Annotated in this window: 47 protein-coding genes and 1 other RNA gene (1 of these 48 running past the window's edge); 32 read left to right on the forward strand and 16 right to left on the reverse strand. The window is 41.1% G+C overall.

All coding sequences use genetic code 11. The annotated features are described in order from the left end of the window. Positions 1 to 211: 211 nt before the first annotated feature. Positions 212 to 1,381: an FAD-dependent oxidoreductase gene (locus J3455_RS12055; RefSeq protein WP_130051174.1), complete on the reverse strand. Its 1,170-nt coding sequence runs from the start codon at positions 1,379 to 1,381 to the stop codon at positions 212 to 214. 257 nt (positions 1,382 to 1,638) lie between these two features. Between J3455_RS12055 and miaB the strand changes: the two genes are divergently transcribed. Genes miaB through lnt form a run of 5 tightly spaced genes read left to right on the forward strand, consistent with a single transcriptional unit; the run spans position 1,639 to position 7,073 of the window. Further along, on the forward strand, positions 1,639 to 3,084 hold the full coding sequence (gene miaB, locus J3455_RS12060) for a tRNA (N6-isopentenyl adenosine(37)-C2)-methylthiotransferase MiaB (protein WP_130051173.1): 1,446 nt from the start codon (positions 1,639 to 1,641) through the stop codon (positions 3,082 to 3,084). 49 nt (positions 3,085 to 3,133) lie between these two features. Further along, a complete protein-coding gene (locus J3455_RS12065; RefSeq protein WP_054551658.1) occupies positions 3,134 to 4,186 on the forward strand; it encodes a PhoH family protein in 1,053 nt (350 codons plus the stop codon). Then, on the forward strand, positions 4,183 to 4,638 hold the full coding sequence (gene ybeY, locus J3455_RS12070; protein WP_054551659.1) for an rRNA maturation RNase YbeY: 456 nt from the start codon (positions 4,183 to 4,185) through the stop codon (positions 4,636 to 4,638). Before J3455_RS12065 ends, ybeY begins: the two co-directional genes overlap by 4 nt. A 22-nt stretch (positions 4,639 to 4,660) precedes the next feature. Continuing rightward, positions 4,661 to 5,545, forward strand: a complete 885-nt coding sequence (gene corC / locus J3455_RS12075; protein WP_130051171.1) for a CNNM family magnesium/cobalt transport protein CorC — start codon at positions 4,661 to 4,663, stop codon at positions 5,543 to 5,545. Continuing rightward, a complete protein-coding gene (gene lnt, locus J3455_RS12080; RefSeq protein ID WP_349561832.1) occupies positions 5,526 to 7,073 on the forward strand; it encodes an apolipoprotein N-acyltransferase in 1,548 nt (515 codons plus the stop codon). The genes corC and lnt overlap by 20 nt, the downstream gene beginning before the upstream one ends. 87 nt (positions 7,074 to 7,160) lie before the next feature. Here the strand turns inward: lnt and bamJ are convergent, their stop codons facing one another. The 3 genes from bamJ to J3455_RS12095 all read right to left on the reverse strand — a co-directional run bounded on the left by bamJ (position 7,161) and on the right by J3455_RS12095 (position 10,564). Then, positions 7,161 to 7,637 carry a BamJ family beta-barrel-assembly machinery protein gene (gene bamJ / locus J3455_RS12085; RefSeq protein WP_138619637.1) on the reverse strand — a complete coding sequence of 159 codons (477 nt, stop codon included), beginning with the start codon at positions 7,635 to 7,637 and terminating at the stop codon, positions 7,161 to 7,163. Continuing rightward, a complete protein-coding gene (locus J3455_RS12090) occupies positions 7,634 to 10,036 on the reverse strand; it encodes a Lon protease family protein (RefSeq protein ID WP_130051168.1) in 2,403 nt (800 codons plus the stop codon). The genes bamJ and J3455_RS12090 overlap by 4 nt, the downstream gene beginning before the upstream one ends. Positions 10,037 to 10,105: 69 nt before the next feature. Beyond that, positions 10,106 to 10,564: a zinc ribbon-containing protein gene (locus J3455_RS12095; protein ID WP_130051167.1), complete on the reverse strand. Its 459-nt coding sequence runs from the start codon at positions 10,562 to 10,564 to the stop codon at positions 10,106 to 10,108. Positions 10,565 to 10,750: 186 nt separating this feature from the next. Here J3455_RS12095 and leuS point away from each other — a divergent pair, with 186 nt between their 5' ends. The 13 genes from leuS to lipA all read left to right on the forward strand — a co-directional run bounded on the left by leuS (position 10,751) and on the right by lipA (position 23,460). Next, positions 10,751 to 13,339, forward strand: coding sequence for a leucine--tRNA ligase (leuS, locus tag J3455_RS12100; RefSeq protein ID WP_178927166.1), 2,589 nt, complete (start codon positions 10,751 to 10,753; stop codon positions 13,337 to 13,339). A 1-nt stretch (position 13,340) separates the two neighbouring features. Then, complete coding sequence (locus J3455_RS12105; protein WP_130051165.1) at positions 13,341 to 13,832, forward strand: LPS-assembly lipoprotein LptE; 492 nt, start codon at positions 13,341 to 13,343, stop codon at positions 13,830 to 13,832. Then, positions 13,832 to 14,872 (forward strand): DNA polymerase III subunit delta, encoded by a 1,041-nt coding sequence (gene holA, locus J3455_RS12110; RefSeq protein ID WP_130051164.1) that lies wholly within the window; start codon positions 13,832 to 13,834, stop codon positions 14,870 to 14,872. The genes J3455_RS12105 and holA overlap by 1 nt, the downstream gene beginning before the upstream one ends. 12 nt (positions 14,873 to 14,884) lie before the next feature. After that, entirely contained in the window at positions 14,885 to 15,520 is a 636-nt protein-coding gene (gene nadD / locus J3455_RS12115) for a nicotinate-nucleotide adenylyltransferase (RefSeq protein ID WP_167658324.1), read from the forward strand. 56 nt (positions 15,521 to 15,576) lie between these two features. Then, the gene (gene rsfS, locus J3455_RS12120) at positions 15,577 to 15,894 is read left to right on the forward strand and encodes a ribosome silencing factor (protein WP_130051162.1); all 318 of its coding nucleotides are present in this window, start codon (positions 15,577 to 15,579) and stop codon (positions 15,892 to 15,894) included. A gap of 27 nt (positions 15,895 to 15,921) precedes the next feature. After that, positions 15,922 to 16,392 carry a 23S rRNA (pseudouridine(1915)-N(3))-methyltransferase RlmH gene (gene rlmH / locus J3455_RS12125; RefSeq protein WP_036967350.1) on the forward strand — a complete coding sequence of 157 codons (471 nt, stop codon included), beginning with the start codon at positions 15,922 to 15,924 and terminating at the stop codon, positions 16,390 to 16,392. An 8-nt stretch (positions 16,393 to 16,400) separates the two neighbouring features. Beyond that, entirely contained in the window at positions 16,401 to 18,281 is a 1,881-nt protein-coding gene (gene mrdA, locus J3455_RS12130; RefSeq protein WP_130051161.1) for a penicillin-binding protein 2, read from the forward strand. Then, complete coding sequence (rodA, locus tag J3455_RS12135; protein ID WP_167658325.1) at positions 18,278 to 19,384, forward strand: rod shape-determining protein RodA; 1,107 nt, start codon at positions 18,278 to 18,280, stop codon at positions 19,382 to 19,384. Before mrdA ends, rodA begins: the two co-directional genes overlap by 4 nt. Further along, positions 19,384 to 20,148 (forward strand): septal ring lytic transglycosylase RlpA family protein, encoded by a 765-nt coding sequence (locus tag J3455_RS12140; RefSeq protein WP_349561836.1) that lies wholly within the window; start codon positions 19,384 to 19,386, stop codon positions 20,146 to 20,148. The genes rodA and J3455_RS12140 overlap by 1 nt, the downstream gene beginning before the upstream one ends. A gap of 54 nt (positions 20,149 to 20,202) precedes the next feature. Continuing rightward, positions 20,203 to 21,363: a serine hydrolase gene (locus tag J3455_RS12145; protein WP_054551673.1), complete on the forward strand. Its 1,161-nt coding sequence runs from the start codon at positions 20,203 to 20,205 to the stop codon at positions 21,361 to 21,363. 183 nt (positions 21,364 to 21,546) lie between these two features. Beyond that, the gene (ybeD, locus tag J3455_RS12150; RefSeq protein WP_054551674.1) at positions 21,547 to 21,825 is read left to right on the forward strand and encodes a DUF493 family protein YbeD; all 279 of its coding nucleotides are present in this window, start codon (positions 21,547 to 21,549) and stop codon (positions 21,823 to 21,825) included. Positions 21,826 to 21,844: 19 nt separating this feature from the next. Continuing rightward, positions 21,845 to 22,498 carry a lipoyl(octanoyl) transferase LipB gene (gene lipB / locus J3455_RS12155; protein WP_167658326.1) on the forward strand — a complete coding sequence of 218 codons (654 nt, stop codon included), beginning with the start codon at positions 21,845 to 21,847 and terminating at the stop codon, positions 22,496 to 22,498. Next, the gene (gene lipA / locus J3455_RS12160; protein WP_130051157.1) at positions 22,495 to 23,460 is read left to right on the forward strand and encodes a lipoyl synthase; all 966 of its coding nucleotides are present in this window, start codon (positions 22,495 to 22,497) and stop codon (positions 23,458 to 23,460) included. The genes lipB and lipA overlap by 4 nt, the downstream gene beginning before the upstream one ends. 58 nt (positions 23,461 to 23,518) lie before the next feature. On the opposite strand, the gene J3455_RS12165 is transcribed toward lipA, so the two are convergent. Then, positions 23,519 to 24,112: a TetR/AcrR family transcriptional regulator gene (locus tag J3455_RS12165; protein ID WP_294085646.1), complete on the reverse strand. Its 594-nt coding sequence runs from the start codon at positions 24,110 to 24,112 to the stop codon at positions 23,519 to 23,521. A gap of 602 nt (positions 24,113 to 24,714) precedes the next feature. Here J3455_RS12165 and J3455_RS12170 point away from each other — a divergent pair. Continuing rightward, positions 24,715 to 26,340, forward strand: coding sequence for a M28 family metallopeptidase (locus J3455_RS12170; protein ID WP_349561838.1), 1,626 nt, complete (start codon positions 24,715 to 24,717; stop codon positions 26,338 to 26,340). Between the two features lie 55 nt (positions 26,341 to 26,395). On the opposite strand, the gene J3455_RS12175 is transcribed toward J3455_RS12170, so the two are convergent. From J3455_RS12175 to fabB, 4 genes are all read right to left on the reverse strand, one after another. After that, positions 26,396 to 30,985, reverse strand: coding sequence for a FimV/HubP family polar landmark protein (locus J3455_RS12175; RefSeq protein ID WP_349561839.1), 4,590 nt, complete (start codon positions 30,983 to 30,985; stop codon positions 26,396 to 26,398). Between the two features lie 320 nt (positions 30,986 to 31,305). Further along, positions 31,306 to 32,322, reverse strand: a complete 1,017-nt coding sequence (locus tag J3455_RS12180; protein WP_167658330.1) for an aspartate-semialdehyde dehydrogenase — start codon at positions 32,320 to 32,322, stop codon at positions 31,306 to 31,308. 32 nt (positions 32,323 to 32,354) lie between these two features. Next, the gene (locus tag J3455_RS12185) at positions 32,355 to 33,476 is read right to left on the reverse strand and encodes a 4-phosphoerythronate dehydrogenase (RefSeq protein WP_130051151.1); all 1,122 of its coding nucleotides are present in this window, start codon (positions 33,474 to 33,476) and stop codon (positions 32,355 to 32,357) included. A 140-nt stretch (positions 33,477 to 33,616) separates the two neighbouring features. Beyond that, the gene (gene fabB, locus J3455_RS12190) at positions 33,617 to 34,831 is read right to left on the reverse strand and encodes a beta-ketoacyl-ACP synthase I (RefSeq protein ID WP_130051150.1); all 1,215 of its coding nucleotides are present in this window, start codon (positions 34,829 to 34,831) and stop codon (positions 33,617 to 33,619) included. Between the two features lie 179 nt (positions 34,832 to 35,010). On the opposite strand from fabB, the gene mnmC reads away from it, so the two are divergent. The 4 genes from mnmC to J3455_RS12210 all read left to right on the forward strand — a co-directional run bounded on the left by mnmC (position 35,011) and on the right by J3455_RS12210 (position 40,401). Beyond that, positions 35,011 to 37,071: a bifunctional tRNA (5-methylaminomethyl-2-thiouridine)(34)-methyltransferase MnmC2/FAD-dependent 5-carboxymethylaminomethyl-2-thiouridine(34) oxidoreductase MnmC1 gene (mnmC, locus tag J3455_RS12195; RefSeq protein ID WP_349561840.1), complete on the forward strand. Its 2,061-nt coding sequence runs from the start codon at positions 35,011 to 35,013 to the stop codon at positions 37,069 to 37,071. A 126-nt stretch (positions 37,072 to 37,197) separates the two neighbouring features. Beyond that, positions 37,198 to 37,833, forward strand: coding sequence for an SDR family oxidoreductase (locus tag J3455_RS12200; RefSeq protein WP_256854570.1), 636 nt, complete (start codon positions 37,198 to 37,200; stop codon positions 37,831 to 37,833). Positions 37,834 to 38,078: 245 nt separating this feature from the next. Next, positions 38,079 to 38,915: a substrate-binding periplasmic protein gene (locus tag J3455_RS12205; RefSeq protein WP_130051147.1), complete on the forward strand. Its 837-nt coding sequence runs from the start codon at positions 38,079 to 38,081 to the stop codon at positions 38,913 to 38,915. A gap of 7 nt (positions 38,916 to 38,922) precedes the next feature. Beyond that, on the forward strand, positions 38,923 to 40,401 hold the full coding sequence (locus tag J3455_RS12210; RefSeq protein WP_130051146.1) for a methyl-accepting chemotaxis protein: 1,479 nt from the start codon (positions 38,923 to 38,925) through the stop codon (positions 40,399 to 40,401). On the opposite strand, the gene J3455_RS12215 is transcribed toward J3455_RS12210, so the two are convergent. After that, a complete protein-coding gene (locus tag J3455_RS12215) occupies positions 40,391 to 41,164 on the reverse strand; it encodes a sulfite exporter TauE/SafE family protein (RefSeq protein WP_349561842.1) in 774 nt (257 codons plus the stop codon). The genes J3455_RS12210 and J3455_RS12215 overlap by 11 nt on opposite strands. A 204-nt stretch (positions 41,165 to 41,368) precedes the next feature. Here J3455_RS12215 and J3455_RS12220 point away from each other — a divergent pair, with 204 nt between their 5' ends. The 3 genes from J3455_RS12220 (at position 41,369) to J3455_RS12230 (ending at position 43,973) form a co-directional block, all read left to right on the forward strand. Further along, complete coding sequence (locus J3455_RS12220) at positions 41,369 to 42,085, forward strand: enoyl-CoA hydratase/isomerase family protein (RefSeq protein ID WP_239977747.1); 717 nt, start codon at positions 41,369 to 41,371, stop codon at positions 42,083 to 42,085. Between the two features lie 263 nt (positions 42,086 to 42,348). Then, positions 42,349 to 43,353 carry an alpha/beta hydrolase gene (locus J3455_RS12225; RefSeq protein WP_349561843.1) on the forward strand — a complete coding sequence of 335 codons (1,005 nt, stop codon included), beginning with the start codon at positions 42,349 to 42,351 and terminating at the stop codon, positions 43,351 to 43,353. A gap of 68 nt (positions 43,354 to 43,421) precedes the next feature. Next, a complete protein-coding gene (locus tag J3455_RS12230) occupies positions 43,422 to 43,973 on the forward strand; it encodes a hypothetical protein (protein WP_348708750.1) in 552 nt (183 codons plus the stop codon). A 102-nt stretch (positions 43,974 to 44,075) separates the two neighbouring features. On the opposite strand, the gene ssrA is transcribed toward J3455_RS12230, so the two are convergent. Beyond that, positions 44,076 to 44,434, reverse strand: a transfer-messenger RNA (tmRNA) gene (gene ssrA / locus J3455_RS12235). A gap of 277 nt (positions 44,435 to 44,711) precedes the next feature. Here ssrA and J3455_RS12240 point away from each other — a divergent pair. Next, a complete protein-coding gene (locus tag J3455_RS12240; protein WP_167658338.1) occupies positions 44,712 to 46,337 on the forward strand; it encodes a flagellar assembly protein A in 1,626 nt (541 codons plus the stop codon). Here J3455_RS12240 and rnt read toward each other — a convergent pair. After that, positions 46,321 to 47,001: a ribonuclease T gene (gene rnt, locus J3455_RS12245; protein ID WP_130051102.1), complete on the reverse strand. Its 681-nt coding sequence runs from the start codon at positions 46,999 to 47,001 to the stop codon at positions 46,321 to 46,323. The genes J3455_RS12240 and rnt overlap by 17 nt on opposite strands. 216 nt (positions 47,002 to 47,217) lie before the next feature. On the opposite strand from rnt, the gene J3455_RS12250 reads away from it, so the two are divergent. Further along, positions 47,218 to 48,096, forward strand: a complete 879-nt coding sequence (locus tag J3455_RS12250) for a flagellar protein MotY (protein ID WP_178927490.1) — start codon at positions 47,218 to 47,220, stop codon at positions 48,094 to 48,096. A gap of 24 nt (positions 48,097 to 48,120) precedes the next feature. Here the strand turns inward: J3455_RS12250 and J3455_RS12255 are convergent, their stop codons facing one another. Beyond that, entirely contained in the window at positions 48,121 to 49,026 is a 906-nt protein-coding gene (locus J3455_RS12255; protein WP_178927182.1) for a DMT family transporter, read from the reverse strand. A 405-nt stretch (positions 49,027 to 49,431) separates the two neighbouring features. Between J3455_RS12255 and J3455_RS12260 the strand changes: the two genes are divergently transcribed. Further along, positions 49,432 to 50,634 (forward strand): aromatic amino acid transport family protein, encoded by a 1,203-nt coding sequence (locus tag J3455_RS12260; protein ID WP_167658340.1) that lies wholly within the window; start codon positions 49,432 to 49,434, stop codon positions 50,632 to 50,634. 63 nt (positions 50,635 to 50,697) lie between these two features. Here the strand turns inward: J3455_RS12260 and ggt are convergent, their stop codons facing one another. Beyond that, positions 50,698 to 52,356: a gamma-glutamyltransferase gene (gene ggt, locus J3455_RS12265; RefSeq protein WP_130051099.1), complete on the reverse strand. Its 1,659-nt coding sequence runs from the start codon at positions 52,354 to 52,356 to the stop codon at positions 50,698 to 50,700. Between the two features lie 61 nt (positions 52,357 to 52,417). Continuing rightward, positions 52,418 to 52,978: a GNAT family N-acetyltransferase gene (locus J3455_RS12270; protein WP_130051098.1), complete on the reverse strand. Its 561-nt coding sequence runs from the start codon at positions 52,976 to 52,978 to the stop codon at positions 52,418 to 52,420. 49 nt (positions 52,979 to 53,027) lie between these two features. Between J3455_RS12270 and J3455_RS12275 the strand changes: the two genes are divergently transcribed. Further along, entirely contained in the window at positions 53,028 to 53,396 is a 369-nt protein-coding gene (locus J3455_RS12275; RefSeq protein WP_130051097.1) for a hypothetical protein, read from the forward strand. A 39-nt stretch (positions 53,397 to 53,435) separates the two neighbouring features. Here J3455_RS12275 and J3455_RS12280 read toward each other — a convergent pair whose 3' ends face one another. After that, positions 53,436 to 55,658 (reverse strand): TonB-dependent receptor, encoded by a 2,223-nt coding sequence (locus J3455_RS12280; RefSeq protein ID WP_167658343.1) that lies wholly within the window; start codon positions 55,656 to 55,658, stop codon positions 53,436 to 53,438. Between the two features lie 523 nt (positions 55,659 to 56,181). On the opposite strand from J3455_RS12280, the gene J3455_RS12285 reads away from it, so the two are divergent. Next, positions 56,182 to 56,775 (forward strand): helix-turn-helix transcriptional regulator, encoded by a 594-nt coding sequence (locus J3455_RS12285; RefSeq protein WP_205987928.1) that lies wholly within the window; start codon positions 56,182 to 56,184, stop codon positions 56,773 to 56,775. A 365-nt stretch (positions 56,776 to 57,140) separates the two neighbouring features. Continuing rightward, on the forward strand, positions 57,141 to 57,671 hold the 5' portion of the coding sequence (locus J3455_RS12290; protein ID WP_130051095.1) for a VOC family protein. 312 nt of this gene lie beyond the right edge of the window; 531 of the gene's 843 nt are visible here — the first part of the coding sequence; its start codon is at positions 57,141 to 57,143; the stop codon falls past the right edge of the window.

The following is a 57,671-nucleotide window of genomic DNA, read 5'->3' on the forward strand; positions in this document are numbered from 1 at the left end:
TAATTTCTAATTTCTAATTTCTAATTTCTAATTTCTAATTTCTAATTTCTAATTTCTAATTTCTAATTTCTAATTTCTAATTTCTAATTTCTAATTTCTAATTTCTAATTTCTAATTTCTAATTTCTTCAAAATTGTACTCGATTACATCTACATAAAAAAACGGGCTAATTTTCATTAACCCGCTTGTTAGTATTGATTACGAATTTGTATTAATCTAATGTCCCGCTGATAGCATACTTTAACACCCAGTTTTTTGCAGGACCTGTATTATTTGCAAGCTTTAAAAACTTACTGCGCACCCAGCTAAGTGGTTTAACCTCATTTGAAAAGCCAAAGTAACACGCATCCATCATACTCATCATTAGTAAATTAGCGTGACGGCGTTTTTTCTCATAGCGTTTTAATAAATCATGGTGACCAACATCCTGTTGTTCTGCCAAAATATCAGCCAACGCGACGACATCCTGAAAACCTAAGTTCACGCCCTGACCTGCAAGTGGGTTAATTGTGTGAGCCGAATCGCCAACCAAAACTAAACGTCCCTGTGAATAATCATTAGCATGTTGGCGTGCAAGTGGAAAAACGGCATGTTCAAGTACCTCAAAGTCGCCAGGTAGCTCAGGAAAGTGCTCTATAAGCTTTGCTTTTAGTTGTTCATTTGAGAGTTTATGCCATTGCTTTAATACCGCAGCGTCGTGATAGCAAATTAAATTGGCATACGGTGCCTGCATTGGCAAAAACGCCACAGGTCCGGTTGGGGTAAATTGTTGCCATGTTTTTACTTGCTGCGGCGCATCTAATTTGATTAAAACCCCCATGCAGTGTTGGCCGTACTGCCAACCCGTTACACCTAAGCCAGCTTTGGTACGTAATTGGGACTGTCCGCCATCTGCAGCAACAACTAAATCAGCGGTATATTTAGTATCACCATAATGTAAGGTAATTGCATCAGGCGTTTGACTAATATCTGTGATTAGTGAAGTTTGTTCTATTACTTCAATGTTGTACTTAGCAAATTGTTGCCAAAGACTGGCTTGTATTAAATTATTTTCTATTAAATGACCTAAATGTGTTTCGCCAATATCTTTGCAATCAAACAATAGATTCTCGTCTTGCTGCTGGTAGGCTTCAAGCTGTTGATAAGGCGCGATGCGATTTTGCCTAAGTAACGGCATTGCACCTAGGTCGTCGAGTAAATTTTCTGAAAAACGATTAATAGCCGAAATGCGAATATCTACTTTATCTGAACTAAGAATGTGATCAGCATCGATAAGGTGCTTTTCAATGACGGTGACATCCCTACCCTGTTTAGCCAGTGTTACCGCTGTAGCAGCGCCGACCATGCCACCACCGACAATTATTACCTTATTTTTATTCATTTAATATTCGCTCATTTGGCTATTAAAATACGCGACAAATTGTAACGTAATTCAATATTGCGTGTCAGTGCATTTACCGCTTATGAATTTCAAAACAGTAACTTGTTTGATTTCACACCACAAAGATAAAAACTATACTTGGATCTGTGCGGGTATCCAGCTAAAATACGCGTCCTTTAGGTCGGCATACTGCCACTTAATCCTGTTTCTAACACATTTTTGTGTCACTACCGAATTGAAAACGAGGCTATATTTCAATGAGTAAAAAGCTGCATATTAAAACCTGGGGTTGTCAGATGAACGAGTACGACTCTCAGAAGATGGCTGATCTACTAGATGCGACTAACGGCTATCAGTTAACTGAAGAAGCTGAAGACGCAGACGTGATCTTACTCAATACCTGTTCAATCCGTGAAAAAGCACAAGAAAAAGTATTCCATCAGCTTGGCCGTTGGAAACTGTTAAAAGACGACAAACCAGAATTAATCATTGGTGTTGGTGGCTGTGTTGCCTCGCAAGAAGGTGACTCGATTCGTCAACGTGCGCCGTTTGTTGATGTAATCTTTGGCCCGCAAACATTACACCGCTTACCAGAAATGATTAAGCAAGTGCAAAGTGGCGACAGCAGCTCGGTAGTTGACGTTTCATTCCCTGAGATTGAAAAGTTCGACCGTTTACCTGAGCCAAAAGCGGAAGGCCCTACTGCGTTTGTATCAATCATGGAAGGTTGCTCTAAATACTGTACATTCTGCGTAGTACCTTATACGCGTGGTGAAGAAGTAAGCCGTCCACTTGATGACGTATTACTTGAAGTAGCACAACTTGCAGAGCAAGGCGTTCGTGAAGTGAACCTACTTGGACAAAACGTAAATGCGTATCGCGGTGAAACTCATGACGGTGAGATTTGTTACTTCTCTGACCTACTACGTTATGTAGCTGCAATTGACGGTATTGACCGTATTCGTTACACCACATCGCATCCTGTAGAATTTACGCCAGATATCATTGATGCGTATGCAGACGTACCTGAGCTTGTTGATCACCTACACTTACCAGTACAAAGTGGTTCAGACCGTATTCTTAATTTAATGAAACGTGGTCACACTGCACTTGAGTACAAATCTACAATCCGTAAGCTACGTAAAATTCGCCCTAACCTAAGCATGTCATCTGACTTCATCATTGGTTTCCCTGGCGAAAGTAAAGCTGACTTTGAAGCAACCATGAACCTAATTAATGATATTGGTTTCGATATGAGCTTCAGCTTTATCTACAGTGCGCGACCTGGTACTCCTGCTGCTGATTTACCTGATGATGTGACAGAGCAAGAGAAAAAAGAGCGTTTATACCTTCTACAGAATCGTATTACGCAAATGGCACAACAAATCAGCCGACAAATGTTTGGTACTGAACAACGTATTCTAGTTGAAGGCCCTTCTAAAAAGAATCCTATGGAATTACGTGGCCGTACCGAGAATAACCGTGTGGTTAACTTTGAAGGCCCTCACTCAGTGATCGGTCAATTCGTTGATGTACGTATTACAGAAGCATTGCCAAACTCTTTACGTGGTGAGTTAATTCGTACAGAATCAGAAATGAACTTACGTCGTGATGTGGCACCTTCAGCTATTTTAAGTAAAGCTGCTGAAGCTGAGGCCGCTGCGGCCCCTAACGAAATTGGCGTTGCTACTTTCGTACCTTAGGGTGACACTTGGTGCAGGCACTGCCTGCACCCATCAATAGGAAGCAATTTTGAGTAATCAGTTAAAAACATTAGAGATTTATTTAGAACCCGCCGACAACAAACGCCTTTCATCTTTATGTGGTCCGTTTGACGAAAACATTAAGCAAATTGAACGCCGCCTTGGTGTTGAGATAGCACACCGTGATAATTTCTTCAGAGTAACCGGTAAACTGCACCTTGCAGCAGCGGCTGTTGAGATCCTAAAAAACCTCTATATTGAAACTCAACCTATTCGCGGCCTGATTGGCGAAATTGAACCTGAAGCCGTACATTTAGCGATTAGCGAATCAAATGCTCTTGAGCAAGATGAAAATCCAGGTGTATATGGCAAAGACATGGTGATTAAAACTCGCCGTGGCGTTATTAAACCGCGCAATGATAATCAAGGCGTGTATGTTGCTAATATTTTGCATCACGATATTACTTTCGGTATTGGCCCAGCCGGTACAGGTAAAACTTATTTAGCCGTTGCAGCAGCTGTTGATGCCTTAGAGCGTCAAGAAATTCGCCGTATTTTATTAACCCGCCCTGCAGTTGAAGCAGGTGAAAAGCTAGGCTTTTTACCTGGTGACTTAAGCCAAAAAATCGACCCTTATTTACGCCCATTATACGATGCGCTATTTGAAATGCTTGGCTTTGAGCGAGTAGAAAAGCTGATTGAGAAAAACGTGATTGAAGTAGCGCCCCTTGCCTACATGCGTGGTCGTACACTGAATGACGCGTTTATTATTCTTGATGAAAGCCAAAACACCACAGCAGAACAAATGAAAATGTTCTTAACCCGTATTGGCTTTAACTCAAAAGCGGTAATTACTGGTGATATTACACAAGTCGATTTACCCCGTGGTGCTCGTTCAGGTCTTCGCCATGCCATCGAAGTATTAAACGGTGTAGATGAAATTAGCTTTAACTTCTTCCAATCACACGATGTGGTGCGCCATCCGGTTGTTGCCCGTATCGTTGAAGCTTATGAGCGCAACGATGAAGCAGAGCGTTTAAAACGTGCAGAGAAACAACGTGCCAAAGAAGCGCAAGCAAACCAACAAGAAGCAAACTCGTGACCGAATTAGATTTACAAATAGCCTGTGAGTTTGACGACTTACCAAGCTTTGAACAATTCCAGCTGTGGGCTGACAAAGCCCTTAGCAATTACCGTGAAGATGCAGAGCTGACCATAGTGATCAGTGATGAAGCGCAAAGCCAGCAGCTCAACAATGATTACCGCGGCAAAGATAAACCGACTAATGTCTTATCTTTTCCATTTGAAGCACCACCGGGCATTGAGTTACCTTTAGTAGGTGATTTAATCATTTGTCCGGCCATTGTTTTAGCCGAATCAATTGAGCAAGAAAAGACCTTTCACGACCATTTTGCCCATATGGTTATCCATGGATGCTTGCATTTACTTGGATTTGACCATATAAAGGACGAAGATGCACTTGAAATGGAAAGCATAGAAAAGCAATTACTTGCCGATCTGAACATCGCTGACCCATATCGAGACGATATTTAAATTAACGGAGCAATTAGACGCAATGAGCGACGACAACTCGCAAACTAGCCAGGGTTCTTCTGGCAAAACGTGGCTGGGCCGCATAGCCCAAATGTTGCAAGGGGAACCCCAGAATAGAGAAGAGCTGGTAGAAGTAATTGCCGATGCGCAAGAACGCGACCTTATCGACCCTGAAACCAAAGACATGATTGAAGGGGTACTAGGTGTATCAGAGCTAAAAGTGCGTGACATCATGATCCCACGCTCGCAAATGGTGACCTTAGAGGTTGATACACCTTTAGAAGAACTATTGCCTATGATGGTTGATTCAACACATTCACGCTTTCCAGTGGTGTGTGAAGACAAAGACCATGTTGAAGGTATTTTATTAGCAAAAGATTTATTACCACTGATCATCAATAAAGATGATCAACTACCTTCATTACGTGAATATTTACGCCCTGCGGTTGTAGTGCCTGAGAGTAAACGTGTTGACACGCTCCTAAATGAGTTTCGTCAACAACGTTACCACATGGCTATCGTTATTGATGAGTATGGTGGTGTGTCTGGTCTTGTAACTATCGAAGATATTCTTGAAATCATCGTTGGTGAAATCGAAGACGAGCACGATGAAAGTGAAGACCTACAAGATATTCGCCAAGTTGCAAAGCACGTTTACGCTGTGCAAGCACTGACTGAAGTTGATGACTTTAACGAATATTTTAAAACCGGTTACAGCACCTCTGATGCTGACACCATAGGTGGTATTGTTTTACATGCATTTGGCCATATGCCAAGCCGTGGTGAAACCATCGAAGTAGAAGGCTTACACTTTAAAGTCACTAACTCAGATAACCGCCGCATCTTACAATTGCAAGTCACCATTCCAAAGGCTGATGATAACGACAGTGAAGAAACTGCTAACTAACCTAAGCCACCTTGCAAAAGATAAAAAAGCCTGGCTCGCACTTGTTGCGGGCCTCTTTTTAACCTTAAGTTACGCACCCTATAACCTATGGTTTATAACTTTTCTTTCTCTTGGTGCCCTGCTCTACTGCATAAACCCACTCGCAAACGGTAAATTAGCTGCTAAACAAAGTACTAAATATGGCTTTATATTTGGTTTAGGCTGGTTTGGCGCGGGCATAAGTTGGGTTCATGTATCAATAGCGACCTTTGGTGGTATGCCGTTAATAGCATCACTATCATTAATGGTGCTGCTATGTGCTTATTTAGCTCTGTATCCTGCATTAGCCGCTTGGCTGACTACACGCCTTGCTAAAGGCCCATATAGCTTTATCTGTTGGTTACTAGCCGCTATAGCAACCACAGAGTACTTACGTGGCACATTGCTGACAGGCTTTCCTTGGCTTAGCTTTGGTTACACGCAAACAGACAGCCCACTTAATTTCTTAGCGCCCGTAATTGGCGAGTTCGGTATCACGCTTGTATGCATGTTAATTGCGTTTGCCTTATATCGTATAGCATACAAAGATACTAAACCACTTATCGCCTCTGTGGCTCTTTTAGCAGGCTTATATACGATTGCAAACAGCAATCAGCTTCACTACCAAGACAAAACTATTAAAACTGTAATGGTGCAGGGTAATATTAAACAGCATCTTCGCTTTGAGCCGTCTGAGTTTTGGACGACGATGAGCAAATACCAAGATATGACTCGCCTACATTGGAATGCAGATTTAATTGTCTGGCCAGAGGCAGCAGTCCCCGAGCTTGAAGCATTATCAACCGAGTATTTAACAGGCCTCAATAGTGCTGCAACGTTTAATAACACTGCACTTATTACCGGCATCGTCGATTACCAATACGACACGCGTAACATTTTTAATACTTTGATTGTGCTGGGTAAAAAAGAACAAGAAGACAGTGAGGGTGATTATCAGTATTTAGGTAAAAACCGCTACCAAAAGCATCAGTTATTACCCATTGGTGAGTTTGTGCCGTTTCAAGATTTTCTGCGCCCAATCGCACCACTGTTTGACTTGCCGATGTCATCTTTCACCCGTGGTGATGAAGTGCAAAACAATTTACGCGCAAATGGTTTAAACATTTTACCTGCTATATGCTATGAAATTGCTTTTTCTGAGTTGGTTCGTGGTAATTATCGCAGCGATTCTGATATCTTATTTACGGTTAGTAATGATGCGTGGTTTGGAGACTCTCATGGCCCACATCAGCATATGCAAATAGCGCGTATGCGCGCCCTAGAATTACAGCGCCCGTTAATTCGAGTTACTAACAATGGTATTAGCGCCGTTTACGACCCTATCGCTAAATCACAATTAGCTATGCCGCAATTTAAAGCGGATGTACTCGAAGCCAATATCACTTTAATTAAAGGTGATAGTATTTACAGCCAATATGGTAATTGGCCAGTATGGGCCGTAGTCATATTACTCAGTACTGTTGGTTTGATTTTAAGACTCAAAAAATAACAAAATAAAAGGCTTCATTATGAAGCCTTTTTTGTGTTTTATACTCATTCGCTTAACTAAGTGAACAAGTACTATTGCAGATTAAATTTAAGATTCTATCTTTATCAACTCTACATCAAATATCAGCAATGAACCTGCTGGAATACTGCCTACGCGTTTACGGCCGTACGCAAGCTGAGGCGGGATATAAAAGGTAAATTTATCTCCCTCGCTCATGAGTTGTAAGCCTTCGGTCCAGCCCGCAATCACTTGATTTAAACCAAAGCTGATTGGCGAATTTCTTACCACTGAGCTGTCAAAAACACTGCCATCCATAAGCGTACCATGATAGTGAACCTTTACTTTACTGGTTGCACTTGGCTTTGTGTCATTCCCTGAACTTTGCTCAATTTTGTATTGCAACCCAGATGCTGTTTCATGAACATCGTCGGCTTTACTATTGTTCGCTAAAAAGTCCGCTGCTAGTTTTTCATTTTCAAGGGCTTGTAGCTTCGCCTTTTTACTATTTTTAAAAATTAAAAAGCAAAAAATACCAATGATTAGTAAAAGTATTAAATTAATCATTCTGCGTCCTTCTCATCATCATTATCGCCATTAACGATATCAGCAATATTGGCAAGCCTTGCTAATGCTAGGGCATTTATTGAGCCATCAGGATAACCTTGTGGTGTCATTTCGCCTGCGTCTTTATCCATTAATAAACTCAGTGCTTGATCAACTGTTTCAACGGCATAAATGTTAAAGCGTCCTTTTTCTACCGCATCGAGCACTTCGTCATCAAGCACTAAATTGACTTGATTTGATTTAGGAATAATCACCCCTTGCTCACCAGTTAAGCCACGCATTTTACAAAGCTTAAAGAAGCCTTCTATTTTCTCGTTGACGCCACCGATTGATTGCACGTCTCCATGCTGGTTAATTGAGCCTGTAAGCGCGATAGATTGGCTAATAGGTAAATTAGTAATTGCCGATATTAGCGCGCAAAGCTCTGCTAATGAAGCGCTATCACCATCAATGTAACCATAGCTTTGCTCGATTGCGATATTGGCACTGAGCGTTAGGCTAAATTGCTGAGCATATTTATTACCTAAGTAACCGGTTAATAGCATCACCCCTTTTGAATGAATTGCTTTACCCAGCTCGGCTTCACGTTCAACGTCAATAACGCCATCTGCACCTGCGTACACAGTGGCGGTAATACGTGCAGGGGTACCAAATGAAGTATCACCAATGTGCAGCACGGTTAAGCCATTCACTTTGCCCACGGCGTGACCTTCAGTAGCAATTAAAATTTGCCCCTCTTTGATATCACTCAACATGGTTTCTGAAATTTGCCCGGTGCGATATTGCTTACCTACAATAGCTTCATCGATGTGATGAGCATCAATCACAGTTTGCCCATCTTGCTTGGCATAAAAACTGGCTTCTGCCACTAATTCTAATACATCAGCAAAACGAGCTGAGAGCTTGTTATGATGTTCAGCTTGACGATAACTAAATTTTAATAACCTCGCCATCGCTGCTTCATTTACTGTGCAATTAAGTGTCTGCTGACAATATTCAGTGACCTTGGTAATGAACTGATATTGCAGTTTGTCACTGCTTGGCAAATAGTAATCAAAATCAGCGAGTACACGAAATAACTCAGCAAACTCTTCGTCATATTCACCTATTGTGTAATAGAGCTCCCGTGAGCCTAGCAGCACTATTTTTACATCAAGGGGAATAAGCTGCGGACGTAATGTAAAGCTACTCCCCACAGAGCTGTCTTGATAAGGTAAGTCGTTTTTGATTTGATGCGTTTTTAAAGATAACTTAAGGCCATCCCACACTTGTGGGTTAGACATAACTTTCTCTGCATCCATAATCAAATAACCACCATTAGCACGGTGCAATGCACCTGGTTGTATTGAACGGTAACTGGTGATTAAAGAGCCTTGCGAAGTCGCATATTCAATTTTTCCGAAGATATTACCAAACGTTGGATTTGGCTCATACACCACAGGCGCTGCATCATCTTCTTTGTATTCTACTAAGATATTTGGCGCAAAGAAGTCTGTGAGCATCCCTTTACGGTCAAAGTCTTCTTTATTTTCGTCGTTTTCATCGTCGTCGAGCCACTCAAGCACTGCATCAATGATTTCTTCACGAATGTCTTTTAAGTAACGTAACACACCAATATGCGTGGCATATTTGTGTTCAAGGGCTTTAATTAGTGGTTTAGTGGCAAGCTCTGCAGTTGATTTTTTAAGGTTACGCAGTTTCTCAGATGACTCACGCTTCCAGCGAGGCAGCTCAATCAGTGCTTCGATTAATGCATCTTCAAGTTTTTCAATGACCTCATAAAACTCAATACGCAATGGCTCTTCAAGGGCTGCAAATTCACTGTCACTCAGTTGTTTACCGTTAACCAAAGGCGCAAAGCCAACGACGCCATTTTCTTCAATCAGAGCCACACTTTGCTCAAGAGCAGCAATTTCGACTGATGTAATTGCCGCATCGTAAGTATCGGTAAACTCACGGTCAATTGATTTTTTCTTACGTTGATAACCAGGATTATCAAAAGCAGCGGGGAATGTATCGAGTACTTCATCAATGAAAGAATCAATATCGTCTGCTAACTGTTTTGATTGACCAGCTTGCATAAATAACGCAATAGGCTCGCGGTGGTCTTCATAGTTATTAACGTACAACCACTCATTAGGCGTTGGGCGGTCTTTTGAATGGGCTGTGAGCTTGTCTTTTACTAAGGTGTAACGTCCGTGCGCCGCTTCACCCATTACATAAACATTATATCCAGGTAATTCCATCCCCAATGAAAAGTCGAGGGCACTTTGTGCACGTTGCTGGCCAATAAATGGTAAGGCTTCTGGATATGGGTTTTGCATGCAAGTGGCAACATGGCTTGCAGCAATCTCAGGTGCTAACGCAGAAACAGGTAGAGGGATTAGTTTTTTTGTCATTCTAACTTCTTATTTCCCAGTTTTGACTGGGCATTATAGGTAACGCCCAGCACAAGCCTGCGTCACTGATTAAGGTTGTAATGCCTTACGGCGAAAATAAATACCGCCACATTCAGTACAAGGAGTAATTTGCGTAGCATGGTAAACATCGTAACTATGCTGACAATTTTTACATACTAATGTGCCCATGGCTATCCATTCTCCTTCTTGATACACACCATTGTGTTTAAAATCTTGGTTTAATGCTTGCCATTCAAGCTGGGTTTTATCTTCGATATGCGACAATTCGTACCAAAGAGACTCTTTGAGCTCTAGCCAAGCGAGTGAGTCATAATGACTGTCGTTTTCTTTGATATGGTCGATATCGCGCTTTAAATAGTCACGATACTGATATAGCTTTTCTTGACCTAAATCTTTAAGTGCCTGCTCTGACTCAACAAATTTCTCCATTGCATCTTTTAGCTCATTCTCTTTTACGTCTTTAAGCCAAGCACTCAAATCACTAAGCCAAGATTTATAATCTGCCATCGTTTACTCCTTCAAAAGTGATGAAAAATCAATCGTTATACTAGTTGAGTATAGGTTAACCTGTCCTGAAAATATATTTCATTGGAAAATTAATAAAAGCGCCTATTTGCCGCTGTGATTAGCATGTATTTTGGGTTATCCTTATCGACAATTTTTTATTAATTTGCAAGAAGTCTGGAATCGTAGATGCAAGAGCAATATAACCCGCAAGACATAGAGTCAAAAGTACAAGCCTACTGGGAAGAAAACCAAGTATTTAAAGTCACTGAAGATGAGAGCAAAGAAAAGTATTACTGCCTATCGATGTTCCCATACCCAAGCGGCCGACTCCACATGGGTCACGTTCGTAACTACACCATTGGTGACGTAGTATCTCGCTTCCAACGCTTGCAAGGCAAAAACGTAATGCAACCAATGGGTTGGGATGCGTTTGGTCTTCCTGCTGAAAACGCGGCAATCAAAAACAACACCGCACCTGCTAAGTGGACTTACGAAAACATCGATTACATGCGCGATCAGTTAAAGCAACTTGGCTTTGGTTATGATTGGGATCGTGAAATCGCAACATGTCATCCAGAATATTATAAGTGGGAACAGTGGTTCTTCACTAAGCTTTACGAAAAAGGCTTAGTATACAAAAAGATGTCAACAGTAAACTGGGATCCAGTTGACCAAACAGTACTAGCGAACGAGCAAGTAATTGATGGTCGTGGTTGGCGTTCAGGTGCCATTGTTGAGCAAAAAGAAATTCCACAATGGTTTATCAAAATCACTGATTACGCACAAGAATTATTAGATGATTTAGACAAACTAGATCACTGGCCTGAGCAAGTTAAAACCATGCAACGCAACTGGATTGGTCGTTCTGAAGGCTTAGAAATCGAATTCAAGCGTGCTGATAACGACGATACATTCAGTGTTTATACAACGCGCCCTGATACCTTCATGGGTGTGACGTATGTTGCTGTTGCAGCAGGTCACCCAATTGCACAAGAAGCCGCTAAAAACAGCGATGCTGTGGCAATGTTTGTTGATGAGTGTAAAAACACGAAAATCGCTGAAGCAGACATGGCAACCATGGACAAAAAAGGCATTGCTACTGGCTTTTATGCGATTCACCCATTAACAGGTAAGCAAGTACCAATTTGGGTTGCTAACTTTGTATTAATGGATTACGGCTCAGGCGCTGTAATGGCTGTTCCTGCACATGACCAACGTGACTACGAGTTCGCATCAGCTTATGGCCTTGAGATCACTCAAGTTATCGCACCAGCTGCAGGTTCTGAAGAAACGGTTGATTTAGACAACCAAGCTTACACAGAAAAAGGCGTGTTAGTTAACTCAGGTGAGTTCGATGGTCTTGAGTTTGAAGCAGCGTTTAATGCGGTTGCAGACAAACTAGAAGCACTTGGTGTCGGTGAGCGTAAAGTTAACTTCCGTCTCCGTGACTGGGGTGTTAGCCGTCAGCGTTACTGGGGTTCTCCAATCCCAATGCTTAGCGACGAAAATGGTGATGAGCTTGCAGCAACTGAAGACATGCTACCAGTTCGCTTACCAGAAGACGTAGTAATGAATGGTGTTACTTCGCCAATCAAAGCTGACCCTGAGTGGGCTAAAACAACTGTAAATGGCGCGCCTGCATTCCACGAAACAGATACCTTCGATACCTTTATGGAATCATCATGGTATTACGCGCGTTACTGTAGCCCTCGTTTTGACGAAGGTATGATTGAGCCAGGTGCCGCAAATTACTGGTTACCAGTAAACCAATACATTGGTGGTATTGAGCATGCGATCTTGCACTTACTTTACTCGCGTTTCTTCCACAAATTATTACGTGACTTTGGTTTAGTAAACTCAGATGAGCCATTTGAGCGCTTATTATGTCAAGGCATGGTACTAGCTGATACTTTCTATCGTAAAGATGAGAAAGGCGGTGATATCTGGATTTCACCAACAGACGTACAAACTGAAACAGACGACAAAGGTCGTGTTGTTAAAGCGTGGCACAAAGAAGATGGCGAGCCGGTATTCTCTGCAGGCATGAGCAAAATGTCGAAATCGAAAAACAACGGTATCGACCCACAACAAGTTATTGCCGAGTACGGTGCAGATACAGTTCGTTTATTCATGATGTTTACAGCACCACCAGAGCAAACTCTTGAATGGTCTGATTCAGGTGTTGAAGGTGCAATGCGTTTCTTAAAACGTATTTGGAAATACGCTGTTGATGTAGAAACAGTAGGCTACCAAGCGCTTGATAAGTCAGCATTAAACAACGACCAAAAAGTACTACGTCGTGAGCTTCATAAAGCAATTGCAAAAGTCACTGATGACGTTGAACGTCGTCAAACATTCAACACCGCGATTGCAGCAATCATGGAAATCTCTAACAAATTATTAAAAGCACCACTTGCAGATAAGCAAGATGTAGCTATTGCTAACGAAGCTCTTGAAGCATTGCTTATCATGCTTGCGCCTATCACGCCGCATATGTGCCACCAGTTATGGCAAGACCTTGGCAAAGAAGGCGACATCTTAGATGCAGCATGGCCAAAGGTTGATGAATCAGCACTTGTTGAAGATGAGAAGCTAATCATTGTACAGGTTAACGGTAAGCTACGTGCTAAGTTAACAGTGCCTGCAGATGCAACGAAAGAGCAAGTTGAAACGCTAGCATTTGCTGAAGAAAACGTGACTAAGTTCACTGATGGCGTAACCATCCGTAAAGTGATTTACGTACCTGGCAAACTACTTAACGTGGTTGCTAATTAAGATGGCAGCGCTTCAAGCACTGAAAAACGGACTAGCCCTTGCGCTAGTCTGTTTACTACTAACAAGTTGTGGCTTTCACTTAAAGAAAGCCTCTAATTTGCCTGAAGACTTGAAAGTGATCACCCTTGCTGGTGATGATGAAAAATCAGCGCTATTCGAATTAGTTGAAAAAGAGCTTATTGCTAGTCAAGTAAAGCTAAACGAAAGTGACAGCCTATACCCTGAGTTAATCATCCACAAAGACCGTCTAGAGCGTCAAATATTGTCATTATTTGATAATGGTCAGGTTGCTGAATATGAACTTGCCTATAGTGTAAGCTATACCCTAAAGCGACCAGGTCAAAAAGCCATAAATCAAAGCTTTGAGCTGTATCGTAACTACCAAGACGACCCTGACAATGCCCTTGCAAAGGCAAAAGAACTTGATTTACTATTAAACGAAATTCGTAAACAAGCGAGTCGCCGTATCGTTCGTGAGTTATCACAACTCTAATGCGTTGTTATGCAAACCAACTTCCGAGCCAGTTAAAAAAAGGCCTAGCGCCTTTTTACATGGTCTTTGGTGAAGAGCCTTTTCAAATTGAACAGTGTGTCATGCAAATTCGCCAAGCTGCTAAACAGCAAGGCTTTGACGAGGTCATTAAATTTACCTTAATGCCAGGTTTTGATTGGCAAGAAATTGTTGCTCAATACCAGAGTATGTCGCTGTTTAGTGCTCGTACCTTAATTGAGTTTGATTTAAACGAGCAAAAACCAGGTACTCAAGGCAGCCAAATCTTTAAACAACTTGTTGAGCTTGCTAATCCCGATACTATTTTGGTTTTAAAAGGTGCCAAAGCCAGCCAAGATATTCAACGCAGTGCTTGGTTTAAGGCCTTAGATAAACAAGGCTTATTCGTTCCTTGTTATCCCCTCACAGGTAATCACCTAAGTCGTTGGTTGGATGAGCAATGTTACCGTTTAAACTTGAACCTTCATAACAATGCTAAACAAAGCTTGATTGATGCCACAGAAGGTAATTTACTTGCCTGTCATCAAGAGCTAGAAAAACTGTCTTTACTCTACGGCAGTGAGCTAATTGACCAACAAGCCGTAATGCAAGGACTGCTTAACCAGTCTAAGTTTGATATTTTTGACTTAAGTGATGCTCTATTAAATGGCCAAGCCAAGCAAGCCGTTAAAGTAATGACTAAACTTGCCGCTGATAATACCGAAGCAATGAGTATTTTTTGGGCTATTAACAAAGAAGCTGCAAATTTACTGGCGATGCAACATGGGCGCTTAAATGGTGCCAACATGGCTGATTTATACAAGCAATTTAATATTTGGAAAAATCAACAAGCGATTGTTCAACAAGCCTTAAACCGCTTAAATATTAAAGTACTCGAACAAATTACAGTTCAGTTAGCTCAGTTTGATGCAGCTTATAAACAAGGGAACCTCGTAGCTCCCTACCAAGCATTAATGCACATATGCTTAATGTTTTGCCAACCAGTGGCAATACCTTTACCTTGCCACCCAGTCTTCGACTAAGAGTGACAATTCATGATTGCTATTTTCGGTGGCACCTTTGACCCGATTCACTTAGGTCATATTAATATGGCCCAGCAATGCGTTCAGCAGTGTCAACTTGATACCCTTTACTTCATGCCTTGCGCTATTCCCGCTCACAAAGCTAAGCCAGGAATAAGTGATGAGCATCGAATTAACATGCTGAAACTCGCGATTGAAAACAACCCACATTTTGCTATTGATTATCGAGAGTTAAATAGAGAAGGTGCATCTTATTCGCTACTGAGCTTAAAAGAGCTTCGTGCAGAAAATCCGTCTTCACCGATTATGTTTTTAATCGGCATGGACTCATTCAATAGCCTAGACAAGTGGTTTAAATGGCAAGAAATTGTCGAACTATGCCATATCGTTGTTTATCAACGTCCGGGTCAACACTGTCAAGTAAGTGGTGAGTTAGCGGTTTATAAAGAAAATGCTTTTACTGAGCAGCTCAGCCAACTGCAACAAACCCATGCAGGTAAGTTATTCTTTTTAGATGGCTTACAAGTTAATGCTGCCTCAAGCGAAATCAGAAAAAAGCTGCATTTAAATGATAATATAGCGGAACTTTTACCTACCACGGTAAGTCAATACATTGCGCAGCATCATCTTTACCAAACAGATGAATAAATACTGTCTGCGTGATAAAATAACAAATTAAGATTATTTATTTTTGAGATAACACTTTGGATTCTAAACAACTACTCGCATTTGCCCTTGATAAAGTCGACGATATGAAAGCCCGTGATGTGGTGCAACTTGATGTTCGTGGTAAGTCTGATATTACTGATTATTTATTAGTATGCTCAGGAAACTCTAAACGCCACGTACAATCTATTGCGGATCACGTTGCTAAAGAAGCACGCCATGCTGGAGAAGAGCCTCTCGGTTACGAAGGCCAAAACGAAGGCGAATGGGTGCTGGTTGATCTAGGTGATGTGGTTGTGCACGTAATGCAAGACCAAACTCGCGACTTCTATGATCTAGAAAAACTTTGGGGCTAACCCTTAGCAAGGACATAGGTAACCATTTTGAAAATACAATTGATTGCTGTTGGCACCAAAATGCCAGCATGGGTTGAAACCGGATTCACAGAATACCAACGTCGCTTTCCGCGTGATATGCCGCTTGAGCTTATTGAAATCCCCGCTGGTAAACGTGGTAAAAATGCTGATATCAAACGTATTTTACAACTTGAAGGTGAAAAGACCCTTGCAGCTATTCCTAAAGGTAACCGTATTGTTACTCTTGAAGTAACGGGTAAACCCATGGATACCCACCAGTTGGCGAAAAGCATGGAAAAATGGCAGCTTGATGGTCGTGATGTCAGCTTGTTGATTGGTGGACCCGAAGGTTTAGCACCAGAGTGTATCGCAGCCTCTGAGCAAAAGTGGTCATTATCAAACCTTACACTACCGCACCCATTGGTGCGCATTATTGTTGCAGAAAGCCTATACCGAGGCTGGAGCTTGAATAACAACCACCCTTATCATCGCGAGTAGTAAAACCAATGCGAAAACACAGACCCACGATTAGAGACCACTCGGCTGAGGCAAACTTATTTGCTCGCCGTGCCTTTGTGGGCTTTGTGTTTGTTACATTGTTAATTGGTGTGTTGCTATCTAACCTGTACAACATCCAAGTTATTGATCATCAAGATTATCAAACACGTTCGAACGATAACCGAATCAAGGTCATTCCTATTGCTCCTAACCGAGGGCTCATTTACGACAGAAATGGCGTATTATTGGCTGAGAACAAACCTGTTTACAATCTTGAAGTGATCCCTGAAGAAGTTGACGATCTTGATAAAGCTCTAACAGAAGTAAAACAGATCATCGAAATTAGTGAGCAACAAAAGGCCGACTTTTTAGATGATATTAAGCACAATCGCCGTTTCAAAAGCCAAGTATTAAAGGCCCGTCTAGACGAGACTGAGGTAGCAAAGTTCTCTGTTAATCAGCATAAATTCCCTGGTTTTAGCATCGAAGCTCGGTTAGCTCGTTTTTACCCCTATGGTGATACCCTCACCCATGCCTTAGGTTATGTTGCCAAACTCAACAAAAAAGAACTCATTAAGCTTGAAGCAGAAGATCAAGCTACTAATTACCGTGCAACTCACGACATTGGGAAGCTTGGTATTGAGAAATATTATGAAGAGCTCCTGCATGGCATGGTGGGTTCACAGCGTGTTGAAGTGAATAACCGTGGCCGAGTTATTCGTACATTGAGCCTTACTCCACCTGAACCAGGTCATGATTTAGTACTCACCCTGGATATTGGCCTGCAACAAATAGCCCAGCATGCTCTAAAAGATATGCGTGGTGCCGTTGTCGTACTTGATGCAAAAGATGGCGGCGTATTAGCTCTGTATTCAAACCCCAGTTATGATCCGAACTTATTTGTACATGGGATCAGTAGTACCGACTACAAAAAGCTGCTCAACCCGGACCGGCCACTTATAAACCGAACTACACAGGGTCGTTACGCACCAGCATCGACAGTAAAACCTCTCATGGCTATTTTAGCGCTTGAGGAAGGCCTCGTTACCGAGCAAACACAAATGTGGGATCCGGGCTTTTTTCAGATTCCAAATGTCGATCACAAATGGCGTGACTGGAGGCGTTGGGGTCATGGTCATGTTGATGTTTACAAAGCCATTGAAGAGTCTTGCGATACCTACTTTTACGACGTTGCGTATCGTTTAGGCATTACTAAAATCAGTGATTTTATGTATCAATTTGGATTTGGTGAGTTATCTGGTATTGATATCCATGAAGAAACTTCTGCAATAATGCCATCTAAAGAGTGGAAAGAAGGTCGCTTTAGAGAGTCTTGGTGGCGTGGCGATACAATTTCAGTGGGGATCGGGCAAGGTTACTGGACTGCCACACCAATGCAAATTGCTAACGCAACCAATATATTGGTAAACCGTGGACTCGATCATCCACCACATCTTGTGCAAGTAGCCAAAAAAGAAAATGAAGTAACGCAAATAAACAATGACGAAAAGCCCCCAGTGGAACTAAAAAATCCTCATCATTGGCAAATTGCTCTCGATGCTATGCATAATACAGTGCACAAAGTCACTGGTACTGCACATAAAGCATTTAGAGGGGCAAGTTACGATCCTGCTGGCAAAACAGGTACTGCGCAGGTGGTAAGTATCGCACAAGGTGAACGTTACGACGCTAAGTCGCTAAAAGAGCGTCAACGAGATAACGCTATCTATGTTGGTTTTGCACCTTATAACGACCCGCAGATTGTTGTCTCTGTAGTTGTAGAAAACACTGGTGGTGGTAGTACGGTTGGAGCTCCTATTGCTCGTCAATTAATGGATTACTACTTCTCAGCTAACCCAATTCAAATTACCCAAAGTGACGCGCCATGATCCCATTAAATAAAAAGCGCTCAATTTGGCAGCGTCTACACCTCGATTTACCGCTACTTGTAGCCCTTTTGGCTATGATGGTTGCAAGTTTAGCGATTGTATACAGCGCCAGTGGCCAAGACTCTGCAATGATGATACGCCATGCAACGCGTATGTTTGGCGCTATTCTCGGTATGTTCATTCTCGCTCAGTTTTCGCCTAATACTTTAAAAAGCATGGTAATTCCGCTTTACTGCGTGGGGCTACTAATGCTGGTAGGAGTGTTATTATTTGGGGTTAGCTCAAAAGGAGCGCAGCGCTGGCTTGACCTAGGTGTAACCCGTTTCCAACCATCAGAATTAATGAAAATTGCTGTGCCTATGATGGTTGCTTGGTATATTGGTCGCAATCATCTTCCCCCTCGTCCACTGCATTTAATTATTGGTTTTGCCATAGTGATGGTGCCAACCATTTTAATTAAAGAACAACCCGATCTCGGTACCTCTATTTTGATAGCTAGTTCAGGTATATTTGTATTGTTTTTATCTGGGCTTAGTTGGCGCTTAATTGGCTTTTTATCAGCCTCAGTGGCATTAGCAGCTTGGCCATTTTGGCATTATGTTATGCTAGATTATCAAAAGCAGCGAGTACTTACCTTTTTGGACCCAGAAAGTGATCCCCTTGGCTCTGGGTATCACATTATTCAATCGAAAATTGCTATAGGCTCCGGAGGAATTGAAGGTAAAGGCTGGTTACAAGGTACTCAATCGCAATTAGAGTTTTTACCCGAACGTCACACCGATTTTATCTTTTCTGTTCTAAGCGAAGAGTTTGGCCTTTTTGGGGTTTGTTTATTGCTGTGTATGTACTTGTTTATTATTGGTCGTGGCTTGTATATTGCGGTAAACGCGCAAGATGCTTTTGGTAAACTTCTTGCCGGTGCATTAACCCTTACCTTCTTTGTTTATGTATTTGTAAATATTGGTATGGTATCTGGGTTACTGCCTGTTGTAGGCGTTCCGTTACCTCTGATAAGTTATGGTGGCACCTCAATGGTGACCTTAATGGCTGGGTTTGGCATTATTATGTCGATCGCCACCGATAAAAGGATGCTTTTAAAATAATGACACAGCGAGTCAATTTCTTATTAATAGCGTTATTCTCAATGCTGCTAGCAGCATGTAGTTCTTCGCAGCAAGGTCGCTATGCTATGGAGCATGATGCTGCGCCGCTTCGTAAACCGACCGAACTTGAAATGCAAGATGCGATAGTTACCCCTGTTGTTAAAAGTGCCAGCGCCAGTCGCCCTTACGAAGTTCGTGGTAAACGCTACACGCCAATGCTTGATGAAACAGGCTATGCAGAAGAAGGCATCGCTTCATGGTATGGCCGAAAATTTCATAATTATCACACCTCAAACGGTGAAGTCTACGATATGTTTGCAATGACAGCAGCTCATAAAACACTCCCTCTACCAAGCTATGCCAGAGTAACAAATTTAGATAACGGTAAATCAGTGATTGTTCGTGTTAATGACCGAGGACCGTTTCATGAAGATCGGATTATCGATTTATCTTATTCTGCGGCCTATAAATTGGGTTATTACCGACAAGGTACAGCCCGTGTTAAGGTTGAGGCTGTTACCCTTGCAAATTCTGCCCCTCGTTTAAGCTACATTCAGGTTGCAGCGGGAAGTACTCTTGCTAATGTTGAGGCGCTCGCGTTTCAACTTCGTCAGCAATATCATGTGCCAACAAACATTGTTGAAAAAGATGGAATCTATCGATTACGTCTTGGTCCAATAAAAGATGCCGCAGAAGCACAGGCTGTTTTAGAAAAGCTAAAACAAAACCAATTTCAGAACGCGTTCTTGCTTTACAGTGAGTAAGACCTTTAGAATAGGTCAACGCAACATGTTTAACTTTAACCATTAATGAGTACGATGAAATCTATAAAATATAAAATCTTAAGTGGCGTTTGTGGCCTTGTTTGCACTGCTAGCGTATTTTCTGCAACAGCCCAAATTATCCCTGCCCCACCTCAAGTTAATGCGAAAGGTTATTTCTTGGTTGATTTCACCACAGGTAAAGTAATTGCCGAAGGCGAAGCTGATACAAAGCTAGCACCTGCTAGTTTAACCAAAATGATGACCAGTTATGTTATTGGTACTGAAATCAAAGCAGGTAATATTGCTCCAACCGATATGGTTACAGTGAGTGAAAAAGCTTGGGCAAAGAATTTTCCTGAGTCATCAAAAATGTTTATTGAAGTAGGTAAGCAGATCAGTGTTGATGACCTTAATCACGGTATCATTATTCAATCTGGTAACGATGCCTGTGTAGCTATGGCAGAACACATTGCTGGTAGTGAAAGTGCATTTGCTGATTTAATGAATGCGCATGCTGAAAAACTTGGCATGACTAACAGCCACTTTGTAAATAGCCACGGTTTAGATACTAACGAACACTTCACAACACCACGCGATATGGCAACATTAGGTGCAGCTCTTATTCGTGATGTACCAGATGAATACGAAGTATACGCTAAAAAATCATTTACCTTTAATGGTATCAAGCAGTACAACCGCAACTCACTGTTGTGGGATGAAAGCATGAATGTTGACGGTATTAAAACTGGCCATACGTCTGAAGCTGGCTATAGCTTAGTCACTTCAGCAACTAAAGACGACATGCGTTTAATCGCGGTAGTTATGGGCACTGAAAGCGAGCGTGCACGAAAAGTTGAAAGCAAAAAGTTACTTAACTATGGTTTCCGCTTTTTCGAAACAATTACCCCATACAAAGCAGGCGATAGCTTTGCAGAACAACGTATTTGGATGGGTAACAAAGAAAACGTATCGCTAGGTATCTTAGAAGACACGCCAATTACTATCCCGCGTGGTCAGCGTAAAAACTTAAAAGCAAACTTCGAGCTTGATAAAACGTTAGAAGCACCACTGGCTAAAGGAACTAAAGTAGGCACGCTTTTCTTACAGCTTGAAGGTGAAGAAATTGCTCAATACCCACTAGTTACACTAGAAGAAGTGGAAGAAGGTAGCTTCTTTAGCAAGATCTACGATTACCTGCGTTTACAAATTCAGTAATCTGCTAGTAAAGTTTATAAACGCCTTGCACCGCAAGGCGTTTTTTTTTGTCTGAAAAATGATAGAATGCGCCCCATATAAGTCGCGCTGGGTCGAGTGCGTCGTAATCTAAGTTTGCTTAACGCCAAGAAATGGCAGAGAACACCTCTATTAAGCATACTCACTGTTTGAGGAGTCACCGTCGTGGTTCAACCTGTAAAAAATACTAAGTTTGACGAGTATTTAGATTTTCCTTGCCCATTCACATTTAAAATCATGGGTTTAGCTAATGTAAATCTAACAGATCAGATCCTAGAAAAGCTGCAACCAATTGCACCTGGCGATTATGCGCCAAAGGTAAAACCAAGCAGCAAAGGTAATTACGAATCTGTAACGCTTGTAGCTACCGTTACAAGTAAAGAGCATATTGAAGAAATTTATAACGTGATCAGCAACATCGATGACGTACGTCACATGCTATAGACCGATTACGGAGTAAATCGTGAGCGAAAGAGAATTAATCGTTCGTCAATTAGGTCGTCAGCGTTACATGCCAATTTGGCAAAAAATGCAATCTTTTACCGACACCCGTGATGAGCACACAGCCGATGAAATTTGGCTCGTTGAGCACGAGCCTGTATTTACTCAAGGCCAAGCTGGTAAAGCTGAGCATTTATTAAATACCGGTGATATCGAAGTGATCCAAGTGGACCGTGGTGGCCAAGTAACATACCACGGACCAGGCCAGCAAATGATGTATGTGCTGTTCAACTTACGTCGTTTAAAAATTGGTGTAAGAGAGCTAGTTACATGGCTTGAAGAGTGTATTATCGACACGCTAAAAGAATATGACATTGATGCCTACGCCAAAGCAGATGCACCTGGTGTCTACGTAAACGATAGTAAAATCGCCTCATTAGGCCTTCGTGTTCGCCGCGGTTGCTCTTTCCACGGTTTAGCACTTAATGTAAACATGGATCTAGCGCCATTTTTGCGTATAAATCCATGTGGCTATGCTGGCATGAACATGGTGCAAACAACCGACCTTAACGGTCCGCAAAACCTCGAGCAAGCAGGTGCAGGGCTTGTAAAACACATGATTAAAAAGCTTAATGCTACTGTGGTTAAGCATACTGAAGGGTTTGAAAACGAATGAATAAACCAGTCAAAATGGAACCAGGCGTAAAACTGCGTGATGCAGAAAAAATGGCGCTGATACCAGTTAAAGTTTTACCGACTGAAAAAAACGAAATGTTACGTAAGCCAGAGTGGCTGAAAATTCGCTTACCTAAATCAACCGAACGTATTGATGGTATTAAACAAGCGATGCGTAAACATGGTTTGCACTCAGTTTGTGAAGAGGCATCATGCCCTAACCTATCTGAATGTTTCAACCATGGTACAGCTACCTTTATGATTTTAGGTGCTATTTGTACTCGTCGTTGTCCATTCTGTGATGTTGCACACGGCCGTCCATTAAAGCCAGATGCAGCAGAGCCTGAAAAGCTAGCGCTGACCATTAAAGACATGAAGCTTAGCTATGTTGTTATTACCTCGGTAGACCGTGATGATTTACGTGATGGTGGTGCACAGCACTTTGCTGACTGTATACGTGAAATTCGTAAGCACAACCCAGAAATCACCATTGAAATTTTAGTGCCAGATTTTCGTGGTCGTATGGACAGAGCCCTTGATATCTTAATCGAGACGCCGCCAGATGTATTTAACCACAACCTAGAAACTGCACCGCGTTTATACAAATTAGCGCGTCCTGGTGCTGATTATAAGTGGTCACTTGAGCTTCTACGTCGTTTTAAAGAAGCGCACCCTAATGTGAAAACTAAATCAGGTTTGATGGTAGGTTTAGGTGAAGAGATTAGCGAAATCGAAGAAGTGTTACGTGACTTACGCGAGCATAACGTTGATATGCTAACAGTAGGCCAATACTTACAACCTTCTAAGCACCACTTACCTGTTAAACGCTATGTGCCGCCAGCAGAGTTTGATGCATTAAAAGACTATGCAGACGAAATTGGCTTTACTCATGCGGCCTGTGGTCCATTTGTTCGCTCAAGCTACCATGCTGACCAACAAGCAGCTGGTAAAGAAGTGAAGTAAGACTTCTTATAAATATAAAAAGCCCGCATCAAGCGGGCTTTTTTTATGAAACAGACAATCAGCGCCCATATCGCGCTAAGAACATTTTCACGGTTTCACTAATCACTTTACTATCAGAGTCGCCAGCTTGACGTTCAAAGCCATACAGCAATGGATAAAAAATTAAGGACTTTAATTGATATACAAATTGTTTTGCAGCGAACTCAACATCATCAATATTTAAAGCCTGCGCTTGGTTTCCTGCTTCTAAAAACGACACAAGGTCTTGCATGCAGCCCATGTTGTTACTAGCTAATGATTTAGCTAAATCAGGCTGTTTTAACATTTGCATGAAGGCTACTTTCGCCACTTTTAAAAACTCTTCAGAGGTTAGTAGCGCTACTTCTTGCTCGGCAATACAGGTTAACTGCTCTGCTATTGGCAAAGAAGCATCAAACACAACAGCTTGCTCTTGGCGTACTTTTTCAAACATAAACACAAGAATAGCCTGGAACAACACATCTTTATTTTCAAAGTGGTTATATACCGTACGCTTAGAGGCGCCCGCCAAGCTTGCAACCTGATCCATACTTGTATTCTCAACACCCTGCTGAAAAAATAATGTCTCTGCTGCATTCAAAATATCTAATCGCTTTCTCTGTGATAGTTTCATGTGCCCCTCCAATCAAGTTACTAGTGTACCGTAAAAACAAAAAATGCACTAGACAGTTTACTTTTACAACAAGCCACAAAAAACTACACAGGACATTTACTTATAATAAAAATTGAGATTTTCAAAAATGGTTAGCAATCGCCACTCTATCTTGATATAACCCAATTAACCCCTCAACAAAAAGCATACCAAGCGCAAGTATCATTCAGTACCCAGTCGTTGCCGAGGTTTTAGAACTCAAGATACCAAGATTAATAACACTTAATCGTTCACTTGATAGAGTAATACCAATTCGCTCATTAAGTGGTCTATTTTGAGGCAATAAACCCTCGTTGATAACAAGGCAAAAATTTCGTTATTTAGTTGTGATCGACAATTGCTCCTGCATGCTACCTTCTGCATCCATGCCGTCGTAAATAAGAAATTTTAACGCAGGTAGCGACAGGTTTAATCCCTCAAAATGATTAAGTATTATTACGGACTGGTATAAAAGTGCATTATTACCCTTTCATCCTGAATAATTAGTTATTTGCAGACTCTTTCTGGACAGTCCCCCTTCTCGTCCCATATAGTGAAACCTTGTGCAATCAACCAGAAAAACTATGACAACTCACCTTAAATATGCAAGCTTGGCACTTGCAGTTGGTTTATTCGGCTGCTCTGAGCAACCAATATCTAGCGCTAATAAGCCAAGTGCTGAAAACCATGAAGCCGTTAACATTGCCAATGTGCGCTCACATATTAAAACACTTTCCTCTGATGAATTCTTAGGCCGTGGCCCTTTGACTGAAGGAGAAACGCTGACCATTAACTATTTAGCTGACGAGTATAAAAAACTCGGCTTAACAGGTAGTTATAATGGCGAGTTTTTACAGCCAGTTACTATGGCAAAACTCACCCCAGATCAAAACATGACCCTAAAAGTGGGTGATTTAAGCTTTAATGCTGGCAGTGATTTTACCGCCCGCACTCAGCAAATTAACCCTGAGATTAATATTGATGGTTCTGATGTTGTGTTTGTTGGCTATGGCATTAATGCACCAGAATATAACTGGGATGATTTTGCTGATATTGATGTCAAAGGCAAAACCATTATCGTACTTGTTAATGATCCAGGTTTTGCGACCCAAGACGAAGCACTTTTCACAGGTAATGCCATGACCTACTACGGCCGTTGGACTTACAAATATGAAGAAGGTGCACGACAAGGCGCAAAAGCGGTATTCATCGTTCACGAAACAGCTCCTGCGGCATACCCTTGGAGCGTAGTTGAAAGCTCGAACACTGGCAGTAAATATACCTTAATCGACCAAGAGAAAAATGTTTCCGACATTCCTGTTATGGGTTGGATTGATGAGCAAGCTGCAAATGAAATCTTTGCTCAAGCCGGCCTTGATTATCAAACTGAAAAAGCCAATGCATTAAAAGCAGATTTTAAACCCGTAGATTTAAACGCTAAGGCAGAGCTGACACTGCAAAGTGATATCTCTCAAGCTCAGTCGCATAACGTTGTTGCAACCCTAAAAGGCAGCGAAACTCCTGATGAGTACATTGTAATTGGCGCACACTGGGACCACTTTGGTACGAAGCAAACTGATGACGGCGTAAAAATCTATAATGGTGCTGTAGATAATGCATCAGGTAGTGCAGCAACAGTGGAAATAGCCCGAATTCTTACCGAAATGCATAAGAACAAGCCATTCAAGCGCTCTATTATCTTTGCCAACTTTACGGCTGAAGAAACGGGACTTATTGGTTCTCAGCAATTTGCGACTGGCGAAATTGTACCAACCAAACAAATGGTCGCGTTGCTTAATATTGATGGTATGAACGTGCTAGACGGCGTTGACTACATATTGCAATACGGTAAAGGCATGTCTGAGATGGAAGACTACCTTGCAGATGCAGCTAAAGTACAAGGTCGTCATGTAAAAATGGACCCTCGTCCTCAAAATGGTTTGTTCTTCCGCTCTGATCACTTCTCTCTAGCTAAACAAGGCGTTCCAAGCTTACTATTTATGAGCCTAGGCGATACAGATCCTGATTATATTGCTCATAAATATCATAAAGAAGCTGACGACTATTCAGCCGAGTGGTCTATGGGTGGTGTTGAGCAAGATATTGAACTGATCGTTGATATTGCAGCCAAGCTTGCTAATAACGGTGATTGGCCAAAATGGAAAGCCGAGTCTGACTTCAAAGCTCGCCGCTTACAAGACAAGCAATAGCCTTCGCTTAGATATAAAAAACCGAGCTATTAGCTCGGTTTTTTATTGATTAATATTACTCACTTATCTTAGCTTTTAATGACTGTGCTTCTTCTTGCACTTCATCAGGGCCATTCGCTATCACATCTTCAATAGCTTGCAGTGCTGCATCAAAGTCGTCTATTTCGATATATGCCCTTGCTAGGTCCAGTTTAGCTGAGTAACCACCACTTTCGGCATCAACATCAGTTGGATTATCACCTGCAAGTAAGTCATTAAAATCACTCAATCCTACATCCATATCAACCTCGTCATAAGGTTCATGGTCTAGAGCTTCATCATCACTTTGTTCAAGTAATGAATCAATATCTACAAACTCATCAGCTGTAGCTTGTTGCCCTTGTTCATCTTGATCCTCTAAGACCGCTACTTCAGGTTCAACTGTCTGTTGACTTTCACCCTGTAAGTCTTCATTTAATAGGGCATTAAAATCAACATCAAATTCACTGGCATCAGCAATATCAGCTTCATCTGGCTCTGCTAATTCATTTAACAGCGCATCAAAGTCTGTTTGAGTGAGATCAGCCATAAAATCATCATCGATTTCATCATCTGACAGCTCACTTAAATCAGCCTCGTCAGCTAAATTAGACTCGATATCAGCTAATGTTTGCTCAGCTTCTGCAGCATCATCAAGTTCAATATCGTCTAATTCGAATTCAGGGAAATCCTCTAATTCGTCTTGGCTTTCAGCAACCTCATCATCAATTGGCTCTTCGCTAGTTAACTCTTTTGTGCCTTCATTTTCTGATTGTTCCGGCAAGTCGTCCTCAGAATCAAGAACATCATCTTCTGTGAATTCATTATCAAGCAAGATGTCATCATCAAAATCATCGTCTAACTGACCAAGCTCATTACCCGTTGCTAATGAGTTAGCAAGGTCTTGCTCTGCCTGACTTAACTGTAATGGCTCATCTTCGTCTAACTGATTAGAAGTGTCTTCATCAGATTCATCTAATTCAAAACCTGCTTCATCTAGCTCAAGTTCTGGATACTCTTCCAACTCTTGGCTAGGAGTCACCGTATCTTGCTGTAATGGCTCTTCATCGGCAGTTAAATCAAATTCATCGGTTAGGTCTTCATCTGCAAGTGGATCATCGCCTAAATCAATTTCAACTTCTTCAATGTCTTGCTCTGGTTCATCTATTGACCAATCTGGTGCTTCGACATAATCATCTTCTTCACCAATTTCATTTAATAACTCATCAACGCTTTTCAGTGATGAATCATCAAATTCATCTAGACTATCATCTTCATCTAATAGCTCATCGCTATCTTCATTAAACTCTTGATTTAACGCCTCATCAATATCAACTTCGTCACTATCATCCGCGTCATCAACCAACTCAGAGGCAATCGATTCAACATTCATGTCATCAACAGCTTGATCTGCATCGGCTAAATCTTCTAGCGACTCTTGTAGATTCTCATCATGCTCTGCACTGTCACTCTGTTCATGGCTTAAATCTGAGATCTGCGCTTCGGTGTCTTGCTTCAGCTCATTTGTTTGCTGAATAAGCTCTTCTAGCTCATCATCAACGTCAGAGTCCTGCTCATCACTGCTCTGTTCATCAAGCAAAGAGTCGATATCTGCTACATCTAGTTCATCATCTTGCGCAGCATTGTCATCAATATCTGAATCACTATCATCTGTTAACTCAGGTTCTTCTGACTCTGCATCAACCTCATCGAGTAATGAGTCGATGTCATCAGTATCAAACTCATCGCTTAAATCATCTGTAATAGGCTCTTCGGTAGGCTCTTCAGCGGATTCTTGTTCTGGCTCTTGTGCTTCATCTAATAATGAATCAATGTCGTCAACATCAAGAGCATCATCAAGCTCGTTTTCATCGATTAAATCGTCTGCACTAGGTTCTTCGATTAGCTCTTCAACAAGCTCTGCTTCAGGTTCTTGCTCTTCTTGTGCCTCATCTAATAATGAATCAATGTCGTCAACATCAAGAGCATCATCAAGCTCGTTTTCATCGATTAAATCGTCTGCACTAGGTTCTTCGGTTAGCTCTTCAACAAGCTCTGCTTCAGGTTCTTGCTCTTCTTGTGGCTCTAGATCGTCTTGTGCTTCATCTAATAACGCGTCAATATCGTCAACATCAAGAGCATCATCAAGCTCATTTTCATCGATTAAATCGTCTGCACTAGGTTCTTCGATTAGCTCTTCAACAAGCTCTGCTTCAGGTTCTTGCTCTTCTTGTGCTTCATCTAATAATGAGTCAATATCGTCAACATCAAGAGCATCATCAAGCTCGTCTTCATCGATTAAATCATCTGTACTAGGTTCTTCGGTTAGCTCTTCAACAAGCTCTGCTTCAGGTTCTTGCTCTTCTTGTGGCTCTGGATCGTCTTGTGCTTCATCTAATAGCGAGTCAATGTCATCAACATCCAGTGCATCATCATGGTCATCGTTTTCTACTGCATCATTCGCTTCAGCTGTTGGCTCTTCTGTTTGCGCTTCATCAATTAAGCTGTCGATATCAAGATCATCTTCATCAATGAGTTCATCTGCACTTGCCTCTTCGACAGGCGCTTGTTCTTCTTGAACTTCATCTAATAGCGAGTCAATGTCATCAAGATCATCGTTTTCTAATGCATCATTCGCTTCAGCTATTGGCTCTTCTGTTTGCGCTTCATCAATTAAGCTGTCGATATCAAGATCATCTTCATCAATGAGTTCATCGGCACTTGTCTCTTCGACAGGCGCTTGTTCCTCTTGAACTTCATCTAATAGCGAGTCAATGTCATCAACATCCAGTGCATCATCAAGATCATCGTTTTCTAATGCATCATTCGCTTCAGCTGTTGGTTCTTCTGTTTGCGCTTCATCAATTAGGCTCTCGATATCAAGATCGTCTTCATCAATGAGTTCATCGGCACTTGTCTCTTCGACAGGAGCTTGTTCCTCTTGAACTTCATCTAATAGCGAGTCAATGTCATCAACATCCAGCGCATCATCAAGATCGTCGTTTTCTATTGCATCATTCGCTTCGGCTGCTGGCTCTTCTGTTTGCGCTTCATCAATTAGGCTGTCGATATCGAAATCATCTTCATCAATAAGTTCTGCTTCAACGTTAGTTGTTGCGGCATCATTATTTTCATCTAGTAAATCATCAATATCGTCTAGGTTTACTTCTTGATTAGAATCTGTGTTATTTTGCTCATCAATTAAGCTATCAATGTCAAAATCATCTTCAGCGTCATCTTCTGCGAGCTCTTCACTAAGCGCTGCCATTTCATCATTCGCGTTATCTAACGAGTCATCTTCATCAGTATCAAATAAGTCGTCAATATCGTCAGCACTTAAAATATCACCAGATGAATCAGCTTGAGGCTGCCCACTATCAAGATCAATTTCATCACCCAAACTGTCGTCATCGGTTTGATCGAAATCTTGCTGCAAAAATGCATCTAAATCATCATCGTCAGCATTACTTGAAGACTCATCATTAAACTCGATGTCATCACTTAATAGCCCTTCTAGCTCATCTTGATTTAGAACACTGTCGTCTTCATCAAAGCTATCATCAATGCTGTCGTCAAAAATGATGTCATCATCTGGCAACATGTCTTGGTCTAAGTCATCATCTAAACGAACACTCAAGTCGTCATTTTCTTCAACCGGATCTGGAACTAGTGGATCACTTTCTACTATCGACTCTAACTCATCATCAGGATTATAACTTGGACTTTGTGGTAAAAATTCATCGTCGTCACTGCCATCAGTGTCATCGCTAGAGTTGTTACGTTTTTTCAAAAACATCACAACAGCAGCAATGATTAGTAATGCAGGAATAAACATTAATGCACCGAGAACAAATGGGTTACTCAGTAAATCCGAAAAGTTGAACCCACTGTCCTCTTCAATCTTTTTTGCTTTTTGCTGCTCTATGATTTCATTTTGTTTAGTGATCAGTTCTTTCAGCTGCTTTTGAATTTCACTGTCTTGGCCAAGTTGATCTCGAACGGTTTCAAGCTCTTTAGAGATACCTGTAAGTTGTTTTTTGAGCTTATTGTTCTCTGCTAAGATTTCTTCAACATTTTCAACCGACGATTTAAACTGCTTTTGTAACTCGACAAGCTGCGTGCCCTGTTCTGTTTTAATGGTGTTGATTTCTTGCTTAAGCTCTTGCTTTGCTTCGTCTACATCAACTTTACGGGCTTGGGTGACTTTCTTTTGCGATTCATTGATTTCAGCGGTAGTCAAAGTACCGTTTTTCTTCTTTTCCCATAGCTCATCATCTTGTTCAGAACGCGCTTTTGCTAGCGTCGGATTGACCGCACGCATTTCGGCAATAGTTGGGATTTTTAGATATGCGCCATCACGCATATGATTAAGGTTTTGGTCTAAAAATGACGATGGGTTTTTGTCATACAAAGCTTGCATGACCTGATAAATACTTACAGAGTTGTCAGGGCGAATTTTAGCGGCAATGCGCCATAATGTATCGGTCGGTTTAATTGGACCAATAGAGCGCCCCTGCGCACCGTAATCGACACCTTTAGGGCCTTTAAGTGTGGTGCCTTCATCAGAGTATGTCGGTGTTACCACCAATGCAGACGCTAATATGAAGAGTGTTGCTAAACCGCGCATGCTGATCCTTTATGTTTTAAATGTTAACACAGCAACCTTAGTTGCTTAAACATCAAGTAATTCTTGCAGAATTGATTCTTAATTATGTTTTCTTGCAAGCTCTATTCCAGCTGCAAACTATAACTTAGTTGCCTTGCAATATCTATTGCAACACCTTGATAGTAAATAGCTTAAATAATAGCGGCTGAGAGGCTTTTTTATTGTTATCGTTAAGTTTATACGCTTTTACAACGTATGCGGCAATAATTTGGCAGTGAATTCACAAAAAAAGCGGCAAATTGCCGCTTTTTCTCAAATTTAGCTCAGCCTAAATCATCAGTTTACAAGTAATTTGCGATTAGCTCTTCAGCAATCTGCACACTATTTGTTGCTGCACCTTTGCGCGTGTTATCACTAACAACCCACATATTTAAACCATGTGGATGCGAAATATCAGCACGTAAACGACCCACGTAAACCGTGTCATTACCACTGGCGTCTGACACCGCTGTTGGATAATCGGCTAAGTCTTCAATAAACTCTACACCTGGTGTATCGTTTAATAGCTGCTTAACATGTTCAATATCTACTGGCATACGCGTTTCAATATTAATCGCTTCACTGTGACCAAAGAACACGGGTACACGAACACAAGTAGGGTTAACCACAACACTGTTATCACCTAAGATTTTTTGTGTTTCGTTGACCATTTTCATTTCTTCGCGGGTATAACCGTTATCTTCAAAACTGTCGATTTGTGGGATCACGTTAAAGGCGATTTGTTTAGGGAAAACAGCATTATCCATTGGGCGTGCATTCATTAAGTTCGCTGTTTGTTTAGCTAGTTCATCAACCGCTTCTTTGCCCGCACCTGATACTGCTTGATAAGTTGATACGTTAATGCGGTCAATACCATAAGCGTCATAAATAGGCTTTAACGCCACCAACATTTGAATAGTTGAGCAGTTAGGGTTTGCAATGATGTTGCGGTTTCTGAAATCCGCTAAGCTTGATGCATTCACTTCAGGAATAATTAATGGTACGTCAAAGTCATTACGAAAGTGTGATGTATTATCAATCACTACACAGCCTGCGTCTGCCGCAATGGGTGCGTATTTTTCAGAGACACTACCGCCTGCTGAAAATAAACCAATGTGAGCTTGGCTAAAATCAAACTCTTCAACATCGATTACTTCAAGGCTTTCACCGCGAAATTGAATTTCTTCACCGGCACTACGGCTACTTGCGAGTAAAAATAATTGGTCTACCGGAAACTTACGATCTTCCAAAGTTTCGATAATTTGACGACCCACTAAACCTGTGGCACCTAATACGGCTACATTAAATTTTTGCGACATGTGTTTTCCTCTTTTGAATAAAGCAAATGACTTTATTCGTTAATTCTAAATCCCAGTGCAGCTAATGCGCCTTCACATGCACTGTTAGCAGCCACCGACAAAGTACTAAACTCTCGTCGTGGCGGGTAATTCTTACGCAAACTATCAAAGCCTTCGCTTGCTAATTTACTTCGTAAAATGCCATCGTCACGACGTACATCATAAATTAAGTGCACCAAGCGGCCGATATCGTCTTGGTTAAAGGTTTCACCTAATGTGACAGAATGACTAATTGGCTCTGGTAAAAAGTCGTCCAGAGATTTAAGTGCTGCGATACCTTCAAGCTCACATACTTTCTGATACAGCATTTGTGTACCGCGGGCCTTACCTTCGAGTGTATGCCCTGCAATATGCACGCTGGCATAACGCACATAATCAAGCAGAGGAGTCAGTATATTGGGTTCGTTTTCCCAAACATCAAGCACGCAATCTAATTTTGCGCCTTGTTTAAACAGTGCAAGCAATGCTTTGTTATCAATCACATCACCACGGCTTGCATTGATAATAGTCATTCCAGGCTTAAGTGCCTTTAAGCGCGTTTCGTCTAGCATGTGCAAGGTTTTATGTGGCCCTTGCTTAACCAGCGGCACATGAAAAGTTACGATATCAGCTTGAGCTAATAATGCGTCTAACTCAATATGCTCTGCCAACTCACCGGCTTCATGTTTTGGTGGATCGCATAGCAGCACATTCATACCAAGCAGGCTTAGCTTATCACGTAAACAGCTGCCTATGCTGCCAACGCCAACTATACCTATAGTTTTACCTTGTAATGAGCTGGAATTTTCTTGGCTCAAAGAATATAAACTGCTAATAACATATTCAGCGACTGCAACTGCATTACAACCTGGTGCGCTACTAAATGCTATATTTCGCTCAGCGAGTAGTTCGGTATCAATGTGATCAACACCTATAGTTGCTGTGCCCACAAATTTTAATTTATCTGCTTGAGTTAATAAGCTTTTATCTACATTCGTAACAGAGCGGGTTAACAAAATATCGACCCCGACAAGCTGCTCTGGCTGTAGACTACGACCATCAAATCGCTCAACATCACCAAAATCGGCAAAGTACTGCTCAACCAATGGCATATTTTGATCTGCAAGAATTTTCATTTGTGTGTCCGAAAGGCAGAAAGTGGCGCTATTGTAGCGAATTTATCAGTATTCGGATAGGTAACAACTAAGACGATTTTGGGGTTATTTATGTGAAAAAGCCGAGCAATTGCTCGGCTTTAAGCAAATACTGGAGAGGTTTAACCTTTATATTTGCTCATTACTAGTGTGGCGTTAGTGCCACCGAAACCAAAGCTGTTAGACATTACATTGTTAAGTTCAACGTCTTTACGCTCAGTTACGATATTTAGACCTGCAGCTTGCTCATCTAGTTCATCAATGTTGATAGATGGAGCAACAAAGTTATGCTCAAGCATTAATAACGAGAAGATTGCTTCGTGAACACCTGCTGCACCTAAAGCGTGACCTGTCATCGCTTTGGTTGCACTGATCATTGGTGAATTACCACCAAATACTTCTTGAATAGCACCAAGCTCTTTAACGTCGCCAACAGGTGTTGAAGTACCGTGGGTATTTAAGTAATCAATACCGCCTTCAAGACCTTGCATTGCTTGTTTCATACAACGAACTGCGCCTTCACCTGATGGAGCTACCATATCGTAGCCGTCAGATGTTGCACCGTAGCCTGTGATTTCTGCGTAAATATGCGCGCCACGAGCAAGTGCATGCTCAAGTTCTTCAACAACAACGATACCGCCACCGCCAGAGATAACAAAACCGTCACGGTTTGCATCGTATGTACGTGATGCTTTCTCTGGTGTTTCATTGTACTTAGTAGACAATGCACCCATTGCATCGAATTCCATAGCGAGTGTCCAGTGAAGCTCTTCACCACCACCTGCAAAAATTACGTCTTGCTTACCTAGTTGAATTTGCTCAACCGCATGACCAATACAGTGTGCTGATGTTGCACACGCAGAACTTATTGAATAGTTAACACCTTTAATTTTGAATGGTGTTGCAAGACACGCTGAAGTCGTACTCGCCATAGTACGCGGTACCATGTATGGACCAACACGTTTTACGCCTTTTTCACGTAAAATATCAGCCGCTTCAACTTGCCATTTAGATGAACCACCACCTGAACCCACTAATAAACCAGTGCGCTCGTTTGAAACTTGCTCTTCACTAAGGCCTGCATCTGCAATTGCTTGAGACATTGAAATATAAGCGTATGCAGCAGCATCGCCCATAAAACGCATTGCTTTACGATCAACAAACTCTTTAACATCAATATCGATTTTGCCAGATACATTACTACGTAGGTTGTAGTCAGCAAATTCTTGGTTGAACGCAATACCACTACGGCCTTGTTTTAATGATTCTAATACTTCTTCTTTGTTGTTACCGATGCTTGAAACAACACCGATGCCCGTAATAACGGCTCTTCTCATGGGTAATTACCTTAGCTCTATACTAAATTGTGTTCTATTTTACGCTGAAATTACTTTCGAAGTGGTCAGCTTTCTAGCGTACACATGTACTCTGAATGTCTAGCTTATAAATAACGCCAGACTATTTCAAAGAAAACACGTAAAATAATGAAAAAAGTTTGTAGTTAATTAGTTAAACCATGATCAAAAACGCACATATTCATTTTAATCACCTTGGTACCCCTGTCGCCGATCAGTTTGACGATGTTTATTTCTCTAATGACGATGGCTTAGCCGAATCACATTATGTGTTCTATCAACAAAACCATATCCCGCAACGATTACAAAATCATGACCGTAACCACTTTACGATTGCTGAAACAGGCTTTGGTACGGGGCTTAACTTTTTAAATACTTGGCAACACTTTGCTGCTTACCTTGATAGGCAGCATGCAGAGCTAGAAGTTCAAAATCAACACGACCTTAGTGGTAAAAAAACTGACAAAAAAAGTGTTAACCGCCTGCACTTTATCTCTTTTGAAAAGTTTCCTATTAAGCGTGATGATCTCGCCCAAGCACTCAAAGCCTGGCCTAATTTAAATGAATATAGTGAGCAACTGATTGCTCAATACCCTATTAATCTGGCAGGTTGTCATCGCCTTGAATTTGCAGGCGGCAAACTAATACTCGATCTTTATTTTGGTGACGTGCAAGACAGTATTGATACCATGAGCTACCCAAGCGAAGGGGTTGTTGATGCGTGGTATTTAGATGGCTTTGCACCAAGTAAAAACCCAGATATGTGGCAGCAAAGCTTATTCAACAAGATGCGAGCTATCTCAAGAGCAAACGCCACACTCGCCACTTTCACGGCCGCAGGCTTTGTAAGAAGAGGACTCATCGAAGCGGGCTTTAGCATGAGTAAAGCAAAAGGCTATGGCAAAAAGCGCGAAATGCTGATTGGCGAGCTCACCGAACCTAATGAGCAACAATCAGGGCCTGCGTATTTTGCTCATCAGCAAAGTGAACTGAGTAATGTAGCTGTTATCGGCGGCGGTATTGCCAGTAGCAGTGTACTGTATTCACTGGCAAAAAGAGGCCTAAAAGCCACGCTTTTTTGCCAGGATGAAGCGCTTGCCATGGGCGCTTCACATAATGTGCAAGGAGCTGTTTATCCGCATCTACAAGCGAAGAATTCACCGCACAGTGAAATGTTTGCCCATAGCTTTTTATATGCGATGCGTCTTTACCAGCAATTACTTGATGATGGTTTTGACTACCCTCACCAATGGTGTGGTGTATTGCAACATGCAGTTAAACAAGGTCTAGCAGATAAACATCAAAACCTTGCCGATAAAGCGCTTTGGCCAGCTGAATTAATGCGTAATGTAAGCGCTGAAGAAGGTGACGAAATTGCCGGCGTGGATACGGGTTATTCAGGTGTATTCTTTGCAAAAGGCGGCTGGGTAAATCCACCAGCTCTGGTTAAAGCACTATTTAATGCCGCAAATTCTTTAAGTGCGACTACCAATAATAAAATGGACAGTCACTTTAATTGCCATATTGAAAAGTTAGAAAAAACCGCTGATGGCTGGTTATTACACACTAAAGAGCAAACATTCGGACCATTTAGCGATGTAATTAACTGTGCTGGTGAACACAGCGATCAGTTCAGTCAAACTCGCGCTCTGCCCGTTGTGGGTGTGCGCGGCCAAGTCTCGCATGTGCAAGCAAGCGAGCAGTCAAAACGCCTAAAGACCGTGCTTTGCCATAAGGGCTATTTTACCCCTGAATATCAGGGTCATCATTGTATGGGCGCGACCTTTGAAAAAAACTCAAAAAGCCGTGAAGTTAAAGAGCAAGACAACCACACCAATCGCGAACAACTATTAAGTTTTTACACAGACAGCGAGTTTGCAACGACCTTAGGTGAGATAACAGCGGCAAAAGCAGCTGTAAGATGCACCTTCATCGACCATCTACCCATGGCTGGTGAGTGGGCTGAACAAAGTGATTATGTAAGCGCGTTTGCCAATCTTCGCTTAGGTAAGCGATATCAGTACCAAACTTTAACGAAACCTCTGCAAGGCTTGCATGTACTCACTGGCTTTGGTGCAAGAGGCCTGTGCAGTGCCCCTTTATGTGCAGAGCATTTAATTGCTTGTTTAAACAATGAACCAAGACCATTTAGCGAACGCGTGAGTCAAGCTATTCACCCCGCCCGCTTTATTGTACGCGACCTAATTCGTAATAAAATATAATGATTCGATGGGGCTTTAATTAGCCCCGTTATTTTTCTTGATTACAATTTCGTTTTTAGTTTCCCCTTTAAAAATAAATTCACACCCCAAGGTCTTTACTTACAAAGCAATTAGAAGGAGTTTGATATGAAGACCTTAATCATTGGTGCAACGGGTCAAATAGGTAAAATGACCACCGAAAAAATGCTGGCAAGTGGTCATGACGTGGTGGCTTTGGTTCGAGATAAAAGCAAGCTGAGCACGCTTGAAAGTAGTCATTTAACGATTGTCGAGCAAGACCTCGAAAACGATTTTAGTCGCGCCTTCGAAGGCGTTGAACAAGTTATTTTTAGTGCTGGCTCTGGTGGGTCAACGGGTGCAGATAAAACCTTACTGATTGATTTATGGGCTGCAGTAAAAGCGATTAATTATGCGGTTGATGCCAAAGTTAAGCACTTTATTATAGTCAGTTCAATTGGCGCTGACGCCCCAGATAATATCGAAAGCAGTATAAAACCGTATTTAGTGGCAAAACACATGGCTGATCAACATTTGATCAATAGCGAATTAAACTACAGCATAGTCAGACCCGGCACACTGAAAAATGATGCAGCAACTGGATTATTAACAACTACGCGACCTGCAACTCGCCAAGATGCAGTGATCAACCGTGAAGATGTAGCAGATACCCTGCTATACCTTGCTGAACATACACCGAAAAAACCACAAGTGTTTGAATTATTTAATGGTGATAAGTCAATCGACAGTCTACTGAACGATTGATACCAATTTGCTTAATTAAGTGGTCTATTTTGAGGCAAGAAAACCTTGTTGATAGCAAGGCAAAAATTTCGTTATTTAGTTGTTTAAATCAGAAATTTTTAACGCAGATAGCGACAGGTTTAATCCCTCAAAATGATTAAGTATTATTGCGGATTGGTATGAATACGTATGCATAAGAAATAAGATTGAGAAAGCGCGTAAAGCACTTTAGTTTATTGTTTACATAATAATAACAAAGGTGCTTTATGCGTCATTTTGCTTTTCTTTTTTGCTTTGCTTTTACATCTGCTTGTTATGCCGCACCGGTAAAAGTACAGAGCTACAGTGGCGATACCTCCCTTCCCCACAAATTATTGATCAGCGCCATTGAACGGGCTGGCTTAGATTATGTTCACCCTTACGAAACCAATAAAGATATCTCTAACGCGCGTATCCTAAACGATGTAAAAAACAACCAGCTTGATGTGATGTGGAGCATGACATCAACTCAGTTAGAGCAAGATTATCAGGCCGTTTATATTCCTTTGTTTCGTGGCTTACTTGGCATGCGAGTAGCAATTGTAAAAGCTCAAAACCGCGAGCTGTTTAGCTCGGTAAATAGCTTGCAAGATTTAAAACGCTTCACCGCTGGGCAAGGTAAAACTTGGCCAGATACTAAAATATTAAAAGCGAACCAATTGCCCGTTGTTACCACATTAAAATACCCTAACTTATTCCCTATGCTTGAAGGCGAGCGTTTTGATTACTTCCCACGTGGTGTGAATGAGCCTTGGGATGAAATTGCCAACCACTCAGAACTTAACCTTACGGTTGAACCACACTTGGTAATTAAATACACCGCCCCTCTTTACTTTTTCGTCAACAAAAACAATCACACACTACACAAGCAATTAAATGATGCCCTAAAAGAGATGATTGAAGATGGCACATTTAACGCGATGTTTTTGGCAGACAGCCAAGTACAAATGGTTTTATCAAAAGCCAACTTAAGCTCGCGTCGCGTTATTGAGCTAGATAACCCAACGCTATCGTCGAACACACCTAATAAAAATAGCCCTTTGTGGTTTAACCCATTTCAATGAGCGCACAATGAAATCATTAAAATATAAAATGACCTTGGCACTGTCTTTGTGCCTTTTACTTAGCGTGATCTTTGTGATCAGCGCAAACTACCTACTTGCAAAATCGAATCAAACACAACAATGGCAAGAAGACATCACTGCCCTTAATGAGCAAATGCAGGTTATTTTAGCTGAACCGGTATTCTCTTATGACGAGCCGTTAATCAATCAGATTATTAAAGCCTTTTCGCAAAACAAACATGTACATAGCATTTCAGTGACAGATCATCGTAATAAGCCACTTGCCGCTATCACTAAGCAAAGCAATAACGCATCAGTTAGCAAAACTATTGATTTACACTATTTAGATAATTTAATTGGCCATATAAAAATTGGTTACTCACAACAAGCACTGCATAGCACCATTGCTGAGTCGACACGCACCATGTTTATTACCTTGCTGGTCTCTTTTATCGCCTTGGGTGCGGTGATTATTTATATCGTGCGACTGTTAGTGATAAAACCTATCGATAGCGTAAACAGCCTTGTTGATGAAATTGTCAAAGGTGAAGGCGACCTTACAAAACGCATTAGCTATCAATCTAGTGATGAAATTGGCTATTTAGTTGATGGTTTCAATCGATTTATAGCGCAGGTGCAAGAAATCATCACTGAGTTAGGCAGCACAGCCAGCGAGCTTGAAATGATTGCCAGCACAGTAAACGAAGCCTCAGTGCGCTCTAAAAACGAAGCCGAGCTTGAATATAACCGCACAGATTCTGCAACCAATGCGCTTAGTCAGTTAAGTGAGGCAACCAAAGAAATTGCGCAAGGGGCTAATCAAACCGCGCAGCAAACAACCGACGTACATCGCTTATGCCAGCAGGGCGAACAAAACATGAATGCCAATGGTAACATGGTGGATGAGTTAGCAGCACAGCTCGACCACACATCAAACGTAGTAAAACAGTTAAACGCCAGCAGTAATGAAATTAGCCAAGTGCTCGATGTTATAAAAAGTATTGCTGAGCAAACCAATTTACTGGCTCTAAATGCTGCTATTGAAGCGGCTCGTGCTGGTGAATCTGGCCGTGGTTTTGCCGTGGTGGCCGATGAAGTAAGAGCGCTTGCTAGTAAAACCTATGATTCAACGTCTGAGATTGAGTCGATTATTGTATCGCTACACAATAATACCTCTGATTGCGTAACAGCAACAGAGCAAAGTAAGTCACTCAGCGATAAAGTGAGCCAAGCGAATCAAAAAAGCCAAGCGGTATTTAAAGATATTGCTAAACAAATCAATACCATTAATCAAATGAACGAGAGCGTTGCAGCAAGTTCTGAAGAGCAAACCAGTGTTACCGCTGATATCTTAAATACTATGCAGCTTATTAACCAAGGCGCTAAGAGCCTATCGCAAGAAGCTCAGCACCTTGATAACACCATAGGCCAACTCAATGAATTAGAACATGGCATCGTTGCCAAACTGGGTTTGTTTAAATATTAAAAGCCATGATCCCCTGCCACGCGAGTTGCAGGGAAAGCACTGTTAACACTAAACGAAAAATCTTTTTAAATTTGTCTGACGAAATGCGGTGCAATAACTTAAGGCCAAGCCAAGTGCCTAATGCACCGCTCATTATCATGAGCATAACCAAAGGCAACCACTGCCAAAATGAAAACCCCACAGCCCCATATAAAATCGCTTTTAAGGTATGTTGCACTGTCATACAGCTTGAAAATGTGGCGGTAAATTTAAGCTTATTATAATTATTTACATATAAGCAGCTGCCAACCAAAGGCCCACTTGCTCCTACAAACATCGAGATAAACGTGGTCCAAAGCCCTGCAAGAACGCGCCATAACTTTGAGGTTTCTCTAAGCTTTGGCGTCACACCCCACAGTAAATAAAGCACAAAGGCAGCGACCACTATTTTCATTAATTCAAGCGGTATTGATGTGACAATCGTTGAGGCAACCAACGCCCCGATGACTCCCCCTAAAGAGAAGTACACAAACATCGAAGTATCAATATGTTTAAACGTGAATAAAAAGCGATTTGCGTTCGAGCCTAATTGTACTAAACCATGCACAGGAATAACCAAACTCATAGGTAGTATTGATGCCATGATCACCAGCAGCATTAACCCACCACCTGCACCAAAAGCCGCTGAAATCATTGAAGTAAAGCCCGCAACTACAATGAGCATTATTGTGCTGATCGGACTTAATAAATCTCCACCCAAAAACTGCCAACTGATCAAATCCATTGTTCTGCTTTAAATAATGTGTTTAACCTAAAGCTACCATGACTAATCACTATTAGCGACAAATTGGAAAACCCTTTCGACTAAAAGACCATATCAACCAAAAGAGAAGTGCCCCTAAATTCACGACTGGTCAGACTTGTGGTTTATTTTGTCAAGGCGATGGTATATAACTATGCCCACGACACAATAAAATAAAGGCGTAGCATGACACTGATGAATGTAAGTACACAAGGATCTGTTGCTATTTTAACGATGACAACAGCTGAAAATCGCCACAACCCTGCTTTTGCAGAGGCTTTTTTAACTTGCCTTGACGAAATCGAAAGTAACCCTGAGCACAAAGCACTAGTGATCACTTCAAGCAGCGAAAAATCATGGAGTTTGGGCATAGATACTGATTGGCTTATGCCCGCATTAAAAACACAAAAATTTGCAGAAGTAAGTGGCTTTATGCATTCAATGGATGCTGTATTTAAACGCTTATTACTCTTCCCAATGCCAGTTATTGCAGCGATCAATGGCCACGCTTTTGGTAACGGCGCTATTTTATCGTGTGCTTGTGATTTTAGGTTTATGCAAAGCGATCGTGGTTTTTTCTGCTTCCCCGAAGTTGACTTATCAATCCCGTTTTTACCGGGCATGCTCGCCTTTATTAAAAAAGCCATTCCAGACTATCGCTTTAACGAGATGATGCTAACAGGGCGCCGCGTTACCGCAGGCGAACTTGCTACTGATCATGTAATCGAACAAGCCTGCCCAGACAACGAAACTTTATTTAATACCGCCCTCGAATTTGCCAGCCAGTTCGATAAAAAACGTGCTATTTTCGCAGAGCACAAAAAGCGCCTACACAAACATATTATCGACACCATAGATATCGAAAACAAACCGATTATTGATGCTGTGCAGTTGGTTGTTTAGAAAACAATCGCTGTAACTGGACAAAGGTGTCTTCGAGTTGAAGGCACCTAAAACCAAATCATTAAAAAAAACAACCCAATTAACCCAGATAAAACTCAAAAGCGGTTTTAACAAACCTAATAAAAAGAAACTAGAATTTTTTATAGAAAGCTCCAACCCCACCATAAATATTACTTATTTTTATAATAAAACACCCAAAAAACTTGATTAAAAAACAAACGATGACAACTTTTATATTTACCAATATAAAAGGAGTTATAATCATGCTTTCGAATTTAATCATATGTACTAGAGATACCAAAAAGAAAGGTAAAAAAGAGTTTTTCATTTCAGAACCTGGTGCTACTAGATATCTAGAAGTAAACGATGGAAATTTTAATCCCCACCCTACTGAAACAGTTTTAAATAGAGGTGACTGGCTTGAAAAAGTAATTAACAGAGCAACTAATAATAGGAAAAGAGTTCACCCCAAGGGACACCCACTTGAAGGGTATACCTACGGTGACATCCTAATATTTGTACATGGATATAATAATAGTATTAAAGATATTATGATTCGCCATGACTTATTACAAAAGAACTTAAACAAGCTAGGGTTTAAAGGTGCGATAGTTAGTTTCGATTGGCCCAGCGCTAACGCGGCACTAAACTACTTAGAAGACCGAAGCGATGCTCTAAAAACAGCTGAGAGTTTAGTAAAAGACGGCATTATGCTTTTAGCTATGAATCAAGCTAATGAGAATAATCTGAAGTGCGATGTAGATATCCATTTGATTGGCCATAGTACTGGTGCTTATGTAATCCGGGAAGCATTCTACAAAGCAGACCAAAACAGAAAGCTAGAGCGTATAAATTGGAATGTCAGCCAAGTAGCTATTATTGGTGGCGATATTTCAAGAAAATCAATGCAAAGCGATGATAAAAAATCCAGTTCTTTATTCGCTCATGCGACAAGAATTACTAATTACCAAAACCCAAGAGACTCTGCTTTAAAGCTTTCAAATGTTAAACGCTTTGGCACGCAACCACGAGTTGGCCGTGTTGGAGTACCTGATAACAGCCCTTCCAATGTAGTAAATGTCAATGTAGAGAAGCACTGGTTAACATTGGAAAAAGTTAAAAGTAATGCTAACTGGTCACACTCTTGGCATTTCTATGATGATTATTTTTGCGAAGATCTACTTTTTACAATTAATGGTGACTTAGATAGACACTCAATACCAACAAGAGTTGTTGAAAACGGGAAGCTTTATCTTAGAAAAAATTAAAATTCACTTATTTTTAAGTTACTTCACAACATAAGTTGCAAACTTCTTACTATTTAAAGGAGTATATAGTGGACAAGAAAAATAAAGTTTGGAATAGCCTCGAAATAGCAAAACTAATTGTCGGAATTGCCATGCCAATTTCCATAGCTTCTTTTGGTTTAATAACTAACATGACACTACAGGATAGCAATCATAATTTTAGTTTGAATAAAATTATAATCACAAAGAGAGCAGAAATATACGAACAAATTGGCAAAAAGCTAAACAATATATATTGCTATATTGAAGAAGTGGGCGAATATAAAGATATGACTCCAGAAACAATCTTAAAAGATCGCAGAGACTTAAATAGTAAAATGCATTCACATAGAGCTTTTTGGTCACCTGAAACATTTGACTTGTACTTAAACTATATGGACAGAGAAGCTTTTGCTCTATGGCAAGGAGAAGTAACAGATGCTCGTATAAAAGATGACCCAGGACAAAAAAGATCTCTGCCCTCTTGGCAAGAAGATTGGAATAATAGATTTACAGGGATGGAAAGTCCGACTCACAAACAATCGTATGAGTTACTTTTAAACTCCATAGCAAGTGATTTAGGAATAAATAACTCTCGTTAAAATAGTCCAAAAAATCTGGTCCTTAATTTAAGCACCTTAATGGGTAATTTGATTTATAAAGACAATAAAAAAGGCCGCTCTGAGAGCAGCCTTTTTTATATTTGGTGGAGCTGGGGGGATTTGAACCCCCGTCCGAAAAGCCTCGACCTTTGGTACTACATGCTTAGTATCGTCTTTTAGTTAACCTTATACAGCTCGGACGAACACGATCTGCAGAGGCGAGGCCGCTTAGTTTTAGCCCTTCAACCCCGGCCAGGGTTTCCGTAGCGAGTCCGTGTAGGGTGACACTTCAGAACCGGGTCCACAGACATACACCGGAGAAGTGCTAGCGGGCTATTATGCCGCTAGAGCGTAGTTATCGTCGTTTGCGATTACTTTAAATTGCGGCTTTTTTACGAGGCCAACCGCACCTCGACATGCACCTCGGGCGTCTTGAATTCCGTCGAATCCTAATCAGCCCCTGAATTTGGTATCTCATTCAGAGTGTTCACGCAGTATAACTGAGTAGCCTATTCATACTCAAGGTATTAATCGGGAAATTTTTGCTAAGTGCCTTTAGATGCTGAATTTTTAAGCAAGAAAAGTCTCTTTTTATACATATTTTTACATTTAATGCATACATTATCTTAACATAGTACAAAAGTTGTGCTGAAATAGGAAACGTTGTTACCCTTCTCTAAAATAACCTGTAACAACACATAACTATAATAACAGGCAGTTTTTTACAGGGCTTTTCAGATGTCGATGTTTTCATTCGATGAACAAAGCGGCTATGTCTCTTTGTGTGAGCATCCTCGAGATGCGGGTTTTCCTACTACCAGTACTCAGTTAATTGAATTACTTGAGCAATCTCCTTATGCCAGCTACGAATATATTGATGCTAATATTGGCAAGTTGTTTATACCGAGCAGCCAATATCAAACCCAATCTTTGGTAGTTGCTAAAGCGGTTGATGCTCATCTTGAAGTTAAAGTTGATGCTAAAAACATGGTGGTTGAAGCAAATCTAACAACGGCGCGTGGCGGTCAAATTGTAAGTATGGATATGGCTCAAGAGGTACTTGCAGAAGCAGGTGTTATTAAAGGCATTAGTATGCGCGCCCTCGATACATTTTTAGGCCAACAATTTAAACAACCACCAGGCGCGCATTACAGCGCAATAGTAGCCCATGGCAGAATGCCCAAAGAAGGCACTGATGCTAAATTCGTTCGTTTATGCTCAACAGCACAAGACCGCGTACTGAGCCCACAAGCTACCTCTGGCGGTAAAGTCGATATGCGTAATTTGGGTGCCATTATTACCGTTAAACCTGGCACACCATTGATGCAAAGAGTTGCTGCAACACCCGGTGAAGATGGCTTTACGGTATTTGGTGATGTAATGCCTGCAAAACCCGGTAAAGACTTCCCCCTTGAGCCATTCGAAGGGACGCGTATTGATCCAAATAATAGTGATATGCTGATTGCCGATGCTAAGGGTGTGCCTGTTGCCCTACCCCGCGGTATGCGAGTTGATGATGTATTGTGTTTTCATCATGTTGATGTAAGTACTGGTCATGTGGAGTTTGATGGCAGTGTCATTATCAGTGGTGATGTAAAAGATGGAATGCGAGTTAAAGCCACGGGTGATATCACTGTATTAGGTTTTGTTGAATCAGCCACAATTGAGAGTAAGAGTGAAGTCACCGTTATGCTAGGGGCTGTTGGTAGAAAACGTGAGAACGTCGAAAACTTTACTTGCAACATAACGGCTTCGCGCACTATTTCTGTTGGTTATGCTCAGTACTGCCATATAAAAACAGAGCAAGATTTATTCATCGAGCGCCAAGCCTTACATTGTGATTTAAGCGCTCGCCGCCTAATTCGTGTTGGCAAAGCCAACAATCCGCGAGGCAAAATTATTGGGGGTAATATTTTAGATGCCATGCGAATTGAAACTGGCGAGCTCGGGGCACCATCAGGTACTAAAACACGAGTATTCATTGCTCAGTACTGGCATGATTTACGCCAGAAGCAGCAACAAATTAATGATTTTGAAAAGTTATTAGCAACGAAAGCAGCTGCTTTACAACAAGCGCGAAAAAAAGCCAATAAAATATCAGACCCAGCCCAGCGTGCTCATTATATTAATAAGATCACAGCCAGCGAGCAGCAGATTAAAATAAAATCGGCAAATACAAAGAAAAAGAAACACTTAGTCAAAACTAAGATTGCCCGCTTATTAGCAACAAGTCGTTTAAAAGTGAATGAATTAATGCATCCTGGGGTGGAACTTAAGATTGCGCAAGAGAGTAAACAGTTTTCACGTATTTACCCTCCTAACATGGTGCGGTTTTTTGAAGGAAAGATCACTCAGTCGTTTTAGCGGCTGAGTCTTGCTCTTCTTCTGTTGCTTCAGTTTCAGGCAATGGCCAACCACCTAGTTGTTGCCAGCGGTTTACAATTAAACAAAACAATTCTGCTGTGCGCTCGGTATCATAAAGTGCTGAGTGAGCTTGTTTATTGTCAAACTCAATACCGGCAGTTCTACACGCTTTGGCTAAAACAGTTTGACCTAATGCAAGCCCCGCAAGTGATGTGGTATCAAAGCTAACAAATGGATGAAATGGCGTACGTTTAATTTTACAACGCTCAATTGCTGCATTTAAAAAGCCATGATCAAACGCTGCATTATGGGCCACTACAACTGAACGCTGACAACCTGCTGCTTTTTGTGCCTTACGCACTACTTTGCAGATTTCTTTAATCGCCTCTTCCTCAGGTACAGCGCCACGAAGTGCAGAGAAAGGGTCAATACCATTAAACTCAATGGCTGCTTGTTCGATATTAGCGCCTTCAAATGGCTCAACATGAAAATGCACAGTATGATCAATACTTAACACGCCATCGTCATCCATTTTAAGTACAGATGCAGCAATTTCTAATAACGCATCGGTCTCTTTGTTAAAACCTGCGGTTTCAACATCAATCACAACAGGAAAAAAGCCACGAAAGCGTTTTGCGAAAAGAGTTTGTTCAGTATTTTCCATAGTCTTCTTGGTTTGCCAGTGTAAGCTGGCTATTATGTCAAAAACCACGGCTACTCTGCTAGAGTAAATAGTGTGAAATCGCAGATTCTTACTTAGCTTTTAGGCACATTACTTGCTTTAAAATAATCAGCTAGCCCAGTGTTTAGTGTTCTTATGCTATTAAACACAAAAATTGCCAATTATTTGGCATTGATGATTTGTTGGAGAATTACCGTGATGAAGCTTTCATTACTTCCTTTAAGCCTAGGCCTATTAACCTCAGTTGCAAGTATAAATGCGCATGCAGCCATGCGTGAATATACCGCTAATGCTGATATGTCGAACTGGCAAATGGTTAAAACATCTCGCTTAGAATGCCAATTAAATCATGAAGTTCCTTACTATGGTGAAGCAATTTTCAGCACCACTGCCAGTAAAAATAAAGACGTAAACTTTAACCTTGATATGGTCGTACGCCCAGACAACTACAGTATTGCAGGTCTAAAAGCTGTACCTCCTAGTTGGCGTGCAGGAATGCCTGCTCGCGACTTGGCGAATATGAAGCTATTACGTAAGTTTGATGGCGAGCTTGGCAATAAAACCGCTTGGGAAATGCTTACCGAACTTGAAAAAGGTTATCAACCTACATTTTATTACCAAGACTGGCAAAACAGTGCCGATAAAATTGCCGTTGGCTTATCGAGTGTTAACTTTAAACAAGCATATTGGGCGTTTTTACAATGCCGAGATGCTATGCTGCCATACAGCTTTGAGGATATTTCGTTCACAATCATGAATTATGAACCTAATACCAGCAAGCTAACTAAATCATCGCAAAAACGCTTGGATAAAATTGGCGAGTACTTAAAGTACGACACCAACATTGAATCTATTTCAATATCATCTTACACCGATAGCTACGGTGGTCGCTGGAACAACCTAGAGCTATCGAAAAAACGCGCGAAGGCCATTAAAGATTACATTGTTAGTTTAGGGATTGATGAAAGCAAAGTAGATACCGATGGTTACGGTGAAAAGCGCCATGTCGCCAGCAATGACAACATTTTAGACCGAAACAAAAACCGTCGTTTAGTCATTCAAATTGCAAAAATGTAGTAGCCGCCGTAGCGGCTACTTGCCTTAACTCATTTCTACCGACTTCACGCGTTTAAAGCGCTTTAGCCACTTATCCCCAAACTGAAAAAACGCTAGGCTAACCATAATGATTGTCGCGCCAACAATCAGTGCTTGGTCAATTGGTTCAGCGTTAAGCAAACCACCAATCGCGATTGCAAAACTTGGCGTGATCAAAGTTGTTAACGCTACTGTGCTGGCGTTCAACTTTTGCAAGACATGAAAATAAGCCAGCGCACCTATTAATGAACCAAACACGCCTAAGTAAACAATTGAGTACAGTGACTTTGCACTCCATACTTGGCTATTTAGTTGACCATCTACAAGCAACCAAGTAATAAAAAACAGTGGGGTTACAAATACCAAAGCACCAAATGTTGTAGCCATTGGGTGAATGGCTATTCTTACTCGCTTGATCATCACACCACTTAAGCTAAAAAAGCACACTGCCATAAACACATATAACAGGCCACTTAACTGCTCTACTCCACCTTGAATATGGCGTTGGCTCACTAAAAACAAACCAATTAAGGCACAGCCAAGTGCGCTAAGCTTAATGGCACTAAACTTAGGCTCGTTCAGAATCTTTTGCGCAAGTAAGCCCGATAAAATCGGTGCAAGGCCAAACATCAATGATATTAAGCCTGAAGGCACAGTTTTAGCAGCCATGTAGCTTAATAACATACCACCAAAAATACCTATGCTTGAATAGCCATAAAGGAATAAAGCACGCCGATGCCAAGGTACTCGAATGTTGGCTACAGCAACGACAAACGAAGCCAACACCAGCCCCACCAGCATGCGTAAAAACACAGCCAGGGTTGGTGCTACCGTTTCACTACTCCAAACAATACCCAGTGGTGTTGTTGACCAAATCACCACCATTAAAAAATATGAGGCTTTAACAGGCACAAGCTTATTCCTTTAAAAAGGCGAAAAAAGCGGAAGAGAATTTAAAAGGGAAATAACCAACCGCTTAGAACGCGGTTAGTAATACTTACTTAATTAACCGCAGCACATAACAGACCACACGACTGACGAAGTCAGGCGCATACAATTGTTTGTTGGTCGTTGGTTTAGCTGCATCATGGTATTTAAAAAGTAAGTTGAAGAAGTTTAAGAATCCGCCTAAATGGTGATTTTGTCAACACTAATACTCATGCTATTTGGCAAAAAGTGCTTTGCTGATTTCAACAGCCTGTTTGCACATGTAAATCATAGGTTACATTTAATTTCTTTGATTTATAACAAAACTATTTAAGTTTTGTTAAACAAGTTATATCTTGCTTGCCTCTCACGAAGTTTAAGGGTCATAAAGTGCTTAAAAATAAAACAATAGGTAGCATGTTAATTGTTGCTGGCACCACCATAGGTGCAGGGATGCTGGCATTGCCTATAGCCTCTGCTGGGCTTGGTTTCACAACAGCGTTATCACTCATCTTTTTAACTTGGGTTTTAATGACCTACACAGCATTACTGATGCTAGAGCTACATCAATATGCCGACAGAGATGCAACCCTCAATACGTTAGCTAAATCATGGTTAGGCAAACGTGGGCAATGGGTGGCAAACTTTTCAGTAATGTTTTTGTTTTACGCATTATGCGCCGCGTATATCGCAGGTGGCGGCGCACAATTACAAGAAAAGCTCAACAATGGTTTATCGCTTTCTTTAGCGCCACAAGTTGGCTCGGTTATTCTGGCTATTGTGATTGGTACTGTGGTGACACTCGGTACCAGCAAAGTTGATAAGCTTAACCGCGTACTGTTCACGATTAAAGTGTGTGTATTAGCCAGCTTATTTTACATGCTGACGCCTTATGTGCATGGCCAACACTTACTTGAAATGCCGATTGAACAAGGTCTGATTTTATCTGCAATCCCGGTGGTGTTTACCTCGTTTGGTTTTCATGGCTCTATTCCGTCGATTGTGAAATACGTTGGTTTAGATATTAAAACACTTCGTAAAGTGATGGTGGCAGGCGCAGCACTGCCTTTAGTGATTTATATTTTTTGGCAATTACTAAGCCAAGGTATGATGAGTCAAAGCGATTTACTTCAAAGCCAAGGTTTACCTGGGTTTGTTAGCAGTGTCGCTAGCATTGCTCACAGCCCACATGTTGCCACTGCTGTGAACATTTTTGCTGATTTAGCATTAGCTACGTCTTTCTTAGGGGTAAGTTTAGGTTTATTCGACTTTTTTGCTGATGCATTTAAAAAAGGTAATGGCAGTAAAGATCGAATCAAAACCGCCTTGATCACCTTTATTCCACCACTAGGCTTTGCGCTATTCTATCCACAAGGGTTTATCATGGCACTTGGCTACGCCGCCATTGCACTGGTTATCTTAGCGGTGTTTTTACCGGTTGCTATGGTCTATAAGCAACGAAGCAGCAAACCTGATGCGGGTTACCAAGTTAAAGGCGGTAATATTGGTTTAGCACTCGCCGCCCTGTTTGGTGTGCTTATTATTAGTGCTCAAGGTTTACAAATGGCGGGGCTTATTCCAGCTATTGGTTAAACAGCTCATCAAATCGAAAAAAGCACCCTCGGGTGCTTTTTTTGTGTCTGGTTTAAAGTTTAATTAAAACACCATCGCCTTACCACGGCCAGATGCTTCAGATGCCGCATCTAATTTACCGTCTTTATTGATGATTACATGCATATCACCAAAATGGCGTTCATCAAGTGTATAACCCATTTTCTCTAGGGCTTTAACAACCTTTGGTTCAAGACCTGTGTGGTATCTAATCACATTTTTAGGCCATAACTGGTGATGAAAGCGTGGGCTGTCTACCACTTGCTCTGCAGTCATATCAAATTCAACCGCATTTAAAATAGACTCATACACAGAGCTAATTATCGTGGTGCCACCCGGAGAGCCAGTAACCATTTTTACTTTATTATCCTGAAGTAAAATTGTTGGTGTCATTGAGCTTAACATACGTTTATGAGGTTGAATTTCGTTAGCTTTGCCTCCAATTGCACCAAATACATTCATCACACCTGGTTTGGCACTGAAGTCGTCCATTTCATCATTCAAAATAAAACCAGCGCCCGATACAACCACACCACTACCAAAGCTAAGGTTTATCGTCGTGGTATTAGCGACTGCATTGCCCCATTTATCAATAATGGAAAAATGCGTTGTTTGCTCGCTTTCATACAAACCTGGTTTGATATTCTCGGTTGTTGAAATGACATCTGGGCGAATTGTACTTGCTCGTTTAGCAAGGTAATCATCTGCAAGTAGAGCTGTTTTTGGCACTTCATAAAAATCTGGGTCACCTAAATATTCAGCTCTATCAGCAAACACGCGTTTACCTACTTCAGCCAAAATATGTACATACGCTGTAGAGTTGTGTTCAAGATTTTCCTTTGGTTTTGCAAGGTCATACATTTTTAGCCACTGTAAAATAGCAATACCACCAGAACTTGGCGGTGGCGATGTGAGCACTTCGTAACCGCGCCAATTGCCTTTGATTGGTGTACGTGATTTAGCTTGATAGGCTTTTAAGTCTTGCTCGTTAATAATACCGCCATGTTGCTTCATAAAATCAGCAATGATCTTTGCAGTCTCACCTTCATAAAAGCCAGCCTTACCTTGATCACGAATACGTTTCAGTGTGGCGGCAAGTTCCGGCTGCTTGAATACCTTGTTTGCTTTGGCATCAGCAAAGTAATCTGCAAAGTTAATGTTGACCGACTTGTTAGCCATGCGCTTAATGTAACGCTCAATGCTGGCGGCTAATTTGGGATGTACCACAAAACCTTGTTCTGCTAACTTAACTGCAGGCTCTAGCAAAGTTTTCCACTCTAAACTGCCGTGCTTTTGATGTGCAAGCCACATACCAGCAACGCTTCCCGGAACACCGCTTGCGTGAATACCGTATACCGACATGTTGTCAATAACATCGCCTTTATCATCAAGGTACATATCGCGATGAGCTGCAGCAGGTGCTGTTTCGCGGTAATCAATAAAATCACCTGTGCCATCTTTTTGGATCAGCATAAAGCCACCACCACCTATATTACCTGCTTCAGGCAGGGTGACAGCTAATACAAATTGTGCAGCTATTGCAGCATCAACAGCGTTACCGCCCTGCTCTAAAATAGCACGTGCAGTATCACTGCTGTAACTATCTGGCATAGCGACAGCTGCTTGCTTTGCAAAGCTTAACGGATGAAAGAATATCGCGGTAACGATGAATAGATGTGCCGCGTATTTGACTAAATTTGCCATGGTACTTCCTTTTTCTTGATGTTATTTTGACCATTTAGACATGTGTAACCCTTAAGGTCAATTAGTTACGATTAACTTGCCCAAGCTGCTCTTTAAAACACGAATAAAGTACAGCTGGTATGTCGCCATGCTCATCATTATGCATATAATCCTTTACATGAGTTAGACCCAACTTTTCCATCACTTTTATAGACCCTACATTTTCTTTCAATGCAGTCGCTGAAAGCGATTTAACTACAGGGTCCTGACACACCGTATGCGCAACAGCTAGTGCTGCCTCAGATGCATATCCCTTGCCCCAGCTCATTTGCTTAAAGCGCCAACCAATTTCTAAATCACTGAAATCAGGCTGTTCAAAGAAACCCATGGGCCTTACCAATACCCAACCGATAAAGGTATCGCTGTCGTTAATATTTACTTGCCATAGCCCCCACCCTTTTTGCTCATTTCGATAAGCATTCATACGAGGAATAAATACCTCTTTGATTGTCTCCATACTGCTTACTTTGCCACGAGTTAAATATTTCATTACCTCAGGGTCGTTATCGAGTTCATAAAGTAGATCGGCATCATTTTCATCCATTAACCGAAAACTTAATCGTGCTGTTCTAGCTATATTCATTTTTTATTGCTTATACTGCTTAATAGTTGATTAACCATTAGAGAAAAATATGAACAAATTAGCAAGCTTAGTTTTATTTGGCTGTATTGCCTTAACGGGTTGTGATGATGCAGAGCAAGCCAAAAAAGATGCCAACGAAGCAAAAGATGAAGTAAAGCAGGCGCTAACCGATGCTTGGAGCGATGTAAAAGACGCCACCAATGAGTTTAACGACGACTCGCTGCAAGAGTTACTCGAAGAGAGTAAAAAGATGGGCTTGAGCATGTATGACGACGGTAAAGAAATTGCCTTAGATGCATGGATTGAAAGCAAAGAAGCTGCTGGTGAGCTTTCTGAAAAAACCAAGCAAAAAGCAAAGGAACTTGCTGAAGAATTGAGAGAAGCACGCGAAAAACGCGAGCAAGAGAAAAATAATTAAAAAGAAGGGCAAGTATTTACTTGCCCTTTTTTGTATCAATTAAAGCTCAAATTCTTTTTTGAATTTTAAGCCAAATTCACTGCGGTCATTGCTGCGCATTACACCAACAAAACCAGATTGTTGTAAACGACCCACATCGTATACTTCGTTTAACACGTTCTCACCGTAAAGAGTTACTTCAAAGTCACCATTCGGGTTTAAGTAAGAGATATTAAAACCTACTAATTCACGAGAATCAATGTGTTCACTTTGGTTGTAAACTGATTGGCCTTGCATATCGCTACGGTATGAGTAGTTAGCGTTTACAGCAACTGTGCCACCGTTACTTAAATCAATGAAATAAGAAGGTGCGACCATAACAGTCCAGCGTGGTGTGAGTGCTGGTGAATCACCTTTACCAATACCTAATACACCGTCATCAACTTCTGTAATTTCTGAATCTAGGTAACCAATTGCGCTGCGTAGAGTAAAGTCATCAGTGAATGCGATAGTTGTCTCAAGCTCAATACCTTGTGCTTTAGACTCTCCGGCATTTTCTACGATAGTAACAAAGCCGCCACCTGCAGTTGGATCTGAGAATGGTAATGCAAGGTCTGTGTAGTCAGTAACAAACACAGCAAGCATCATAGATACGTCTTCATGTATCTGACCTTTAAGACCTAGCTCATAGTTAATCGCTTTTGTTTCATCGAAAGAAACAAATTGATCAGGGCCACCAAATGGACGCGGTGGGAAACCACCTGTTTGATAACCTTTTTGGATTTGGCCATACACGTTCATGTTATTGCTAAGCTGGTACGATGCATTTAAATCCCATGTTACTGCATCAAAATCTGCACTTACATATTTACGTGCCGCAAAGGTTGGGAACAAAGCATCGGCTTCTTTTTTATCTTTCGAATAACGTAGACCACCACCTACAGTTAAATCGTCGCTTAGATCATAACTTGCATTAATATAAGCCGCGTATGAGTTAGTCTCTTGATTAATATCAAAGTAACCGTAATCACCAAACGACGCTGTAGTACCATCATTCAGAAAGCCATCTGGTGTATTAAACGGGCTAAATACAAACGGACCAGAGCTTGTGAAACCATCTTCATTAAAGAAGTATAAGCCAGATACAAAATCCATATTATCAAAACTACCGTTTAATTGGATTTCGAATGAATATTGATCTGCGCCGCCTTCTTCAGGGAATTCAGATAAGTTAAGAGCAACAGCGTCATCATCCAGACCACCTTCATACTCTGAGCTACGGTAGCTGGTAATGAACTTAGCTGTGTAAGTATTATTTATATCCCAATCAGCTGTTAAAGATGACCCCCAGCCTGAGTAGGCTGTCGACTCAATACCCGCTACCGTTGATGCTAAGTCATCAGGATCGCTTGGTAACATATCTTCTGTTAGCAATGGAAAATCACCATTGAATGGGTCATTCGGATCCAGTGGCGCGGTTAATTCAATTGTATATGGCGATTGGCCTGACTCATTATCAACACCATCAACAGAGAACACAAAAGATAAATCGCTGCTTGCTTGCCATTTAAGCGCCATACGACCGCTTAGTTCTTGCTCTTCACCGATTTCTTTTTCTGGGTTAGCAAGGTTAATCGCTTCACCTACACCATCGCGTTGCTTATAAGACACGCTTGCAGACATGCTTACAGTGTCGGTAAGGCTGTTATTAAAGTAAACGTCACCGGCTAAACGACCACGGCTACCTACTTTTGCCGTTGTCGTTACAATGCCTTCGTCACCAGGTTGCTTAGTAATAATATTTACTGCACCACCTAACGTGTTACGACCATACAAGGTACCTTGTGGACCACGTAATACCTCTACCCGCTCAACATTTGGTAATGATAAGTTTGAGCCCATTTGACGACCTAGGTAAACACCATCTAAGTAAACACCTACACCCGGATCAGTTGTGATCACGTGGTCTTGTAAACCAATACCACGAATAAATACAGATGCATGGGCCGCATTACCTACACCATAACGAGTGATGTTTAGGTTAGGTACGTATTTACCAATGTCTTCTAGGTTGCTCATGTTCGCTTTATCAATCAGGTTTTCGCCGATTGATGTCACTGCAGTTGGCGACTCAAAAATGCTTTCTGTACGCTTACGCGCTGTTACTTCGATTTTTTCGAAAGCATCTTGTTTAGCAGTGGTTTTTTCTTGCTCAGCAAAAGCTGAAGTAGATAATGCAGCAACAATAGCTACAGTTAACTGTGAGAGGTGACGTAATTTCAATTAAAACTCCAAAGGATACCGTGTGTGTGTATTTTTACCCGTAAATTTCAGGCATAAAAAAAGACGCTTAGGTATAAGCATCTTTCCTCTGGAGGGGTATTATATGTCAGTTTTGTGAAAATATGTATATTTTTTTTAATTTTTATCAAAAATTGTATAAATAAACCACATTAACATCTCATTTCAGAATTATAAGTCATCGCAGTCTTTGCAAATAGTAAATAAAAATAAATGTTTAGTTTTGTTTTAGTTCAAGAACCTAACTCCGTAACACAATTTAAATGAACAAACATGAAGCAACCTTTACTAATATTCATATAAATAACGACAATTTTCAGAAATTTCTCGCCTTGTAGGAGGTACTTTCTTCAGCTAATGTTTAATTAAATACTCCTAAGCAATCAAAAGCTAACTAAACATTAATTTGCTCAACATTTTCCTATGTTGGCATTCCATTATTTAAAAGTAATAATCAGGAACACAAATTACTTGTTATCATTTAGCGGTAGTTATTGACGTGAATATGGATTTTCTAATTAATAAAAACGCGGATGATTCTGTATCATCTGTTTTAATTCATCCTTACTGTGTTGCAAGCGATGATAAAACTCTACTACTCAATTACGACTCTTTAGACACTTTGACTAATCGTGAATTAATAAGTGAGTTTATGAAAGCTCATGGATATCATCATCTAGTTATTTTTAACATGCCCCATAGAGCTGACGTTCTATCTCTTAAAGACTGGCCAAAATTGAAAGGGCTATTTTATAAAAACACCAAAACAGATATTTTTGAACAAGGACTGCAAGAAATTAAAAAGGGTTCGCTGTGGTTTCCAAGAACAGTCAGTGATAAATGGATGAGAGAAATGCTGGAAACTGAGCAAAAAAATCAAATCCGATCAAATAACTTAACGTTTAAAGAATCTAAAGTACTTCATTTGCTCTCCTCTGGCGCAACATGCCATCAAATAGCTGATACGTTGTTCATTAGTGAAGCAACTGTTCGAGTTCACCTGCACAAGATATACCAAAAGATTAATGTTAAAAATAAACAAAAAGCTCTGCAGTGGTGCAAGAGAAATATTAATAAGATCAATAAACTTGCAGGCTAATCTGCAGGCGAATTGTACCCCTGTACTGCCGATGAACCACCTTCAACATCCTGACCATTTTAATTAGATGGTAACTGGCACTTAAGCTATGACTGGGTAATTAATTTTCAAAATCAATATTAACTCGCTAACACAGGTAATAATTAACTTATTGCTTTTATGATGAATTCTTATTAAGAGGCTAAATACATTCAAACGATGACTTTCAACTGATTTATACAAAACAGTTAATAAGGCTAAAAACACAATTATAAAAATAGTGGCAAAGCATCAAAATGAGGTCATTAAATAACTGTTTTTTGATTGAATAACAAACAAATAATGGTCTATGCTTTTATTTGACCCTATTTTGCAAGGAGCAAATTTTGAAATTACCCACTCCCTTACGAACTGCGATTTTATTGGCTGTTTCAGCGGTTTCATTGGTAGGTTGCCAGCTTACCTCAAGCGAACTTCCCGCAATCAGTGATTCAGGAACAAAAAACTCAGGTCACGTTGTCTGGCACGATTTAATCACCCCCAATTTGGCTCAATCTCAAGCATTTTACGCCAGCGTGTTTGGTTGGCAGTTTAAAGAAGTTAACGACAACTATACACTAGCATCACTAGAGGGTAAGTTAATTGCAGGCATTGCTGAGCTCGATAATAAGCAAAATGCCAGCCATTGGCTGAGCCTTATCAGTAGCAAAGATATAGCTGCTGTCAGTGAAAAAACTATCAAAGCCGGAGGTAAAGTCTTAGTAAGCAGTACCGAAATTAAAGGCCGTGGCACCATTGCTGTATTAGAAGACCCACAAGGGGCTGTATTTTCGCTGATCAATACAGTTAATGGTGACCCAGAAACTCAGCAAACTGATAACGGCTGGATTTGGCAAGAAGTATGGAGTGATAACCCA

This window comes from Pseudoalteromonas sp. NFXS39 (genome assembly GCF_040148775.1).
Taxonomy (GTDB): Bacteria; Pseudomonadota; Gammaproteobacteria; order Enterobacterales; family Alteromonadaceae; genus Pseudoalteromonas; species Pseudoalteromonas apostichopi.

Coding starts and splice junctions, on each gene's coding strand:
- leuS (WP_178927166.1), top strand. CDS start 10,751: ATGCAAGAGCAATATAACCCGCAAGACATAGAGTCAAAAGTACAAGCC.
- J3455_RS12275 (WP_130051097.1), top strand. CDS start 53,028: ATGAACAAATTAGCAAGCTTAGTTTTATTTGGCTGTATTGCCTTAACG.
- J3455_RS12090 (WP_130051168.1), bottom strand. CDS start 10,036: ATGACAAAAAAACTAATCCCTCTACCTGTTTCTGCGTTAGCACCTGAG.
- J3455_RS12270 (WP_130051098.1), bottom strand. CDS start 52,978: ATGAATATAGCTAGAACAGCACGATTAAGTTTTCGGTTAATGGATGAA.
- J3455_RS12055 (WP_130051174.1), bottom strand. CDS start 1,381: ATGAATAAAAATAAGGTAATAATTGTCGGTGGTGGCATGGTCGGCGCT.
- J3455_RS12220 (WP_239977747.1), top strand. CDS start 41,369: ATGACACTGATGAATGTAAGTACACAAGGATCTGTTGCTATTTTAACG.
- J3455_RS12180 (WP_167658330.1), bottom strand. CDS start 32,322: ATGTCGCAAAAATTTAATGTAGCCGTATTAGGTGCCACAGGTTTAGTG.
- J3455_RS12200 (WP_256854570.1), top strand. CDS start 37,198: ATGAAGACCTTAATCATTGGTGCAACGGGTCAAATAGGTAAAATGACC.
- J3455_RS12285 (WP_205987928.1), top strand. CDS start 56,182: ATGGATTTTCTAATTAATAAAAACGCGGATGATTCTGTATCATCTGTT.
- J3455_RS12205 (WP_130051147.1), top strand. CDS start 38,079: ATGCGTCATTTTGCTTTTCTTTTTTGCTTTGCTTTTACATCTGCTTGT.
- rnt (WP_130051102.1), bottom strand. CDS start 47,001: ATGGAAAATACTGAACAAACTCTTTTCGCAAAACGCTTTCGTGGCTTT.
- J3455_RS12215 (WP_349561842.1), bottom strand. CDS start 41,164: ATGGATTTGATCAGTTGGCAGTTTTTGGGTGGAGATTTATTAAGTCCG.
- miaB (WP_130051173.1), top strand. CDS start 1,639: ATGAGTAAAAAGCTGCATATTAAAACCTGGGGTTGTCAGATGAACGAG.
- J3455_RS12250 (WP_178927490.1), top strand. CDS start 47,218: ATGAAGCTTTCATTACTTCCTTTAAGCCTAGGCCTATTAACCTCAGTT.
- J3455_RS12175 (WP_349561839.1), bottom strand. CDS start 30,985: ATGCGCGGTTTAGCAACACTCTTCATATTAGCGTCTGCATTGGTGGTA.
- lipA (WP_130051157.1), top strand. CDS start 22,495: ATGAATAAACCAGTCAAAATGGAACCAGGCGTAAAACTGCGTGATGCA.
- J3455_RS12140 (WP_349561836.1), top strand. CDS start 19,384: ATGACACAGCGAGTCAATTTCTTATTAATAGCGTTATTCTCAATGCTG.
- J3455_RS12210 (WP_130051146.1), top strand. CDS start 38,923: ATGAAATCATTAAAATATAAAATGACCTTGGCACTGTCTTTGTGCCTT.
- J3455_RS12240 (WP_167658338.1), top strand. CDS start 44,712: ATGTCGATGTTTTCATTCGATGAACAAAGCGGCTATGTCTCTTTGTGT.
- fabB (WP_130051150.1), bottom strand. CDS start 34,831: ATGAGAAGAGCCGTTATTACGGGCATCGGTGTTGTTTCAAGCATCGGT.
- rodA (WP_167658325.1), top strand. CDS start 18,278: ATGATCCCATTAAATAAAAAGCGCTCAATTTGGCAGCGTCTACACCTC.
- J3455_RS12185 (WP_130051151.1), bottom strand. CDS start 33,476: ATGAAAATTCTTGCAGATCAAAATATGCCATTGGTTGAGCAGTACTTT.
- J3455_RS12105 (WP_130051165.1), top strand. CDS start 13,341: ATGGCAGCGCTTCAAGCACTGAAAAACGGACTAGCCCTTGCGCTAGTC.
- bamJ (WP_138619637.1), bottom strand. CDS start 7,637: ATGATTAATTTAATACTTTTACTAATCATTGGTATTTTTTGCTTTTTA.
- ggt (WP_130051099.1), bottom strand. CDS start 52,356: ATGGCAAATTTAGTCAAATACGCGGCACATCTATTCATCGTTACCGCG.
- corC (WP_130051171.1), top strand. CDS start 4,661: ATGAGCGACGACAACTCGCAAACTAGCCAGGGTTCTTCTGGCAAAACG.
- J3455_RS12170 (WP_349561838.1), top strand. CDS start 24,715: ATGACAACTCACCTTAAATATGCAAGCTTGGCACTTGCAGTTGGTTTA.
- J3455_RS12225 (WP_349561843.1), top strand. CDS start 42,349: ATGCTTTCGAATTTAATCATATGTACTAGAGATACCAAAAAGAAAGGT.
- mnmC (WP_349561840.1), top strand. CDS start 35,011: ATGATCAAAAACGCACATATTCATTTTAATCACCTTGGTACCCCTGTC.
- holA (WP_130051164.1), top strand. CDS start 13,832: ATGCGTTGTTATGCAAACCAACTTCCGAGCCAGTTAAAAAAAGGCCTA.
- J3455_RS12145 (WP_054551673.1), top strand. CDS start 20,203: ATGAAATCTATAAAATATAAAATCTTAAGTGGCGTTTGTGGCCTTGTT.
- nadD (WP_167658324.1), top strand. CDS start 14,885: ATGATTGCTATTTTCGGTGGCACCTTTGACCCGATTCACTTAGGTCAT.
- J3455_RS12165 (WP_294085646.1), bottom strand. CDS start 24,112: ATGAAACTATCACAGAGAAAGCGATTAGATATTTTGAATGCAGCAGAG.
- mrdA (WP_130051161.1), top strand. CDS start 16,401: ATGCGAAAACACAGACCCACGATTAGAGACCACTCGGCTGAGGCAAAC.
- J3455_RS12095 (WP_130051167.1), bottom strand. CDS start 10,564: ATGGCAGATTATAAATCTTGGCTTAGTGATTTGAGTGCTTGGCTTAAA.